The organism is Romboutsia maritimum (assembly GCF_002251085.2).
Lineage (GTDB): Bacteria > Bacillota > Clostridia > Peptostreptococcales > Peptostreptococcaceae > Romboutsia_B > Romboutsia_B maritimum.
Map to the genome: position 1 here is coordinate 57,672 of NZ_NOJZ02000004.1, position 57,671 is coordinate 115,342.

A 57,671-nucleotide genomic window follows, 5' to 3' on the forward strand; every position below is an offset into this window, starting at 1 on the left:
AAATAGATTTGATGGGACTAAATTTAAAATTTATAAGCATGATGATGATGATGATAAAAATAGTATATTAAATAATCAAATAGTAGATATACAAGCGGATAATCAGAATGATATATGGGTTGGAACACAATGTGGTCTAAGCAAGATAAATATAAAAAATAATAAAATAAAAAATTACAAAAATTTAAATTCTTGTATAAAAGATATAAAAATAACTAAATCAGGTAATGTAATAATAGGTACTGATGAAGGCATTAATATCTATGATAAAGAAAATGATATTTTCAAGCGAGTACTTGATAAAGAAAAAGACCTTGCTAGTCAGAGTATAACTTCTATAGAAGAAGATGATGAAGGGAATATATGGATAGGAACAGACAAAGGAATTGATATTGTATCTAAAAATTTCATATCGAAAAAACGTTTTCATAATAAAGAATATGGAATTGATAAGAATTCTATATCTAAAATATATTTTGATAATAAGGAAAATATATGGATAGGAACTAGGGGATATGGTTTAATTAAAATAAATACAAAAGACTATTCTTGGAAAAGACATTCTTGTGATTTAAGTAAAAAAACTTCATTGAAAAGTGATGTAATAGGTGGAATATTATTAGATGATAAGAAAAACTTATGGATATGTACAGCAAATGGTATTTCAAAATATAATTATGATACTGATGATTTTAAAACTTATAATAATACATATGAAAAAAGTAGTTTGTTAGATGATATTACACTTAGTTTAATGCAAGCATCGAGTGGTAGAATATGGGTGGGAACACATTCAGGTATTAGTGTATTTCATCCAAATAAAAATATAAAATATTATACATTTAATCCATTAGATAAAAACTCAATTAGTGATAAGTCAGTTAAATGTATTTATGAAGATGAAGATGATTTAGTATGGGTAGGAACAAGATCTAAAGGAATAGATATTATAGATAGAAAACAAGATAAAGTTTATAAATTGGATGAATATATAAAAGGCGATTTATATTCAAAACATGTTCGTGATATAGTAGGAAATAATAATAACATATATATTGCCACTAGTTTAGGACTAAATATAGTAGATAAGAAAACTAGGACTATAAAATCATATGATGAAAAAAATGAATTAATAGGTAAAAAAATAATAGATTTATTTTTAGATAGTAAGGGGTATTTATGGATTAGTACATGTAAAGGAATAAATATATTAGATACAAAAAATAATGAACTAATAGATATAAATAATTTGATAGATAGTAAATTAATAAATGATAAAGGACCATCTGTTATATACGAAGATAAAGAAGGCTGTTATTATGTAGGATATTTAAGAGGTAGTGGATTAGCAAAGATAGATATAAATAAAAAAAGTGTAAAGTTTTATAAAAATATCAAAGATGATAAATACAGTATAAGTTCTAATAATATAAGTAGCATAACAGAAGATACTAAGGGAAACATATGGGTATCAACATCTGAAGGACTAAATAAATTGGATAAGAATAGTAATAAATTTATAAGATATAAAACTAATTATACTTTAGACAAAGAACGTGTAAATTGTGTTTTACTAGATAAAAAAGATAATCCTTGGTTTAGTACAAATTATGGAATATTAAAATTAAATATAAAAAATAATGATTTAAGAAGCTTAGAAAGTACAGATAGATTTCAAATCTATGAATTTAGACCTAATATATGCTATAAAAATAATAAAGGAGAATTTTTCTTTGGAGGGGCTAGTGGTTTAACAATATTTAAACCAGAAGAAATTAATCAAGATACATATAAAACTAGTTTAGCTTTAAATGAGTTTTTAGTTAAAGGAGAAAAATATGAGTATAAAGATAATTTAAAATTAAAATTCAATCAAAATAATATAAGCATTAAGTTTTCTTTAATATCTTATGATAGTAAAAATCAAACTGTATATAAATATAAGTTAGAGAAAAATAATGAAAGCGATGATAATATTGAAGATTGGATGAGTACAAAAGAGCCACAAATTACGTTTAATAATTTAGCTCCAGGTAATTATAAACTTAGAGTAAAAGCTATTAATTATGATGGAGCAGTTAGTAAAGAAGAAAGTATTATTTTTACTATAAAACAACCTTTTTGGAAAAATAATATAGCAAAAATTATATATGTATTAATTATTTTAATTTTTATATATTTAAACAAAACAAGAACTAAGAGATTAAATAGACTTGTAGAAAACAAAACGAAAGAACTACAAGATAAGATTAAGATAAGCACACAACTATCAGATAAGATTATAAATTTAGAAAAAAATAAGAATAATTATTTTTTAAATTTGTCCCACGAATTAAGGACCCCATTAAATGTAATTAATGGAGTAAATCAACTTATCAACAATTTAAATAAAAAAGATGAAGGAATAAGCAAAGAAAAGTTAGATTACTATATAGGGGTAACAACTAAAAATTGTAAAAGGTTATTAAATTTGATAAATAATATAATTGATAGTACTAAATTTGAAAATAACAGTTATATAATCAAACTGGAAAAAAAAGACATAGTTAGTATAGTAGAAGAAGCAGCATTAGGATTGAAAGATTATGTAGAATCAAAGGGAATAGAGCTAATAATAGATACTGATATTGAGGAGAAGCTAATAGATTGTGATGAATATGAAATAGAAAGATGTATAGTGAATTTAATTGGAAATGCAAAAAAGTTCACGGACAGTGGTGGGAAAATTGAAGTGAATATAAAGGATTTAGATGATAAAGTTTTAATTAGTGTAAAAGATAGTGGAGTAGGAATTGATGAAAAACATCAAAAATGCATTTTTGATAGATTTAGCCAAGTTGAAAATAACTCACCACAAATTAAAGAAGGTAGTGGACTAGGTCTCACTATAACAAAACATATTGTGGATATGCATAAAGGTACTATAGAACTTGAAAGTAAAGTTGGGATGGGTAGTAACTTTACTATAATTTTACCTGTAAGTAGTGACAAACTATTAGTAGAAGATAAAAATATATAGAATTAAAATAAAAAAGAGGACGTATATAGATTTGTGTGAAAACAAATTTAAATATAGCCTCTTTTTAATTTTAGTTATCTTTTACGTATATTTTAGGTACATACATAGTAACCATATCTAATGAAGTTATAGAATTATAAATAATTTCACTGTGCTGCTCGATATTATTGTTAGGTAATTCTAAAGTTAATAATACCTCTGTGTAAATAAATACATCTAAAATATTAGTATCCTCTCGAAACTTTAATTTCATATTCTTGTTATGTTTAAGTAAATTTTTTAGGATGTCATAATTAATTTCCATTGTCATATCCCCCTTTAAGATGATTTTATAATACAATAAAATAAATTAATTTTCAAATCAATAAATATCTAAAGTTGTTATTTATTGATATAAGAATAAAAATGAGTTAAAATAACAATGAAGCAATCATAAATATTAGCTACTATAAGTCAGTGGAGGTAGTACTAAATGAACTTAAATGAAAAGTTGAATTTATTAAAAAAGAAACTCACAGAACTTGAAAGTGTTGCAGTTGCTTATTCAGGAGGAGTTGATAGCAATTTTTTATTAAAAGTAGCAAAAGATACTTTAAAAGACAAAGTTATTGCAGTTACTATTAATGCTATGATGCATTCAAATAAAGAAATTAGTGAATCTAAGGAATATGCAAAATTATTTAATGTAAATCAAATAGTAGTAGATATTAATGAATTTAAAATTGAAGGATTTATAAATAATGGACAAGATAGATGTTACTATTGCAAAAAAGAAGTATTTTCTATAATAAAAAAAGTAGCAAAAGATAATAACATCAAATATATTTTAGATGGAACTAATTTAAGTGATTTAGGTGACTATAGACCAGGATTAAGAGCATTAGAGGAGTTAGATATAGTTAGCCCTCTTAAAGACTGTGAATTTACTAAAGAAGATATAAGAGCATTATCTAAGGATATGGGACTTAAGACTTTTAATAAACCTGCCTTTGCATGTCTTGCAACTAGAATCCCTTATGGAACAAAAATTACTAATGATAGGCTTAGAATGATAGAAAAAAGTGAAGACTATTTAGTAGAATTAGGTTTTAATCAATTTAGAGTTAGAATACATGAAGATATAGCTAGAATTGAAGTTGAAAAAGATGAAATATATAAATTTTTTAGTAATGATATATTAGATAAGACAAATAATAAACTAAAAGAGCTTGGATTTAAATATGTGACTCTAGATATGGCAGGATATAAAATGGGTAACATGAATATAGGCATTAAAAAGTAGGAGGCATTTATGAAAAAATATACACTAGTATCACCATGTTTTTTTGGTGTAGAAAAGATGTTAGCAAGAGAAATAAAAGAATTAGGATTTGAAATAGTAAAAACAGAGGATGGAAGGGTAACATATAAAACAGATGAATATGGTATAGCAAAAGCAAATATGTGGTTAAGATGTGCAGAAAGAGTTCATCTTAAAATAGCAGAGTTTGAAGCGAAATCATTTGATGAATTATTTGAAAATACTAAAAGAATTAACTGGGCTAAGTATATTCCATATGGAGCTCAGTTTCCAATAACTAAGGCATCAACAATTAAATCTAAGTTACACAGTATACCAGATATACAATCAATAGTAAAAAAAGCTGTAGTTGAAAGTCTAAAGAAAAGTTACTTAGAAAGTGGGCTTTTAAAAGAGGATAAAGAAAAATATCCAATTTATGTTTTTATACACAAAGACAAAGTTACATTATCAATAGATACAACAGGGGATGCTCTTCATAAAAGGGGTTATAGAGAAAAAGCAAATAAAGCTCCTATAAGAGAAACTTTAGCAGCAGCAATGATGTATTTAAATCCGTGGAAGCCAGGAAGAATTTTAGTTGACCCTATGTGTGGATCAGGGACTATATTAATAGAAGCAGCAATGATGGGTATTAATATGGCTCCAGGATTAAACCGTGAGTTTATATCTGAGAAGTGGAGAACTATAGATAAAAAAATATGGTGGGACATTAGAAGAGAAGCTTTTGATAAAATAGACAATGATATAGAGTTTAAAATCTATGGATATGATATAGATGAAGAAGCAATAAACATTGCTCGTGAAAATGCAGAAATCGCAGGAGTAGATCAATACATAGAATTTAATTTAGGAAATGCAGTTGATTTCAACAGTGAAGAAGAATATGGATTTATAGTAACAAATCCACCATATGGTGAAAGATTAGAAGATGTAGATACTGTAAAAATGCTTTATAAAGAGTTAGGATATACATTTAGAAAATTAAAAAATTGGTCTTATTATTTAATTACTTCTTATGAAGATTTTGAAAAAGAATTTGGAAAAGATGCAGATAAAAGAAGAAAATTATATAATGGTATGTTAAAAACTAACTTATATCAATATATAGGATCAAGACCACCAAGAAAAAATGATTAATATTTAATAAGTTAAAATAATTTTCCTCCTAGAATAATATAAATAATATAAATAGTATTTTAGGGGGTGTAATAATTGTTAAAAATTTCGGGTAAAAACCGTAAAAAAGATATAAGAAAAAAGAATTCAAATAAGAGTAGTAAAATATCTGAAAAGAAACCTCAATATGAAGAAAAATTTAATGAAGTAATACTAAACGATTTAGTTCCAGAAGAAAAAAGAAGTGAATTTGGATTAGAAGATACCTCTTCTAAAAAAGGAAAAAGCAATAAATTAAATTTGAATTTTGGTAAGAAGAAGTCTTCTAATAAAAAAAAGGGTAAAAAAATTCAAAATAATAATCAAAACAAAGAAAATGATGAAACAGAAAAAAAATCAAGTAGTAAGAGTAATGGGAAAACAACTAAAGCAACAAAAATAAATAAAAATAAGAAATCACCTAAAAAAGAAAAAAAAGAAAAAAGTAATATAATTGAAAAAAATCCAGAAGTAATTGAAAATACAAAACACAGTAAACATATTAAAAAAGCTCATAAAAACAATGATATTATTAAAACTAAAAAGAGAGTAAAAGATTCTGATAATCAAGAAAAAGTAAAAATTAAAGAGACTAAAGAAGAAATAGAAAATACTAATAATGATATTGAAGTTAGAATAAAAGAACAAGAATATATATCATATGAAAATGGAGACTTTAGAAGTAATAAGCCACAAGATGTTGATTTTAAAGAAGAAGAGTCTAAATGTGAAGATTTGATTTGGTCAAAAGACAAGTTTCCTAAAAAGTAAAAAATATCATTTTTAGCAAAATAGTCATACTTGCAAAATAAAAAGTATAAATAAAACGTATAAATAGTGTTAAAATATAAATAAGAGCTTAGTGATAAATGCTAAGCTTTTATTTTGTATATTTATATAAAGTAGTAATAAATTCATAAAAATTTAAAAGAAAATGGTGATTTGTATGACTTATAAAGCTATATATAAAGAAATAGATGAAATTTTATTAAAAATGGACAAACCATCTGAGGGGATAAAACGTCTAATTAAAGAGGGTAAATTTGATAAACAACCTTTTGATATTATAAAAAAACTAGATAATATAGATCAAAATATAAAATATCATCCAGAAGGAAGTGTTTTAAATCATATTTTACTTGTTATAGATGAAGCTAGTAAAAATAAAGAATATTCAAGTGATAAAAGGGTATTTATGTGGGCAGCATTGCTTCATGATATTGGCAAGTTAACTACAACAAGAATTAGAAAAAATAGAATAACTTCATATAATCATGATGTAGAAGGTAAAAAAATAGCATTGGAATTTTTAAATCAATTAAGTGATGATAAAATATTTAATAAAAAAGTATCAGATCTTGTGAAATACCATATGCAACCATTATTTTTTGATAAAAATTTACCCTTTTTTGATTTGAAAAATATGCTAAAAGAAGTTGATTTTAAGGAAGTAGCAAATTTATCTTTATGTGATAGATTAGGTCGTGGAAATATGACAAAAGAAGATATCAAAAATGAAAAGGAAAGAATAGAAAGATTTGTTAGCTACTGTACAGACGTAAAATAGTAGGAGGTTTGAGATGAAGTTATTTAAGTTAATACCATTGATATTTTTATTAATGTCTACCACTACAGGGTGTAGTACAAGTACAGAGTCTCCAGAAAGATTAATAAAAAAACCAATAGTAAATGAATCTAAATTAGGGATATCAAATGCAATATCAAAATCATTAACAGTTGGATATTCATTAGTATTACCAAATAATTCAATGGAAACTGGTAAAATTAATGAAGTTGATTTAGACAACGATGATACAAATGAGATAGTAGCATTTGAAAAAAAAGAAGGTTCAACTAATAATGAAAATGAAGTTGGATTTATGGTATTGAGTAAAAACAAAGATGGAAGTTATACTGATAAAGGTAAAATATGGGAAAAAGGAGATTCTATAGAATATGCAAACTTTTATGATTTAGATTCAGATGGAAATAAAGAAATTGTTTTATTAGTAAAATCAACAGATAAGACGAATATGTATATATATAAGTTTAAAAATGGGGAAATAAATAAAGTTTATACTTTAAATCCTACATGGTTAGAGGATAAAGATGAATTATTAGATATGAAAATTAAAATTGGAAATATAGATAAAAATAAAGGTTTAGATATATTAATGTTTCATTATAATTCAAAGAATAATCAAATGTATGCAAGTCTAGCTGAATTTAAAGAAACTTTAAAAGTTATAGACCATGTTAAATTTGAGAATGTTAAAAATTTAAGTGATTTACATATAACAATTGGTAATGTAACAAAAGATATAAAGGGTGTAATACTAGATTATACTACATTAAAAGAAAGTAATAATATAACTCAAATATTATATATAGAAAATAATAAAATAAATAAGGCATTTGATGATAATGACAAAAACTTAATGAAAGCATATTATATACCAACTGAAGATATGAATAAAGATAAAATAATAGAAATACCAATATTAAATGGAAAAGCTAATGGAAGCACTTATACTTTAAAATCTGCTTCAAATGTGAGTTGGTATAAATGGAATGGCAAAATCGGAAAAGATTCAGGATTGGTATTTATAAATCAAATATATTATAATTATCAATATACTTATAAAATTTTAGTACCAAATAATTTAGTTAATAAATTATATGTAGAACAAGAATATCCGGGAGAAAATATTTTGTTCAAATTTATTTATTATGATACATTAAACTCAGAATCAAAAGAGTTATTTACAATCTGTGCTATAAATAAAAGTGCTATAGATGAAAATAAAAATATGAGTAATAAAACTGGAGTTAAGCTTAATGAAACTGAAGATTATATTTTTTCATTGTATACTAAAAATACAGAAGAATTGAAAAAATTAAATATAACAGTAGAGACATTAAAAGACTATTTTTCATTAATATATGAGTAATTATTGGGAGGATTAATATGAAAGAAAAAATATTAATATTAGAGGATGAAATAGGTATTAGAAGTTTTATTAGTATAAACTTAAAAAGAGAAGGATATGAGATAATAGAAGCAGGAACTGGAAGTGAAGCAATAGAAAAACTAACAACAGAAAAAGAGATTTCACTGGCTTTACTTGATGTAATGCTACCTGATATGAGTGGTATAGATGTATGTAAATTTATAAGGCAAAATTTTGATGAGGTTGGAGTAATAATGCTTACTGCAAAAGCACAAGAAGAAGATAAGATAGAAGGTTTTATATCAGGTGCAGATGATTATATAATTAAGCCATTTAGTATAAAAGAATTGCTAGTTAGGGTTAGTGCATTACTTAGAAGAATTAAAAAAGATGATTCTAATACAAAAAGCAATGAAATTTTATCACAACCATTCTTACTTGATATAGATAAAAGAAAGTTGTTTAAAAATAACAAGGAAATAGAACTTACTCCAACAGAGTTCTCAATAGTAAAATATTTAATGTCTAATGCACAACAATCATTAAGTAGAGATCAAATATTAGATGAAGTTTGGGGAACCAATTACTTATATGATTTTAAGATAGTAGACGTTAATATAAGAAGAATAAGAAACAAAATAGAAGATGACCCATCAAAACCAAAATATATACAAACTATTTGGGGCTATGGATATTGTTTTAGAAAGGAAGAATAGTAGTGTTACATTTTGAGGGGCTAAGAAAAAAGGTAATAAAAAATTATTTTATGATAATTATAATAACAGTAACCTTATTTGAAGGGTTATTCATGTTTTATATTCAAAATTATTATTATGATTCTGTAAAACAGATTTTAAAAGGTCATGTAAGATATACAAATAACGCTTATAAATCAATTCCAATGGAAACTAGTAGTTTTGAAAAGAAGATTAATAATATATTTGAAAAAGACAATAGTGAGAATGTTTCAATAGATATAATAGATAAGAATAAAAATATTATATTAGACCAATATGGGTTTAAAACTTATAAAAAGGCTGATTATGAAGATGTAGATAGAGCTTTAAAAGATGTTAAAAATCTAACTCCATACATTTATAAGACAAATGATACTAATGAACATGTAATGAGTGTTTCTGTTCCTCTTAAAGTAAATTCTGTTATAGAAGGTGTAGTAAGGTATACGACATCACTAGATGAAATTGATAGTACAATATTTAAAATAGGTTTAGGATTAATTTTAGCAGGAATATTTATTTTACTTATTGCTATATCTATAAGTTTGAAATTTGCAGAAACTCTTATACAACCATTAAGAGAATTAAAGCAATTTGCAAATGAATTAGCACATGGTAACTATAATATAAAACTTAAAAATACTAATATTTCAGATGATGAAATAGGAGATTTAGCACAAACTTTTGAATATATGGCATCTGAAATAGATAAAAGTGAAAAATTAAAAGAAGAGTTTATATCCTCTATATCTCATGAATTAAGAACTCCACTTACATCTATAAAGGGGTGGAGTGAAACGCTAGGATATGAAGGTATAACTAAAGATGAATTAGATTTAGGTCTTGGAATTATACAAGATGAAACTGAAAGACTTATTAAATTGGTTGAGGAATTATTAGATTTCTCGAGACTTTCATCAGATAGAATAAAACTTAAAGTAGATATAGTTAACATTGAAGGTCTAGCAAAAGGAGTAGTTAATCAATTAAGTGTAAAAGCAATTGAAAAAAATATATCATTAATAACAGAATTTAAAAACAATCAAATAGAAAATATACAAGGCGATAAAAATAGGTTAAGACAAGTTTTAATAAATTTAATACAAAATGCTATTAAATTTACAAGTGATGGCGGTTACATATTAGTGACAGTTGCTCAAGATGAGGAATTTACAACTATTAAAGTAATAGATAATGGAGAAGGTATAGAGGAGTATAATTTAGAAAAAGTTCTAGATAAATTCTTCCAAGAAGATTATAATAAAGCAGGTAGTGGTTTAGGACTAGCTATTAGTAATGAAATAGTTAAACTACACGGTGGAAAAATGACCCTTGAAAGTAAAAAGGGTGTTGGAAGTATTATAACTTTCACATTAAAAAATAAAATTATTGAATCAATTTAGGTTATGAAATAAATGTTTTTGGAAATAATATTCCTAATTAGACATTTACTTTAGAAAGAGGAAAAAATGAGAAATATAAAAATGACTGTAGAGTATGATGGATCAAGATACAAAGGATTTCAAAGATTAAAAGATAATGAAATGACAATACAAGGAAAAATAGAATCAGTTTTAAGTAAAATGGAAGAAGAAGATATCGAAATAATAGGTTCTGGTAGAACAGACATGGGAGTTCATGCTTGTGGACAAGTTGTAAACTTTAAAACAAATAGCCAATATTCTGTAGAAAAAATGCAAAAATATCTATATGAATATTTACCAGAGGATATTGTTGTCAAAAGTATAGAAGAAGTAGATGATAGATTCCATTCAAGATATAATGTAAAATCTAAAGTTTATTTATACAAAATAGATAACAATAAATTCCATAAAGTATTTTCTAGAAAATATGCAACGCATATTGAAAAGAAGCTAGACTTAAATTTAATGAAAGAAGCAAGTGAGTATTTAGTAGGAGAACATGATTTTACAAGCTTTGCATCTTCAAAATCTAAGAAAAAGTCTAATGTAAGAGAAATTAATTCTATAAGTATACAAGAAAATAATGACCTTATAGAAATATATATAGAAGGTAATGGATTTTTATACAATATGGTCAGAATAATAGTAGGAGCATTAATAGAAGTAGGTCATAAGAAAAAAACACCTCAAGATATAAAGACTATGTTAGAAGATAAAGATAGAAGTAAAGCATCAGATACAGCACAAGCAAAGGGGCTATGTCTATATAAAGTAAAATATTAAAAAATATATAATAAAAAATCATATAATTGACATAATAGAGTATATAAAATACTATATATTATAAATAAAAAAATTAAATAATAAAAATTCTATGAAAAAGAGAGTAGTCTAAATTAGATTTATAGAGAGCTAGGGATGGTGGAAGCCTAGTAAGAAAATATGGATGAAGAGAGCTTTGGAGAATGCTATTTGAAAATTATAAGTATGATAGTAGGTATATCTCGCCTTAAGAGTAAGAGTGAATAAGTTTAACTTATTAATTAGAGTGGTAACGCGGATAAAATTTCGTCTCTTGATTTTTCAAGAGGCGTTTTTTAATACAAAAATTTGCATATCACGCTAATTAAATTAAAGATAAGGTTATTAATAAGAGTGGTACCGCGGTATATTCGCCTCTTAGTATTTTTATACTATGGGGCTTTTTAAATTTAATAAATTTCAACTAAATAAGAACTCATTTAGAATCATGTGCGCAGATGATCTAAATATTAAAAGTTCGAGATTAGATTATTTACGTAAATAATATTATTTAAATTTTATACAAAAAATTAAAATAAAATTATTAGGAGGTAATAACTATGAAAGAAAAAGTTGTTTTAGCATATTCAGGAGGTTTAGATACCTCAATTATAATACCTTGGTTAAAGGAAAATTACGATATAGAAGTCATAGCAGTTTGCGGAGATGTAGGTCAGGAAGATAACATGAAAGATATTTATCAAAAGGCTTTAAATAGTGGTGCAAGTAAAGCATATGTAGATGACTTAAGTGAAGAGTTTGTTACAGAAACTATATTTAAAGCAATAAAGGCAGAGGCAAAATATGAAGGAAAATATTTACTTGGAACATCTTTAGCAAGACCAATAATAGCTAAAAAATTAGTGGATGTAGCTCATCTAGAAGGCGCAAAATATATATGCCATGGATGTACAGGAAAAGGAAATGATCAGGTTAGATTTGAAGCTTCTATAGCAGCATTAGATCCTAATATAAAAGTTATAGCACCTTGGAGAATATGGAATATTAAATCAAGAGAAGATGCTATTGAATATGCAGCTAAAAATAATATACCAGTTATAGCAACTAAAGAAAAAATATACTCAGTTGATGCAAACCTTTGGCATACATCAACTGAAGGTGGAGATATTGAGAATTTAGAAAATGAACATAAAAATGATATTTATAAAAAGTGTGTTCCTTTAGAAAATGTTTGTGATAAAGCTGAATATGTAGAAATATATTTTGAAAAGGGAGTACCTAAAAAAGTTAATAGCATAGAACTATCACCAGTTGAGTTAGTAAAAACATTAAATAATTTAGGAGCTAAGCACGGAATAGGAGTTATAGATATTGTTGAAAATAGATTAGTGGGAATGAAATCAAGAGGTATATATGAAACTCCAGGGGGTACGATACTTTATGAAGCTCATAATATATTAGAAAGTGCAACCTTAGACAAAGAAACACTTCACTTTAAACAAATAGTATCTTTTAAATATGGAGAACTTATATATAATGGATTGTGGTATAGCAAGTTAAGAGAAGCTATTGATGAATTCATAGAAACTACACAAGACAATGTAACTGGAAGTGTAAAAATTAAAATTTATAAAGGAAATTTAAAACCAGCTGGAATATTTACTGAAAATGCTCTTTATGATGAGTCAATATCATCTTTTGGAGATAGTGAACTTTATAATCATGAAGATGCACAAGGATTTATAAATTTATTTACATTACCTTTAAAAATCAAAGCTATGAAAACTATTAATGATGATATTATAAATCAAATTGCAGTAGGAGAATATGTAGAATAAAATTATAAATTTTAAACATTAAGAATCGTCTTTAAAATCTCATTTTAAAGACGATTCTCATTATTTTATGTTTGTTAAAAGATATGATTTAAATCAAATTTTTCACTTTCTAATAAGTTATTTAAGGTCATTTTTATAGTCTCTATTTCTTCAAATGCCTTGGATTTATCTTTAGTATATATACTTTTATCTAGGATATTCAAATATAAAGTAATTTCATCAAAATAAGTGTGATCTAATAATTTATACCATACCTCTTTTTCTTCATACCAATTTTTAGATAAAATTTTTAATTCTTCATTAGCACTATCCCAATCATTATCTAAAATTAAATTTCCTACTATTTCTACATTTGAAGTATAATTTTCTGTAAAATCATAGATTTTATCATTAATATAAAAACCAGATATTGTAAAACATATAGTCCAAATTAAAACATATATTAGAGATTTCAATTTTAAATCACCTCAGTTGAACTTAATTTTTCTTTTGTTGAATGAATATTTTATCATTTTCATCTAATACACATATTAATACATCTTCTACGTTATTTATATTGTTTGATTTTAGTATATCAAGTAACCAATTTTTATTTTTATATATAGACTCAAGGCTTTTTGTTATAATTCTACCATCTATTATTAAAGAAATAGGAAGGTGATAAAATTCTTTGGACGGTGTAGAATTATATGACGGATAAGGAACAATACTTAAGTTACCATCAGTTTCAAGTATGGCATATTGAATATACTTTAGGTTAAAGTAGCCTTGTATTCGTAGTTGTTCTAGAAGCTCATCTATACTTATTCTTTCTTTTTTTAATTCTTTTAAATCAATTTCTCCTTTATTTATTAAAATAGAAGGAGAACCAGATAAAAAAGTACTAAATTTTCTACTTTTAGTAGATATATAAGATATAAGTGTTTGCATAAGGACAACACCTGTTATAGCAGCGATGCCATTTATTATAGGCACATTATTATTTTCCATAGGGAATGAAGCAACTTCTGCAATTAATAAGGTTATGACCAAATCATAAATATTCATTTCTGCTATTTCGCCTTTTCCCATAATTCTAATAGAAATTAAAACAGCTATGTAAAGTATAATACTTCTTGTTAATACTACTATCATAATAATCTCCTTAAAAACATTATATTAAATTATTATTTCACATTTTATAAATATTGATGCAAGAAAACTAAATGTAATTCTTTTAAAATTTATTTAAATTTGATATAATTAGTTTTAAATGCAATTAATTATAGTAAGTATCACCAGTATGAACTTAAGATATTAAATAAAATATATAATGATTTTTAAAGAAATAACTATTAAGGAGGATTGACTATGGGGAAAAGAAAACAAGTACATGTTCCGATAGAAAAAATACAAGAACAAGATAGATTTATTGAGGCTATATCAGAAATTAACTCAAGATTTTATGCAATACATGAGTCAAAGCCTAAATACATGATACAAACTTTTGGATGTCAAATGAATGAACATGATTCTGAAATGTTATCTGCTATGTTAGAAAATATGGGGTATGAAAGATCTATGATGGCACAAGAGTGTGATTTGATAATATATAATACTTGTGCGGTTAGAGAAAATGCTGAACTTAAGGTGTATGGAAATCTTGGGCATTTAAAATTAGTTAAAAGAAAGAATCCAGATTTAAAAATAGCTGTTTGCGGATGTATGATGCAACAACCTCATGTTGTTAAAGAACTAAAATCTAAATATAGACATGTTGATTTAGTTTTTGGAACTCATAATTTATATAAATTCCCAGAATTATTAGCTAACTCAATGGATTCTAATAAAATGTTAGTTGATGTATGGGATGTAGACGGAGAAGTTATAGAAGGACTAAGAAGCAATAGAAAATTTGAACTAAAGGCATTTGTAAATATAATGTATGGATGCAATAATTTCTGTACTTATTGTATAGTACCTTATACAAGAGGTAGAGAAAGAAGTAGAACTCCAGAAGATATAATAAATGAAATAAAACAATTGGTTGAAAATGGGACTAAAGAAATCACATTATTAGGCCAAAATGTTGATTCATATGGAAAAACATTAGAAAATTCTATAACATTTGCACAACTTTTAAGAAAAGTAAATGAAATTGAAGGTATAGAGAGAATAAGATTTATGACGTCTCATCCAAAAGATATATCAGATGAAGTTATATATGCAATAAGAGATTGTGATAAAGTATGTGAATTTTTACATTTACCAGTACAATGTGGTAGTACATCTTTATTAAAAAAGATGAATAGACATTATACTAAGGATTATTACTTAGAAATAGTAGAAAAGGCAAGAAAAGAAGTTCCAGAAATAGCATTTTCAACAGATTTAATGATTGGTTTCCCAGGAGAAACGGAAGAAGATTTACTTGATACTATAGACGTAGTTGAAAAGGTAAGATACGATTCAGCATTTACATTTATATATTCAAGAAGAAAAGGAACTCCAGCAGCAGAAATGGAAGATCAAATACCAGAAAATGTAAAGCATGAAAGATTTAATACAGTTTTAGAAAAAGTAAATGAAATATGTATAGAGATAAATAGAAGTTATCAAGATAAGATAGTTGAAGTGTTAGTAGAAGGACCAAGTAAAACTGATGACAATAAGCTTACTGGAAGAACAAGACAAAATAAATTAGTAAACTTTGAAACAACAGAAGAAGATTTAGTAGGTAAATTAGTTATGGTTGAGATTACAAGTACTAGTAAATTTTCGTTAAATGGAGTTATAAAAAAATAATATATAATATATTATTAAGTTTAGGCTGAAATCTAATATGATTTCAGCCTTTAGTCATATTATAATGATAATATAAAAATTATTCTGTGATTAAGTCTAAGAAGTTTTCAAGTATCTTAGCTGTAATTCCCCAGATTACATAGTTTTCATAATTATAAAATAAAACAGGATAATTTCCTGTATCAAATTTATAATTATGATTATTAGGAATTATATCATATGGAAATTTTTCATTAGGTATAATTTTAACTATATTATTATATAATAAAGGCTTAGTTTTTATAAGATGAGTAATTGGAACTAAGAAAATATGGTCTACTTCATCTTTGTTTATATTTAAATTAGAAATATTTTTGATTTGACCAACATAAGGATGAATTATTAAATTACTAGGTGTTATTAGTAAATCTATTTCAGAAATAATTGTTATATTTTCTTCAAAAGTTCCTAGTTCTTCACAAGTTTCTCTAATAGCAGTATTATAAGGAGTTTCACAATCTTCTATTTTTCCACCAGGAAATGATATTTCATTAGGTTGATTTCTTAAATTTTTTGACCTGACCTCAAATAGTATATGATAACAGTCATCTTTTTTAATTATTGGTATTAGTACTGATGCTTTTTTCATATCTTTATGACCATTTATATAAGGTTTATAATTTTTAAATTTATTTTTAATATCGTCTATCATAATTTCCTCCTGATATTAGTTAAAATAATATATAACTATATTTATTATACACTATGATTAAAAATTTGATAGATTAGTTAAGGATAATTATAAAATAATTGTTATACTATGATAAGTGTAGTATAATCAACTTGAAAAACAAATAAATAGGGGAGCTAATTTGCTGAGAGGAGATACTTAATCTCGACCCTTTAACCTGTCTGGATAATGCCAACGTAGGGAACTAATTATAAAAGGAGTTTTATCTATATTCAGGTTTTAATAAATAAAAATGATATGGATAAGGCTCTTTTTAAATGCTTAAAATGAAGGACATTAAAATTAATGACATATAAAAAATAAGAGAGGGTGATTTAAATGGTAATAGCAGATGTGGCAGTTATGCCCTTAAGACCTTACACAGGGGAAGAAGAAATGTATAAGGTTGTTGATAAGGCAATATCTGAAATTGAGAAAAGTGGTTTAAAATATGAAATAGGAGCAATGAGTACGACAATAGAAGGTGAATTTGATGAAGTTTTTGAACTTTTAAAGAAAGTACATAAAATACCTTTTAATCTTGGCTGTGAAAGAGTTATAACGGTAGCTAGAATAGATGAAAAAGCCGGAGGAATAACTATAGATGATAAACTTAAAAACCATAGATAAAATAAAAGATAGTATATATCCTATACTAACATTTTTATTTATATTGGTTGTATGGCAAATTTGTGTTGGAGCTTATGATATACCACAATATATCTTACCAGCTCCAACAGAAATAATAGAAGTATTTATTAAAGATTATAAAAATTTATATGAACATACTCTTATAACTTTAAATGAAGCTACATTGGGATTTATTATTGCAATAATATTATCTCTTATTATAGGAATAGCAATGGATTTTATACCTATATTAAAAAAGTGTATCTATCCTATAATGGTTGTATCTCAGACAATACCAACTATTACAATAGCTCCACTTCTTGTAATATGGTTTGGTTTTGATATACTTCCTAAAATAATAATGGTGGCTTTAACATGTTTTTTTCCTATATTAATAAGCTTCGTAGATGGAATAGAAAATATAGACAAAGATTATTTGAATTTATTTAAAACTATGCATTCAAATAAACTTAATACATTTATACATCTTAAGTTTCCTATGGCAATGGATAAGTTTTTTTCAGGACTAAAAATATCAGCTACTTATGCTGTTGTAGCAGCAACTGTAGCTGAGTGGTTAGGTGGAACTAAAGGTTTAGGAGTATATATGGTAAGGTCTAAGAGTGCATATGCATTAGATAAAGTTTTTTCATCTACAATATTAGTAGTAATCTTTAGCTTAGTATTTGTTGGGATAATACAGATTATAAAAAAAATAGCTTTAAAACATAACGACTAGGAGGGTATTATGAAATTAAAAAAAATAGTATCATTAGGATTGATATCGACACTTTCTATGTTAAGTTTAGTTGGATGCAGTTCTAAAGAGCAAAAATCAGGGGATATTAATAAGAAATTAGAAAAAGTAACTATGGTTTTAGATTGGACTCCAAATACAAATCATACAGGATTATTTGTAGCACTTGAAAATGGGTATTTTAAAGATGAAGGATTGGATGTAGATATAGTACAACCACCAGAAGGTGGAGCAGCAACATTAGTAGCTACAGGAAAAGCTGATTTTGGAATAAGTTATCAAGAAGAAGTTACTTTTGCAAAAACTAGTAAAGATCCATTACCTATAAAAGCAGTAGCAACTGTTATACAACATAATACTTCAGGATTTGCATCACCTAAAGGTAAAGAGATAACATCGGCTAAAAATTTTGAAGATAAAACTTATGGAGGATGGGGTTCACCATCAGAAAATGCAATACTTGATGCTGTTATGAAAAAAGAAGGCAAGGATTTTAAAAAGTTAAAAGTAGTTGATATAGGAACTGATGATTTCTTTACAGCAACTCAAAAGAATGTTGATTTTGCATGGATATTTGAAGGTTGGGATGTAATGCAAGCAAAATTAAAAGGCGTTGATTTAAACTTTATTCCAATTAAAGATTTAGATAAGAGATTAGACTATTATACTCCACTTATAATATCTAGTGAAAAATTATTAAAAGAAAATCCAAATATTGCAAAGAAATTTTTAAAAGCTACAACAAAGGGGTACGAATATGCAATAAAAAATCCTACTGAAGCTGCTAAAATTTTAATTAAACATGCACCTGAAATTGATGAAGAATTAGCTATAAAAAGTCAAGAATATTTAGCTGATAAATATAAAGATGATGCTTCTAAATGGGGAGAAATGAAAGATATTATTTGGAATAATTATACATCATTTTTAAAAGAATATAAATTAATAAATAAGGATATGAAACCAAGTGATGCTTACACAAATGAATTCTTACCGCAATAAAGATATAAAAATAGATATAAATAATATATCTAAAAACTATGGAGAAGTTGAAGTTTTAAGAAAAATAAATTTAACTGTTTATGATGGTGAGTTTGTATCTATACTTGGACCTAGTGGATGTGGGAAAAGTACTATATTTAATTTGATATCAAATTTGACTGAATGTAGTGAAGGTAATATAAATATAAATGGGAAATTAAGCTATATGTATCAAAAAGATTTATTATTACCATATAAAACTATAATAGATAATGTTTGTTTACCTTTAACTTTGATGAGAGAGAAAAAAAATAAAGCTAGAGAAAAAGTTAAATCTTATTTTGAGGTATTTGGATTAACAGGATATGAAGATAAATATCCAAAAGAATTATCAGGAGGTATGAAGCAAAGGGCTAATTTTTTAAGGACTTTTGTAAGTTCAAATGATATAATGCTTTTAGATGAGCCATTTGGTGCACTGGATTCTATAACAAAAGCATCTATGCAAAAATGGCTTTTAGATGTAAAAAACAAAGTAAATTCAACCATATTACTTATAACTCATGACATTGATGAAGCTATAATGTTATCAGACAGGATATATGTTATATCAAAAAAACCTTCTGTAATAAAAAAAGAATTTGTTTTAGATAAGAAATATTATAGTAATGAAAAAATAGAAAATATAGCTAATTTAAAAAAGAAAATAATTGAATTATTATAAAATTAGAATTTAGTAAATATATAAGCCGTCTTAAATATCATTAATATGATTTTAAGGCGGCTTTTTAAAACTTATTATCTTAATAATAATTTTCAATTATGATATAATAAGTATTTAGAAACAAAGGAGGACAAAATATGCAAATAGATAAAAACAAACTTACTCCTATGATGAGACAATATTTTGAAGTTAAAGATAGATATCCAGATTGTATTCTATTTTTTAGACTAGGAGATTTTTATGAAATGTTTTTTGAAGATGCAATAGTAGCTTCAAAAACATTAGAAATAGCATTAACAGGAAAATCATGCGGACTTGAAGAACGAGCACCTATGTGTGGTATACCTTTTCATTCTGCAAATTCATATATATCAAAACTTGTGGAAAATGGATATAAGGTTGCAATAGGAGAACAATTAGAAGACCCTTTGGCTACAAAGGGAATAGTAAAAAGAGATGTTATAAGAGTAGTAACTCCAGGAACTGTATTAGAAGGAAGTTTACTAGAGAATAAGAAAAATAATTATTTACTATCTTTATATAAAGAAGGTGAAAATATAGGATTAACTTATGTTGATATTAGTACAGGAGAAACTAATGCAACATATTTAACCAAAGACAGGGTAGTTGAAGAAATAGCTAAAATTCATCCTACTGAAATAATATTAAATGATTTAGAATTTATAGAAGAACTTAGAAATATCGCTACTTTAGGAAATATATATATAAATGAAAGTTTTAGTGAGAGTTATTTAGATATAAATATATTAAAAGAGTACTTTACAAAAGACTATTTAGACAAACTAAAATTTGATGAAAATAATTTAATTAAAATAAGTTTATCAATACTTCTAAATTATATATATAATACTCAAAAACAAATAACTTCTAATATTAATAATGTAAATATATATAATTCAACTGAATATATGGTTCTTGATATGTTTACAAGAGTTAATTTAGAGTTAACTCAAACAATAAGAGGAAACAAAAAGAAAGGTTCACTTCTTCATGTATTAGATAAGACATCTACAGCTATGGGTGGAAGATTACTTAGAAAATATGTGGAAGAGCCTTTAGTAAATAAAGAAAAAATAGAAGAAAGACTTAATGTTATAGAAGAAATAAAAGAAGATTTTATGTTAAGAGAAGACTTAAGTGAAATATTAAAAAATGTATATGATATAGAAAGAATATGTGGAAAAATTGCATTTGAAAAAGTAACACCAAAGGAAATGATACATTTAAAAAACTCTATTGAAAAACTTCCAAATCTAGAAAAGACAATAAATTTATCTAGTGCAAGTATATTAAAAAAATATATAGAAACAATGGATAGCTTAGATGATATTTACAATTTAATAAGTGAATCTATAAAAGAAGAGCCTTCAATAACTATAAAAGATGGTAATATAATAAAATCTGATTTTAGTGATGAATTAAAAGAGCTTCGTGATATTTCTAAGAATGGAGCCTTTATGATAAAGGAAATAGAAAATCGCGAAAAAGAAAAAACTGGAGTTAAGTCTTTAAAAGTAGGATTTAATAAAGTATTTGGATACTATATAGAAATAACTAAGGCAAATTTAGTACAAGCAAAAATTGATGATGGCTATATAAGAAAGCAAACTTTAAGCAATGCAGAAAGATTTATAACAGCAGAGTTAAAAGAAATAGAAGATAAAATACTTCATGCAGAGGAAAAAATAAAAACTTTAGAATATGAGATATTTGTAACTATAAGAGAAACAATTTATAAAAATATAGATAGAATACAAAAGGTAGCAAAGATTATAGCTAATATAGATGTGTTTGTATCTCTTGCTACAGTTGCATATATGAATAATTATATAAAGCCTGTTATAAATGAAAGAAGCAAATTAGATATTAAAAATGGACGTCATCCAGTTGTTGAGAATATAGTTGGTGAAGAAAATTTTGTTCCAAATGATACTTATTTAAATAGTAATGAAAATATTATAAATATAATAACAGGACCTAATATGGCAGGGAAGTCTACTTATATGAGACAAAGTGCAATAATTGCTTTAATGGCACATATAGGTTCATTTGTGCCAGCAGAGTATGCAAATATTCCAATATTAGATAGGATTTTTACAAGAGTTGGAGCTAGTGATGATTTGTCTCAAGGGCAATCTACGTTTATGGTAGAAATGACAGAAGTATCTCATATACTTAAAAATGCCTCAGATAAAAGTTTAGTGATTTTAGATGAAATAGGGCGTGGAACGAGTACTTATGATGGAATAAGCTTAGCGTGGTCTATAGTAGAATATATTCAAAAAAATATAAAATGCAAAACTTTATTTGCTACTCATTATCATGAACTAACTGACCTTGAAAGTGAATTTAGTGAAGTTAAAAACTATTCAATTGCTGTTAAAGAAGAAGGAGATAGTATAATTTTCTTAAGAAAAATAGTACCTCAAGGAGCAGATAAAAGTTATGGTATATATGTTGCAAAACTTGCAAAACTTCCAGATGAAGTAATAAATAGGTCAAGAGAAATTTTAAAAGATTTAGAGAAAAATCATGTTTATAACAGTGTAGCTATAAATAATAATCAAGTAGAAAATATAGTTAATATAAAAGCAAAAGAAACTGATAATAAAGAGTATATTGAAAATAGAATAAGTGAATTAGAATTAGAACTTAATAAAGCTAATAAAAATAATTTCAAAAATGAATTTGAAACTTTAAAACTAGAACATGATACATTGATTAAGAGCTATAAGTCAATTAAAAAGGATTATGATAATTTAAATATAGAATACAAAAGCTTAAATGAGTCTGCACTTACTCAAATTTCTTTTGATAATATAATAGAAGATAATTTAAAACAAGAAATAATTAATTTGGATATCTTAAACATGACTCCTCTTGACGCAATGAATGCACTTTATTCTCTTCATAAAAAAGTAAAAGAGAAAATTAAGTAGGTAAAAAATGAAACCTCTTGGAGGTGTGGTATGGAAAATAAAATAAATATATTAGATGACTTAACTATAAATAAAATAGCTGCAGGAGAGGTTGTAGAAAGACCCTCTTCTGTGGTTAAAGAACTCATTGAAAATTGCATAGATGCAAAATCAAGAAAGATAATAATAGAGATTGTAGATGGTGGAAAAAAATCTATTAGAATTACAGATAATGGGATAGGAATATTTTCTAGTGAAGTAGAAAAATCTTTTTTAAGACATGCAACAAGCAAAATAAAAAAAATTGATGACTTATATGATTTATATTCTTTAGGATTTAGAGGAGAAGCTTTAGCATCAATATCATCAGTTTCTAAACTTGAAATGATTACAAAAACAAAAGAAGAACCTATTGGAACAAGGGTTATGGTAGAAGGTGGAAAAATAGTATTAAAAGAACCTGTTGGTTGTATTAATGGAACTACAATTATAATAAGAGATATATTTTATAATACTCCAGTAAGACAAAAATTTTTAAAATCAACTCATGCTGAAACAATAAATATAAGTGATTTAATAAATAAACTTGCAATAGGAAATCCAGCAGTTCAATTTAAATATATAAATAATAATAAGAATATGTTAAATACTCCAGGAGACGATAAACTTTTAAGTGTAGTAAGAAGTATATATGGAAAAGACATAACAGAAAATTTAATTGAAGTAAATTATGAGTGTAATAAATTTAGTTTATATGGATATATAGGCAATAATAATGTATATAGATCTAATAAAAACTTACAACATATTTATATTAACAATAGATTTGTAAAGAGTAAGATAATATTAGATGCTATAAATGAAAGTTATAAATCAATAATTCCTATAAATAAACATGCGGTATGTTTTTTAAATATGGATATAAAACCATCAGCAATAGATGTTAATATACATCCAACAAAATTAGAAGTTAAATTTGAAGATGAACAAGAAATATATATAGAACTTAGAGATTTTTTGAGAAGAAAGTTATTAAGTTCAAGTTTGATTGGAAAATATGAAACTTATGAAAATAAAAATACTCAACCTAAAATTATAAATATAAATAATACATTTGAAGAAAAACAAAAACCTATAGATACATTTAAATCTGTAAGTGAAATATTAAATGAACTAGATAAAAAAGAAAAAATAGATAGTAAAGATAAAAATTTATATGAAAAAAATAATAAATCAGATGAAAGTAAAGATGTAATTTTGGAATCTATGATTTGTGATGAAAGTACTCATTTTAAAGAAAATAACTTACTAAAATCTGAAAATGAAAGTTTTAAAAAAGATTTAAAATTAGAAAAAAATAAAATTTTAATTGAAGGAGAAGTTGACATAAATAAGTCCTTTAGTATTGAAGATATAGAAAAACTTGATAATGAAGAACAAATTAAAGAGAAAAACCTTCAAAAAAATTTTTTTGAAGAAGATAACTATAAAACTTCGTCTAAAAAAGTTGAAATTAATAAGTTTTCATTAAATGGATATAATGTAGTAGGCAGTGTGTTTAATACCTATATAATACTACAAAAAGAAAAATCTATGTATTTATTAGACCAACATGCAGCTCATGAAAGAGTATTATATGAGCGTTATATGGATAGATTTTATAAGCATGATATAAATATGCAAATGCTTTTAGATCCTATAGTACTAAAAGTTTCCAGTGTTGATATGTTACAAATAGAATCTAATATAGATTTATTTATTAAGTTTGGTTTTGAAATTGAATTATTTGGCAATAATCATATAATGATAAGATGTGTCCCAACTACATTTGGAATTCCTGAGTCAGAAAAATTTATTCTACAAATTATAGATAATATAGAAGATATAAAAAACAATTATGAGCTAAAAGGAGATAAATTAGCATCAATGGCATGCAGAGCTGCTATAAAAGCTAATGATAAAATATATAATATAGAAATTGATAGCCTTTTAAAACAAATAGAAGAATGTAAAAATCCTTTTACTTGTCCTCATGGGAGACCTATAATGGTAGAAATTTCAAAACGAGAAATAGAAAAAATGTTTAAAAGAATCATGTAAGCGAGGAAAATACTATGAATAAAACACCAATTATAATACTTACAGGACCAACTGCTGTTGGAAAAACAGATTTATCAATAAAATTAGCTAAGAGTTTAAATGCAGAAATAATTTCTGCTGATTCTATGCAAATATATAAGCACATGGATATAGGAAGTGCAAAAGTAACAGAAGAAGAAATGGATGGAGTAGTACATCATTTAATTAATGAAGTGACTCCAGATTATGCTTTTTCAGTTTCTGAATTTCAAACAAGAGCTAAAAAATATATAGAAGAAATAAATGAAAAAAATAAAAATGTATTAGTAACTGGAGGAACAGGACTTTACCTTAATTCTTTAATATATAATATGGACTTTGCTAAGTCAGATGCTAACGAAGAATTAAGAGAAAGTTTAAAAATAGAACTAGAACAAAATGGAATTGAATATATGCATAATAAGCTTAAAGAATTAGATAGTGAAGCAGCAAGTAGAATACACAAAAATAATACGAAGAGAGTTATAAGAGCATTAGAAGTATGCATTAGTGGCAAAAAAATGAATGATTTCTCAAATGATTTAAAATTTAATGATAACTATAATCCTATTATAATAGTTCTTAATAGAGAAAGAGAACATTTATATGAAAGAATAAATAAAAGAGTAGATATCATGATTAATAATGGATTAGTTGATGAAGTTAAAAAGCTACTTAGTATGGGATATGATAAAGAAATGATATCTATGCAGGGGATAGGATATAAAGAAATTATAAAATATTTAGATGGTGAGTATTCTTATGATGAAGCTATAGAAATAATAAAAAGAGACTCTAGAAGATATGCAAAGCGTCAAATAACTTGGTTTAAAAGATATAAAGATGCTAAGTGGTTTAATCTTGATGAATATAAAAATTTGGAAATACTTCAACAAGATATATCCACACATATTGAAAAAATGTTATAATATAATAGAGGAATATTATACAAAATATTATAAAAATACATAAATAATTTTAATTTAATGTAAAAAATTCGGGAGGGTATTAATTTAATGAAAAACTCTGTTTTAAACCTACAAGATTTATTTTTAAATAATGCAAGAAAAGAAAGAATACCTGTTACTATATACTTAATGAATGGAGTTCAAGTTAAGGGGCATGTTAAAGGATTTGATAGTTATATAATATTGTTAGAAGGGGATAATAAACAACAAAATATGATATATAAGCATGCTGTATCTACTATATTACCAAATAAATATATAAGCTTCCAAAATCAAAATCAACAAGGGAATAATAATAGATAATTAATATAGATACTTTCTATATAATATAAAAAAACCGTCTCAAAGTAATAACCTTGAGACGGTTTTTTTGTGGAATTAAAAGTTACTAATTGTTACTGATTTGTAACTTAATAAAAAAATACTTCCAAAAGTTGCAAAAATGTAATACTATATAATTATAAAAGTTACAAAATGGAAACAATATATAAATTAATATTGAAATATTATTTCAAATTACTATCTAAGGGGGAGTTTTATGATTAAGAAAATTATAACAAGTACTATAGGATTAGTCTTAGGAATTTGTGTGATAGGAATGAGTGAATCATATGCTGCTGAACAAATAGGAACTATAACAACAAGTAGCTTAAATGTGAGGTCAGGATCTTCTGTATATTATAGAGTGGTTGGAAATTTAGGGATAGGAAATAAAGTTACTATTTTAGGTTCTAACAATGGTTGGTATAAAGTTAAAGCACCAAATAATAATATTGGCTGGGCAAGTAGTAAGTATATAAAAGTGGGAGAAAGTAATAGTGTAACTAATACTACTTATGAAAATAATATAAATAAAAATTTAAAAGTAGTTGCAACTGCATACACAGGGTATGGAATTACTTCAACAGGACAAAAACCAGTTTGGGGAACTATAGCAGTTGACCCTAGAGTAATACCTTATGGAACTAAAGTTTATATTCCTTGTTTTAACCAGGTATTTATAGCAAATAATACTGGAGGAGCAATAAAAGGAAATAAAATAGATATTTATATGAATAACAATAACCAATGTAATAATTGGGGAAGAAAAACAATCGATATACAAATATTAAAATAATATTTATACAAATGGTGAATCTTTTGATATTATCATTTGATTTACATAAATACACCTTAAAATTAATTTTAAAATGCTAAATCTTATATGCAAACTTTTAAAATGAAGTATACATTAAATAATAAATAAAAACATCAACTTATAAATTTAAAATCATACACTGTTAATAAGATTAGTTAAAAAATTTAATTTATATAAAATAAAATTAAACTGACATTAAACTTTAAATTAACTATGAAAATCATTTGCTAGGCTTTCAAAATGTCATTTAAAATATTAAAAATATTAAATTTTAAAAATTAATAAGAGGTGGAGATTAATGAAAAGACATCAAAAAATGTCTACGATTTTAATTAGTATAATAATGATTATAATACTCTGCATTTCAATTTGTTACACTTTAGGAGGAAAGCCAGCAATTTTAAATAGTAATTTATTACACCGAGTATATGACAATGAAAGTAGAATTAGTAAAAATTTAAAATTAGATAAATTTAATAGTATAAAAATAGATGCAGATTTAGACTTTATTGAAATTGTTAAATCAAATGAATATAAAGTACAGTTAGATTATAGTGAAAGATATAATAATCTTACTTGTAAAGTAGAAAATGAAAAATTGATAATAAAAGAAAATGATAGAAAAAAATATAATTCTCATGTTAACTTAGGTATTAGTGAACATAAAATTAATTCTGTTACAATATGTCTTCCAGAAGATGTGTATTTAAATGATATAGTAATTTATTCTTCTAATTCAGATATAACATTTAAGGATGTTAAAAGCAAAATAATATATTTAGAATCTAATTATGGAGATATAGACTTAAACAAAGTGACATCAACAAGTTTTTATATAAATTCCAGGTATAGTAATATATATATGAAAGATATAATGTGCAAAGAATTATTTACTCAGGATGAATATGGAAGTTTAGAAATTACTAATATAAGTGCTAATAGCTTAGAGACTTTCCTTAAAAATGTAGATATTATTATTAATAATTCAAGCATAGATGAAATTTTTAAAATAAAAAATCAACATGGAAATACAGAAATTAAAAAATGTGATTTTAGAAAATTTGAATCAAACATAAAAAAGGGAAATTTAAATATAATATATAGTGATTCTAATAATTTTAAAATTGAAAACAAAGAAGGAAATATATATTTTAAATCAAATAATAAAGAAACATTTTATAATTTTTATTTATCATGTGAAGAAGGAAATATATATTTAAATGAAGAAAAAATAGGAAATAATATGTATAAAGATAATAATGCATTAACTAGTGTTAATGTATTTTGTGATAAGGGAAATATAAATATAAACTTGGATTAAATATGCATAAAATAAAAACTGTCTCAAAATATTTTGGGACAGTTTTTTACTTAGAAAAATTATTTAATTTTTTCAGGTTCACTATATTTTACACCTTTAGTGTCTACCTTTATTGATTCTATTACAATTTTCTTTTTAGGAGCATCATTAGAATCAACTTCGCAATTTTCTATTTTTCTAATAATATCCATTCCTTTTATTACTTTTCCAAAGCCAGCATAGTTTTTATCAAGGCTTGTAGCATTTTTTGTTACTATGAAAAATTGGCTACCAGCACTGTCATTTTGTTGACTTCTAGCCATTGATAAAACTCCATCTTCATGAGTTAATTCATTTTTAAAATTGTTATTTGTGAATTCTCCTTTTATATTGTATCCAGGTCCACCAGTTCCATTGCCTTCAGGGTCTCCACCTTGAATTACAAAATCTTTAACTATTCTATGGAATGTTAAATTGTTATAAAATTTGCTATTTGCTAATGATATAAAATTATTAACAGTATTTGGGGCTATGTGAGGATAAAGCTCAGCTTCAACTATACCGTAATCTTTTACAACAATAGTAGCAATAGGAAGTTGTTTGGGAGCTTCCATTATTACATCTTCAGTAGTAGTTTCTTTATTTGAGCACCCAACGAGAATAAATGTCGAAATTAAAAAAGAGATAATTAGTAAATTTTTAAAAATTTTCATATTATATATCACCTTTCTTAGGTATTTAATTTATTTATTATATCATAAAAAATATTCTTACTAAAGACAATATAAAAAACATTACTTTAACGTAAAAAATTACAATATTGTAATTGCATATAATACTTAAAAGTAATATCATTTAGTAGGAATTTAAAGAGTTTATAGGAGATAAAATATGAAAAATAAAAAAATAATGTGCATCATTGCACCATTAATAATAGGGGGCACATTCTTATTTGGACTAGATAAGAGTATTGATTATGGAATTGATAACCTCTTAAAGAAAAAAGACTTAGTTCCTATTATGAACGATTCTTTAAGCTTAGTAAAAGATAAAGGTCTAAAAATTAATGACCAATTTTTGAAAAATGGAGAGATTATGATGATTGGATCATCAGAACTTAGCCATGGATTGAAGCAACATCCGACTTATTATTTTAACAATAATAGAAGTAAAGATGGCACGTTCATAATAGGAAGAGCATATACTCAAAGCTTACAAGATTCGACTATAATAGGAAGTGTAAATCCTAATATTAAAGATAAAAAAGTAGTTTTATTAGTTTCAATGCAGTGGTTTATGGATCAAGATGGAGTTACAAAAAATCATTTTCAAACAAGATTTTCTCCAGTTCAATTCTATAGCTTTTTAGATAATCCTAAAATTTCTAAAGAAAATAAAGTTAAGTTTATTAATAGAGTAAGCGAATTATTAACTGAAGCAGGAGAATTTAAACCAGAGCTTGCATATTCAAAATTATATGAGCCGAAAACAATGTTAGCTAAGATAGAAAAAGCTTTATTAAGCCCATATTTTAAAGCAAGACAGTATTTAGTAGGTCTTAAAGATAGAGGAATACTTTTAAAGACTTTAATCAAATCACCAGACAAGAAGGGTGAAAAACCATATAAGCCTGTTGATTGGAATTATGAAATGGAAAATGCAATCAAAGATGCTAAAAAAAGAGTAGGAAACAATGAACTTAAAATAGATAGAATGTATTTTAATAAGAATTTTGGAAAAGAGTTATACAAACTTAAAGATAGAGATAAAGATGTTAACTTGATGAAGTCTAGAGAATTTGATGATTACCAACTTACTTTAGATGTATGTAAAGAATTAAATATAAAGCCTACAATAGTTATGTTACCAAGTATGGATAAGTTTTATAATTTAACAGGAATTTCAAAAGAAGAAAGACATGAATTTTATGATAAAGCTGGTTCGATGGCAAAAGATAAAGGATATAAGGTAATAGATCTTAGGGATAAAGAGACAGAAGACTACTATTTAAAAGATGTAATGCACCTTGGTACGAAGGGATGGGTAGATGTTTGTGAAAAATTATTTAAAGAATTTAATGAGTAATAAATACATATTAATTAGTTCTGTATTAACTATAGCTATAATACTTGGTATATTAATATTTATTTTTACGCCATTTAAAGAACTACCATTTATATATAATGAGTTTTAAAAAGGAGAAATTTTAGATGAAAATCATTGAAGGAATAAAGAAATATGCTAAGACAGACAGAATAGCTTTAAAATGTGATGGAGAAAATCTTTCATATAAAGATTTAGATAGATATTCAGATTCTATAGCATTATTTTTAAAGGACATATATAAAGAAGAAGATACTCCTATAGTCATATATGGAAATAAGGATAATATGATAATGGCATGTATGATAGGAGCTTTAAAATCAGGAAGAGCATATGTTCCTCTTGATATTAGCTTTCCGTTAGATAGAGTTTTTGAAGTAACTAAAGAAGTAAAACCCAAAATATTATTTAACTTTAGTGATGAAACAGATTTTGGAGACATTAAAGTAATTAATAAAAATGAACTTGAAAGTATAATAGATAAATACCCTGCAAAAGAAATACCAAATCAAAATTGGGTAAAAGAAGATGAAAATGCTTATATATTATTTACTTCAGGAAGTACAGGAAAACCAAAAGGAGTTCAAATAAGTTCTAATAATTTAGATAGCTTTGTTGATTGGATAAGTCCGTACTTAAAAATAGACGGTAGCGAAAAGGTAATAATGAATCAAGCTGCATATTCATTTGACCTTTCAGTAACAACTATATACCCAGGACTTGTTCATGGAGCTACATTATTTTCATTATCAAAGAAAACATTAGGGGATTATAAGGAATTGTTTAATCAATTTAAGGAATCTGATATGGGAATTTGGGTTTCTACACCATCATTTGCTAGTGTTTGTATAACTGAAAAAGATTTTAATAATACTATGTTAGATAAATTAGAATCTATGATTTTTATAGGAGAGGCTCTTCCGAAGAGTCTATCTAAGGAACTTATGGAGAGATTCCCAAATACAAGAGTTATAAATGGATATGGACCTACAGAAGCTACTGTTGGAGTTAGTGTTAATGACATAACAGAGGAATTTATAGATGATGAAAAAAGTCTTCCAGTAGGATATCCAATGGATAATTGTAAGATAAAAATTATAGATGAAAATGGAATAGAAGTTAAACAAGGCGACAAGGGGGAAATTATAATAGTTGGACCTTCAGTTTCTAAAGGTTATTTTAATAATAAAGAAAAAACTGATGAAGTTTTCTATTATGATGAATTAAACGGAAAAAAATGTAGAGCTTATAAAACTGGAGATATGGGCTATTTATTAGATGGAAGAATTTACTATTGCGGAAGAAAGGATTTTCAAATAAAATTAAATGGGTTTAGAATAGAGATAGAAGATATAGAAAACAACTTAAGAAAAGTTGAAAATGTGAAAAATGCAATAGTTATTCCTATTTATAAAGATGAGAAAATAGCATATTTAAGAGGTGTTGTTGAGTTAAAGATAAGTAACGGACTTAGTAATCTTAAAAATGGAACATTGATAAAAAAAGATCTGGGTAAATTTATACCTTCTTATATGATTCCTAGAAATATTAAGATTATTGATGAAATGCCAACAAACATTAATGGAAAAATAGATAGAAAGAAACTTATGGAGGAAATTTAATGACTTTTTCACAGTATGGGGATTATTTTTATCTTTATATATTATTATTAACTGTTATACCTGCAATCATACTGGGATTAACAGGTAAAAATATAAAATACTATGGGATGATAGCCACAGTATTTATGATTTTATTAATTGTAGGTACAAATGTGGAACTTAAATTTTTAATAGGGTTTATATTATTAGAAGTTGTAATAATTAAAGGATATGAATATACAAGAAAAAAAACAGATAATAAATATGTGTATAGGTTATTTTTATTAGCATCAATGTCTCCAATTATAATAAATAAACTTTCACCATATACATCATTTGGTACAATTGGTTTCATTGGAATATCATATTTGAATTTTAGAACTATACAAATGGTTATTGAAATTTATGATGGGGCTATAAAAGAAGTTAAGTTTTTAAATATGCTTTATTTTATATTATTCTTCCCAACATTAAGTTCAGGTCCAGTAGATAGATCTAGAAGATTTGAAAAAGAGTTAGAAAAGAAAATATCAAAAGAAGAATATGCAGATGAGTACTTACTACCTGGTATTAAAAAAATATTTATGGGTATCATTTATAAATTTGTCATAGCATTTGTGATTAATTTATATTTTGTATCACAAATACCACCAGAAAAAACAATTTTAAATGCGATACTTTATATGTATGCTTATAGTATGTATTTATTCTTTGATTTTGCAGGATATAGTTTATTTGCAGTGGGAACAAGTTATATATTTGGAATACAAGCTCCAGATAATTTTAATAAACCATTTATAAGTAAAGATATGAAGGAATTTTGGACTAGATGGCATATAAGTCTTTCTAGATGGTTTGGAGATTATATTTTCTCAAGATTTGTTTTATCATCTATGAGAAAGAAAAGATTTAAAAAGAGAACTACCACAGCTCATGTTGCACAAATGATTACAATGACAACTATGGGGTTTTGGCATGGATTAACATGGTATTATATAGTCTATGGTATATATCAAGGAAGTGTACTTGTTCTTACTGATATATATCAAAAAAAATCTAAGTTTTATAAAAAGCATAAGAAAGAGAAATGGTTTGGATATGTACAAATTGGAATCACATTCCATGTTGCATGTTTTGGATTATTAATATTCTCAGGATACTTTGCTTAATTGAAGGGAGATAATAAAATGCAAGAAGCTGTTATAGGAATATTTGAAGACGTATTAGGTACAGATGAAATAAGAGATGATTTAAATCTTAACTTATTTGAAGAATCACTTTTAGATTCATTAGCAATAATAGAGGTGTTACTTGAAATAGAACAAAGACTAGGAATAGCACTTCAACCAACAGATTTAGAAAGAGAAGATATGGCAACTGTAAATAATTTAGTTAAATTCTTAGAAACAAAAAAATAAGAAATGATTAAGTAGTACATCAGTTTCATTTATATAAAGGGATTATCTTGAAATATTTATTATATTTTAAGATGATCCCTTATTTAGTTAATTTTCATTCTAATTAGGTATTAAAGTTATTAATATATACTGATATTATTAAATCTTCAAATAATTGAATTTAGGAAAATAAAGTTTATCCGTATTATATATAAAGATAGTAATATTAAATTTAATAAAATGTACCTTTATTATAAATAGTTATACAAGAGGGTATTTTATATAAAAGTAATGGGGAAAAGGGATAGATAAAGGAGAAAAAACATGAATTTAAAAAATTCAAACATAAAATTTATAAAAAGAAAGTATTTAAATATTAGATATGCAAATCAGTCTAATTCTCAAAAATTAGATATATATTTGCCTAATAAAGGAAGTGGACCATTTCCAGTAATTGTTTTAATTCATGGAGGGAAATTTAGTGAGGGGGATAAACGTAATATAAATGGAAGTGTAATTTTAGAAGGAATTTTAAGGGGATATGCAGTCATTAGCATAAATTATAGATTAACTAAAGAAGATATATTTCCATCACAGATTTATGATGTGAAAGCAGCAATAAGATATATAAAGAGTAACAGTAAAAAATACTCATTAGATAAAAATAAGGTAATTGCATGGGGGAAAGGTGCAGGGGGTTATTTATGTTCGCTTTTAGCAACATCATCTAAAATAAAAGAATTAGATAATTTAAAAATGGGAAATTCTATTGAAAATTGTGATATACAGGGAGTTATTAATTGGTCAGGTTCTATGGATTTTTTAACTATGGATAGTCAATTAAAAGAAAGTAATTTACATCCTCAAATTCATAGTAATGAAAGTTCTCCTGAATCAATACTAATAGGAGAAAAAATAACAAAAGCAATGGATTTAGTAAAGATTTGTAGTCCTATAACTTATATTTCAGATAATACGCCGCCATTTTTTATACAGCATGGTAAATATGATAATAAAATTCCATATCAGCAATCTATACAGTTAAGAAATGAATTATTAAAATATAAAAAAGGAAATTCTATTTATTTTGAAATATTAGAAAATGCAACGGATGAAATAGATGATTTTGTAACAAAAGAAAATTTAAATAAAGTATTTGTTTTTCTAGATAATATATTAAAAAACAGTATTTGCCAAAATTAACCAAATGTGCTATTATGAAAATATATAACCTAACCTTAAGATGAGGATCTGAGTGGAAAGGTTTAAAAAGTAAAATCGTTCTGAAATACATGAGGGTTTTCCCGAGTGAAAAGGCGATGGAATAAGATGAAATATCTATCCCTGTGCCTTTAAAGGAACAGGGATTATTTTTTTAAAGGAGAATAAAATGAATACAAGAATTGCTTTAGTTGGGATTATAGTTGAAGATATAAATGCAACTGATAAACTTAACAAAATATTACATGAATACCAACAATATATTGTGGGCAGAATGGGAATTCCATATCATGAAAAAGGGGTATACATTATTAGTGTAGTAATTGATGCTACAAATGATGATATAAGTTCTTTATCAGGTAAATTGGGAATGATTCAGGGTATTAATGTAAAAATAAATTATTCTAAAAGTAAAAAAAAGAACGATAAAAATCAATTCAAAGAGCAGTCATAAGTCTAATCATAACCAGCTAAAAAATCTACGCTGGAAAAAATCTTATTAAATATAGAAAGAAGTGTATGAATATGTATAATGTTAATTCTAAGGTGGCAACAGAATTTATTAATGATGAAGAAATATTATCAACACTTGAGTATGCTAAAAGTAATAAAAATAACAAAGAACTAATTAATCAAATTTTAGAAAAAGCTAAGAATTGCAAAGGGTTGTCACATAAAGAAGCAGCCGTTTTACTGGAATGTGAATTAGAAGAAGAAAATGAAAAAATATATAAATTAGCTGAAAATATAAAGAAGAAGTTTTATGGAAATCGTATTGTAATGTTTGCTCCTTTATACCTTTCAAATTATTGTGTGAATGGTTGTGTATATTGCCCATATCATCATAAAAATAAACATATAGCTAGAAAACAACTTTCTCAAGAGGAGATTGTAAAAGAAGTAACAGCTCTTCAAGATATGGGGCATAAAAGACTTGCACTAGAAACAGGGGAAGATCCTGAAAATTGTCCTATAGAATATGTATTAGAAAGTATAAAAACTATATATAGTATAAAACATAAAAATGGAGCAATACGTAGAGTTAATGTGAATATAGCAGCCACAACTGTTGAAAATTATAGCAAATTAAAAGAAGCAGGAATAGGTACATATATATTATTCCAAGAAACATATCATAAAAAAGCATATGAAGAACTTCATCCAACTGGTCCTAAACACAACTATTCTTATCATACAGAAGCTATGGATAGAGCAATGGAAGGTGGAATAGATGATGTGGGTATAGGTGTGTTATTTGGATTAAATTTATATCGTTATGATTTCGTAGGATTATTAATGCATGCAGAACATTTAGAAGCTGCTTTTGGAGTAGGACCACATACTATAAGTGTTCCAAGAATTCGTCCAGCAGATGATATAAATCCAGAAGATTTTACTAATGCAGTTCCAGATGAAATATTTGAAAAAATAGTAGCTATATTACGTGTATCTGTACCTTACACAGGAATGATAGTATCTACAAGAGAATCTCAAAAAACAAGAAAAAATCTTTTACATTTAGGAGTTTCTCAGATAAGTGGAGCTTCATGTACTAGTGTTGGAGGATATGCACAAAAAGAAAAAGAAGAAGAAAATTCAGCTCAATTTGATGTAAATGATAATAGAACGTTAGATGAAGTTGTAAATTGGTTATTGGATATGAATTATATTCCAAGTTTTTGCACAGCATGTTACCGTGAAGGAAGAACTGGTGATAGATTTATGCAACTTGTAAAAGCTGGGCAAATAGCAAACTGTTGCCAACCAAATGCACTCATGACGCTAAAAGAATATTTAGAAGACTATGCATCTGATGATACAATAAACAAAGGGGAAAACTTAATAAATAAAGAAGTTGAAAAAATACCTAATGAAAAAGTTAAATCTATAGTTATAGAACATCTTAAAGACTTACATGAAGGACAACGTGATTTTAGATTTTAGATAATTAAATAAAAAAATTATAAGGGTTATCTTAAGATAAACTTTAAAATGTATATCTCATAAGTGTTTTTATTTTCATATTTAGGACTGATTGCATTTTGAAATTTTATATTTTGAGATAACTTTTTTTATTAAAAATGTAAAAGGAGTAAAAAAATGATAGAGATTAAAATTTTAGATAAACTAAAAGAGAAGTGTCCACAAGTAGCTATAGGATGCATAATAGCAGATGTAGAGGTAACTGAAGGAAGTAATAAATTATGGTCTGTTATAAATAATAAGTGTAATTATATTGAGGGAACCATAGAATCTGACCAAATAACTAAAATAGAGAATATAAAAACATCAAGAATGGCATATAAAAGTTTAGGAAAAGATCCTAGTAGATATAGATTATCGTCAGAATCACTAGTAAAAAGAATTGTAAAAGGTATGGGGTTGTATAAAGTAAATAATGTTGTTGATATAAATAATTTAGTATCATTAGAAAGTTTTTATTCTGTAGGTACATATGATTTGCAAAAAATAGATAGTACAGTATATTTTACTGTGGGAGAAGAAGGCGAAAGATATGATGGAATTGGTAGAGGATCTATAAACTTAACTAATTTGCCAGTATTTGAAGATAAAAACGGAAAATTTGGAAGTACAACATCTGATTCAAATAGAGCAATGATAACTAATGACACAAAAAAGATATTAATGAATATCATATCTTTTAATGGAACAAATAAATTAAATGATATGATGAAGTATGCTAAAGAACTAATTGTAGAACATGCAAATGGAAGAAATATAGAATGTAAAATAATATCCTAGTAGGAAATAAAATATAGTAACCTTGCATGATATTACATGATATGATAAAATTTTAATGTTAAATTAAAATAAAAGACAGGTGATAAAATGCTTAATGAAACAAAAGAGTTATTAAAAGAATATTATAATTTAGATGATGAAACATTTAATTTATCAGAAGAAGTAATAGAAGATATATCAGATAAATTCGAAGAAATAAAACAAATCAGAGAATATAATCAGTATAAAGTTTTAAAAGCTATGCAAGAAGTTCGTTTAAGTGATAATCATTTTAACTGGACAACTGGATATGGATACAACGACCTTGGACGTGAAAAAATAGAAGAAATTTATTCTAAGGTTTTTGGGTCAGAAGATGCGTTAGTTAGACCTATAATAGTTAATGGAACTCATGCTTTAACTTTATGTGTGCAAGGGCTTGTAAGACCTGGGGATGAAATATTATCAGTAACAGGAAGACCTTATGATACTTTAGAAGGTGTTATTGGAATAAGAGAACAAAAAGGTTCTTTAAAGGAATTTGGGGTTACATATGATGAAGTAGATTTCTTAGAAGATGGAAATGTTGACTTAGAAGGAATAAAGAAAAAAATAAATGAAAGAACTAAGCTTGTAATGATACAAAGATCTAAGGGGTATTCTTGGAGAAAGTCTCTTACAATAGAAGATATAAAAGAAGCTATAGAAACAGTGAAATCAGTTAATAAAGATATAATAGTTATGGTTGATAACTGTTATGGAGAATTTTTAGATACAAAAGAGCCAACGGATGTTGGAGCGGATGTAATGGCTGGTTCATTAATTAAAAATCCAGGAGGAGGACTTGCTTTAACTGGAGGATACATTGCAGGTAGGCGTGATTTAATTGAGCTTATATCATATAGATTAACTTCTCCTGGAATAGGTAAGGAATGTGGTCTTACTTTTGGGACAAGTAGAACTGTACTTCAAGGTTTCTTTATGGCACCATATGTTGTATCTCAAGCTGTAATGGGAGCAATATTCTGTGCAAGAGCATTTGAGAAGTTAGGTTATGAAGTTTTACCAAAATATGATGATGTTAGAAGTGATATAATACAAGTTGTAAGACTTAATAATGCTGATGAAGTAATAAACTTCTGTCAGGGTGTTCAAGCTGCAGCGCCAGTTGATTCTTATGTAAAACCAGAACCTTGGGCTATGCCAGGGTATGAAAGTGAAGTTATAATGGCAGCAGGTGCTTTTATACAAGGATCTTCAATAGAGTTAAGTGCAGATGCACCAATAAGACCACCATATAATGTTTATTTCCAAGGTGGACTTACTTTTGATCATTCTAAAATGGGAACACTTAAAGCAATTGAACATATGAAAAAAGGAAAAAAATAATAATAATAATATTTTAAAGAGGTTACCCTAGGTACCTCTTTATTTTTTTAAGTAGAAATGTTTAAAAATGTAAAATAAAAAAGAAAGTTAGAATAAAATATTACATAAAAAAATAAATTATATATTTAAAAATATTTGAAAATAAATATAATTAGAATACAAAAAATAGTCTAAACTTTAAAAAGATTGATAGAAAATGAATTAAAAAAATAAGGTTAAAAACAAAAAACGATTTAAAAAAATAAAATTAATTAAGAAATGAATATATAATTAAAAGTAGACTCTACATTATTTATAGTGTATATTGATATTACATAGATAAAATTATGACGATTTGAAGGGGTGTTATGTATGAAACAACAAATAAAAGCAAGAGTTAATGAATTACAAAACGATATAATAAGTTCTATACAAGAATGTATAAAGATACCTAGTGTAATATCAGATGCAACTGATAAATATCCTTTTGGAGAAAATATTGATAAAGCTTTAAGATATACTCTAGATCTATGTGAATCACTTGGGTTTAAAACAGTTTATAAAGATGGATACTATGGATACGCTGAAATAGGTGAAGGAGAAGAATTAATAGGGATACTTGGTCACCTAGATGTAGTACCTGAAGGAGAACTAGAAAATTGGCAATTTCCTCCGTATGAAGGAATTTTAGATGGCGACAAATTATGTGGTAGAGGAACGCAAGATGATAAAGGTCCTACTATAGCTAGTATATATGCAGTAAAAGCTTTAATGGATTTAGGAATTAAATTTGATAAAAGAATAAGATTTATATTCGGAACAGATGAGGAAAACCTTTGGAGATGTATAAATAAATATAAAGAGAATAATGAAGAAACTCCAAATTACGGATTTACTCCAGACTCTAAATTCCCTATAACAAATGCAGAAAAGGGTTTATTACAATCATTAATAATAGGAGATGCAAATTCAGGTATAGAATTATGTGCGGGGGATGCATTTAACTCAGTTCCTGGAAAAGCGATGTATACAGGGGAATATGTAGAAAGATTAAAAGAAGAACTTGATAAATTAAAATTTGAATATACTTGTGAAGATGAAAAAGTATTTGTTTTAGGTAAAAGTGTTCATTCAGCTGCAAGTGATAAAGGTATAAATGCTATAGCTAGATTATGTATAGCATTAAATAACATAGGTGTTAAGTCAAGTGCAGTTAAATTTATAGCAGAAGTAATAGGCGAAGATGCTAATGCTAATAATGTTGTAAAAAACTGTATGGATGAAGCTTCAGGAAAACTTACATTTAATATAGGTAAAATAGATTTAAACAAGGAAAAAGAAACTGTAAGTATAGATGTAAGAATACCAGTTACTTATAACAAAGATACACTTGTAGAAAAATTAGAAGAAATAGTAGATAAGTATAACTTAAAATATGAAGAATTTGATTACTTAGCTTCTTCATATGTACCAGCAGATAACTTCTTAATAAAAGTTTTAAAGAAAGTTTATGAAGAAGAAACAGGTTTAGATGGAACTCCTCATTCTTCTGGTGGAGCTACATATGCTAGAGCATTAGATAATTGTGTTGCATTTGGTGCAGTATTCCCAGGAAGTCCTGAAACTGAACATCAAGCTAATGAGTTTACAAGCGTTAAGGAACTTATGAAAGCAACTGAAATATATGCAATATGTATATATGAATTATTACAAGGAAAATAAAAATTGAACAATTAATATATTATAATAGGGATTATATTTCATAATCCCTATTTGTGTTATAAAATGAATAAAAAATAAAAAAGTACTTGATTATTGGAATTAGTTGATGCTTAATTAAGTTAAGGAAGTATATACATATATAATAAAATAGAAATATGCATTAACAGGGGGGATAAGATTATGTTATTTAAGAAAGAACTAGTTTTACAAATGATTAAGGATAAATTAGAAAGCTGTACATTAGTGGGCAGACCAACAGCTGAACTTCAAAATTGTTGGTTTTTAAATGAAAATAAATTGGATTTGCTCCAAAAATATGATATAGAATATGAATTATTAAATACAAATGAAAGTTCTGTAAATATATGGTTTCCTAAATCTGAAAAAGCGGGTTTATCAGAATTGTGTATAATAAGGATAATAAGACCAAATAAAGAACAAGTTCAAAAAATAATGGAAAATTTATTTATTGAAACTTTAGATATATATCAATCATCAATAAATAATAAAACTTTTTTAAAGGTTATTGGTTTGATAAATCAATGTATAAACTTAACAGATATTTTATATATGATAAATAAAACTAAAAGTCAAATAGCACAAAATATGGATATAACAGAAAAAGAATTAGATGATATTTTAAATTGTAATGAAAAATTAAATATCTATAACTTAAGCAAATTAATGAACTTATATCCTTTATTACCGTGGTCACAGTTTATAGAAGATATAAGCAGAAATTAATAAATTACATATAATAGACTGAATATTGATTTGAAATATAGAAAATACTAAAAATATTAATTAAATTAGAATAGGGGATTGGAGTAGATATAATGAAAATAGGTATATTTCTTGGAGCAGGAGCTTCTGCAGCAGAAAGTTTGCCAATTCAAAATGAATTATTTAGTAAATATTTTAAAGATATAACAAAAGAAGACTGTAAAAGTGATATGAATAGAGAATTATATAAATTTTTTAAGCAGATGTTTAATATAGATATTTTAAAAGATAATACAGATGTTGTAAATTTTCCTACTTTTGAAGAAGTTTTAGGGCTTTTAGATTTAGCTGAACAACGTAGAGAATCCTTTAAAAACTTTGGTTTAGAAACATTAAATAATAGAAGTGATAGTATAAGATATTTAAGACAATATTTAATTTTATTAATGGCTCAGGCTATAAATAATACAACTGAAAATACTAATAAGTACCATAGTTTATTAGTAAAGAATCTATTAGATGCAAATGTTTTATTAGATACTACTTTTATAAGTGCTAATTATGATATAAATATAGATAATACTATAGCATCTTTGTATAGTGAAAAAAATCATCCTATTATGTTAGATTATGGAGTTGATTTTACAAATTTTAATATTAAAAATGGATGGAAAAGGCCTAAGGATCCACTAATAAAGCTTTATAAGATTCATGGTTCTCTAAACTGGCTGTATTGTCCTATATGTAACAGTTTAAATCTTACTCCATATGAAGGTGGAGTTATGAGACTTTTAAAAAATACAGAAGAAACTAGATGTTTAGAATGCCAAGAGATAACAGTTCCAATAATAATTCCACCAACGTACTTTAAAAATATGGCAAATGTATTTTTGAGCACTGTATGGAATGAAACAGAAAAGGCGTTAAGAGAAACTGATATATTAGTTTTTTGTGGATATTCATTTCCTGAGGCGGATATACACATAAAGTATATGCTAAAAAGAATTCAAACAAGTAGAAAAAAGCCTCCTTTAAAAATAATGGTGTTTAATAATCATAGTAAAAAATATAAATCTTCTCTTAAAAAAGAAGAATTTAGATATAAAAGATTTCTTGGTGAAGATGTTATATTTACAAAAAATTCATTTCAAGATTTTGCAACAGATCCAATGAAATTTATAAACGATGTTACAAAAAAATTTGATAAGTAAAAATCCGACTAAAAATAAAATTAGTCGGATTTTTAAATTATTAAGGTGAAAATATATAAATTACACATAATAAATTAACTCGAAACAATAGTTATTTATATACAAATTATTATTATATGTAGAAAACAAATAAAGAATTAGACAAATTCCTCATTTAGAAGGATAATACATAAATAAATCAAATTAATAAAAGTATAAATAAATTTAATTTTTTATTTTGAGATTAAGATCGGGGGTATAATACTATGATTTCGTTCGATATAAATGGAGCTATCATTGAGTTTGATGAAAAGATGAATAACTACAATAATATCAGAAAATTTTTCAAGTCGTATGCTTTAGATAAATCTAGTGAATTTGAGGAAGAGAGCTTAAATAAAATTCAGACTATTAAGCAAATATCAGAAAAATGCCTTCTTTTAGGAGAAAAAATAATAGATGAAGCTATAAAAAAAGGGGTAGAGAATATAGTTAAGTATGATGTTATAACTATAGATAGTAATATATTTAAGGAAAATTATTGTGAAAAATATTTGGATTTCACTAGATTATTAAATAATTTTAGTAAAGATTGCTCAAATACTAATAAAGGTAAAAAGCATAATAATGCAAAATTTTATGATATTAAACCACATATTGAAAGATTAAGTGAATATATATATAATGATTGCTTTAACATACACTATGCAGTTGTAGATGCACTTTTAGAAAAGAAGGTAAAAAATATACAACCTTATGTAGATAATAAATCAATAAGACAAGCAGATGCATTATTTAATAATTACAAAGATGGATTTATAAGTAAGCCAGATGAATGTAGAGTTATAAAACAGATAATTACATTAAATCCATATAGAGAAGATGTATATGAATATATAATAAAAGAAGATGGAGATTTTGGTAGAGAGATAGAAAAATTAACAGAATTTTTAGGATATGATATAAGAATACATAAATCAAAATTAATGAATATATATATCAAGAAATTAATTGAAAATGATATAAATGACATAAATTCAGCAAAGGAAAAAGTTCAGAAATATGCTAAGTATATAGGATGTATTGATAGTAAAGTGTATATATCTAGAATAGATGATATTTATACTTTTGAAAAAGCTTAAGATAAAAGAAGGAAAATTAAAAAAATTGTATCTAAAAAGGATATGCCTAAAGTAATTTAAGCATATCCTTTTAAAATATAATTTAATCAATATAATATATAGTATCATCCAAAAAAAAGTCATCGGATGAATCAGACTTATTGTCTGAATTAATATCTTCATTAAAGTAACTAATATCTTCTTCTAAGATAATATAATCTGAAAAGATATTATCCTCAAAACTAAGCAAATTCGTTAGTTTATTTTCAAAATTGGATTTTTTAAACAATTTTATTTGTTTGCTCATAAAAACACCTCTTGAAAAATTTATTCATCACAAATATTATATGAAAATCATAAATTATTAGCAAGTAATAAATAAAATAAATTTATAATAAATATTTGATTGAATTTTTTGAAAATAAAAACTATTTCTAAAATTTTTTATAAAAAAAATACATTATGAAACCAATTGTATTATAATTTACTTAAATAAAAGTTAAGTTAAATCTTTTTACTATATTATATGAATGTATTATATATTTTGATTTTTTTGGGGGGTTAAAAAATGAATAGTGTAGGGTATCTAACTGAGTCAGGAAAATATTTTACAAAAGAAGAAGCTATTTTAGAAGCTAAAAGATGCCTTTTATGTAAGGATGCACCTTGTAGTGAAGGATGTCCTATAGGAAGTGATCCAAGAACTTTTATAGAACTTGTATCATTAGGCGAATTAGATAAGGCTATACAAATTTTAAGAATAAATAATCCATTAGCTGGAATATGTTCAAGAATTTGTCCTTATGAAAAATACTGTGTTGGAGGGTGTAGAAAGACGAGTTTAAAAGACCCGATAATGATACCATATATACAAAAGTTTTTAGCAGAATATGAGAAGGAAAGTAAATCTATAATAAAAAAAGAAGTTAATCTAAATGGTGAAAAAATAGGAATAATAGGTTCAGGACCATCAGGGTTATCTGCAGCAGCCTTTTTAGCACAAAAAGGATATAATGTAACAGTGTTTGAAGAAAGAGATATTGTAGGCGGATGGCTAAGTTATGGGATTCCACCACATAGGCTACCAAAGAAAGTAATAATAGAAGATGTTAAATATATAGAAAGTTTAGGAGTTAAGTTTATAACTAATTGTACAGTTGGAAAAGATGTTACTTTAGATGAACTAAGAGAAAAAGGATTTAAAGCATTTTTAGTATCTAGTGGATTAAATAAAGGAAGAAAATTAAATATAAAGGGATGTCATTATGATGGAGTTATGGATGCAGTAAGTTTTTTAGCAGAAGCAAAAAGTAAAGATGGAAATGTAACTGTAGGAAAAAGTGCAATTGTAATTGGTGGTGGAGATGTTGCAATTGATTGTGGAACAACAGCAAAATTAATAGGATATGAAAAAGTAAGAATAGTAGTTAGATGCTCCATAGAACAAATGACAGCAAGTAAAAAGGAATTAGATTATCTACATTATGTAAATGTACCTATATTTGATAGTTTTGATTCAGCTGAAATTATTGCAGATGAAAACGGAAAAGTAATAGGAATGGAGTTTATAGGTGTAGATGATGGATCTAAATTAAAGCTAGATGCGGATGTAATAATATTTGCAGTTGGTCAAAAATCAGAAGGTATAGAATCTATAGCACCTGTTGAAATAGATAATAGAGGTATGGTTATTACTAATGATTTTAAAACAAGTGTAGGAGATGTTTTTGCAACTGGAGATATAATACAAGGTGATAAAACAGCATGCTATGCAACAGCTTTAGGTAAAAAGGTGGCCATAGCTATAGATAAATATTTTGTAAACAATTAACTGAAAATTCTTAATTTTATAAAAATCATCTATTATATAAATAGATGATTTTGCTGTTTTATTTATAGTAGAAATTTTTAATAAGTTAATTTTAATTAATGAATAGATAATATTCATAATATTGCAAATGGAAATTAAGAGAAGAAGTTAAAAAAAATAAACTTTTTTTAAAAAAGTGTACATATTTTAAGAAATATGTGTTATTATAATAGAGTAGTAAAAAATAAATATCCAACAAATTGGATGAGAACTTAGGAGAAACATATGAATACTGGAATAGTAAAATGGTTTAACAACGAAAAAGGATTTGGATTTATAACTGTAGATGGAACTGGTGAAGAGATATTTGCTCACTTCTCAGCTATACAATCAGAAGGATTCAAATCATTAGAAGAAGGACAATCTGTTCAATTCGAAATAGTAGAAGGACAAAAAGGACCTCAAGCTGCTAACATAGTTAGACTATAATCGGCTTTATATAAATAAAGTGAAAAAAAGACCTGTAAAGGTCTTTTTTTTGTGTATTAAATTAATGTTATTTAATGGTTTTTATAGATTCATTTGCGAAATCAGTGTTCACTATATTTTTATAAGGAGCTTTTTTATCTAATTCTTTAGCTTCTGTCATAACATCCATTAAACGATTTAAACTTTCTTCTTTTAAAATTGGATCTTGAGCCCAAGCATCTATTGATTTATATCTATCAACAACACTTATTAAATCTTCTAAACTTATATCTTCAAAGAAAGGCTGCATAGCTTTAGCGATTTCTTCATTAGAGGCTTTTTGAACCCAAATCTGACCTTTGTATAATGCATTAGTAAATCGTTGAATTAAATCTTTATTTTCTTTCATGTATGACTTAGTAGTAGAATAAGTTGTAAAAGGAATTTCTCCTGAATCTTTACCGATAGAAGCTACTATATATCCAGTTTTCTCTTTTTCCATTGCTGTAGCGGTTGGTTCAAATGCAGTTGTAAAATCACCTTCACCGCCAGCAAATGCACCAGCCATTACTCCGAATTGTACATCTGAACGTATGTTTGTGTTACCGTTAGAAATATCTTGACCTATAGTAAGCCCTTTTTGCTTTAATACATATTCAAGTGTCATCAAAGGTACTCCACCTTTTCTTCCACCTAATACTTCTTTTCCTTTTAAGCTACTATAATCAAAATTAGGCATTTTTTCTCTTGCAACTAAGAAACTACCGTCCCTTTTAGTTAATTGAGCAAAATTAACTGCATAATCTTCATTACCTTGATTATAAACATATATAGAAGCCTCTGGTCCCATAAGACCTATATCAGCTTCTTTAGATATTAAAGCAGCCATAGTTTTATCTGCCCCTTGAGTGTTTATAAGGTCGACTTTAATACCTTCATCTTCAAAGAATCCTTTAGTTATAGCAGCATATTGAGGTGCATAAAATACTGAATGAGTAACTTCTGCTATAGTTACGTTATCAAGTTCTTGTTTATCATTAGAAGAATTATCTGTAGATGAACTACACCCTGTGAGACATGCAAGACTTAATGCCAACGTACTTGTAAGAGCAACAAGCTTTTTATACATACAAATATCCCCTTCCTAAAAGTAAGTAAAGTTAATAAAAAATTTCACATATAATATATAGTATTATTGACATAAAACATTTGTTACCATATTAATCTATTATAGAAGGTAATTTGAAATTTATATTAAATCTATTTTACAAATTAATCTAGGAATATTTCTAGTCTTTTATTATGTATAAAAAGGGATAGATTTTATTATAGTTTAACGTGTTGGTAAAATATCAAAAGTATTAAATTTAATACCTCTTAAGTATTATTTTAATACTTCCTAAGAACCAAAAATGAAGGAAAGCTATTATATATAGTAGTATTTTTACTTCAAAGGAGGTGCTGGATATGTATTATAATAAAGAAGTAAGAAATGCTATAGAAAATATGTTAGTTAAAGGTATAAATAAATCTGATATGGACGTATTGAAAAAATATCCAGAAGATACACTTAATGAAATTAAATTAGCTGATAAAAAGAATGAAGAAAAATATGAAGCAAAACAAAAGGATCAACAGAAAAAGGTATATCAACTTACAACAAATCCTGAGAGAAAAATACTTCAAAGTATAATTGATGGTATGTATGAACACATGATGAAAAATATAAACTAAGAGAATTAACAAAAGAAGAACTCTAGTATAGTAAGGGTATTATACTAAACAGAGTTCTTTTTTTATTAGAAGAATTATTAGTAGAGGGACTACACCCTGTGAGACATACAAATATCCCACTTACTAAAAGTAAGTAAAGTTAATAAAAAATTTTACATATAATATATAGTATTATTAACATAAAACATTTGTTACCATATTAATATATTATAGAAGATAATTTAAAATTTATATTAAATCTAGTTTGTAAATTAACAAATAATATATTAATTATCTTTAAAATAAAAAATTTAATTAGTAAAAGGAGATAAACATGAAAGACAGAACAGAAATAAAAAGTATGTCCAAAAGGCAGTTAAATTCAAATTGGAAATTGCCTGTTTTATTATCAGGGATAGTAACGTTAATAACTGCTTTTGTAACTAGACAAGAAATAATAAATGAATATTTTGCATTGTCATGGGTATTTAATATAATAACCGCAATAATAGGTATTTATTTAACGATGCTATATATTAATATAGCTAAAAACAAAGGTGAAGGTATCGTCACTTGGGAATGGTTAAAGGTTCCTTTTAATAAATTATTAAAGTGTATATTGTGTGCTATAGTTTTATTTTTAATAGTATTTGGAATAGGAATGCTAGGAATGTTAGCAATATTTATTTCGGGAACTTCATTAATTATATCACAAGTTATAGGAAACATTTTAATAGTAGCTCTAGTTATATTAGATATTGTTATTTCAATATATTTAAGTTTTGCCACGTATTTAATTTTAGATAAAGACTGTAAAATTATAGAATCTTTAAAACTAAGTTTTAAGTTAGTTAAAAATTCATTTTGGAAGACTGTATTGTTTGGATTAAGTTTTATATTATGGATAATACCTATAATAATTACATTAGGAGTTGCAACTATTTGGGTAATGCCTTATATAGGTATTTCTTATGCTAATTACTATTTAGAGTTGTACAATGAAAAAATAGGTAATTAAAAATTAAAAAATATAAATATAAAAAGAAGTTATCTTAAAATTTAATTTTAGGATAACTTCTTTTTATGTTTATATTATATATTAAAAAAAGTACTTGTATCTTAGGTGTACTACATATATAATACACTTAAGAAGTGTAATACTGAAATAGTACAGTGGTACGGAGGTGAATATATGAAATTTAGCCCAAACGACAAGGAACCCGTTTATATTCAGATTATAAGATATATAAAACAACAAATTGTAATAGGGGAACTTAAGCCAGGAGATGCAATTTTGTCAAGAAGAGAAATGGCTGTGAAAATTAAAGTAAATGTGAATACTGTACAAAAATCATATAAGGAGATGGAAGATATGGGAATTATAACTACGCTTAGAAATTATCAAAGTAATATAACTACTGACCAACAAATGATAAATAATATAAGGGAAGAACTTATAAATGAATCCATGGAATCTTTTATGGAAAATATGAAGGCAATAAATGTTAAAAAGGAAGAACTTATAAATTTGATAAACAATAGGTATTAGGGGGGATTTTATGATAGAAATAAAAAATGTAAGTAAAAGATATAAAAAACTTCAAGCATTAGATGATATATCTTTTACTATAGAAGAAGGAAAGATAAGCTGCATATTAGGAGTTAATGGTGTTGGAAAATCGACTATATTAAAAGCAATAGCAGGTCTTATTAAAATAGATAGTGGAGAGATACTTATAGATGGGCAAAAAATAAATCATAAAATTTATAATAAAGTTTCTTTTGTTCCAGATGTAGATAATCATTTTTCACATTTTACTATAAAAGAAAGTTTTGAATTTATGAAAGAGTTTTACAAAAATTGGAGTGACGAAAAAGCATATGAAATGTTAGAAATGTTCAATTTAAAAGATAATTTACATATATCTACTCTTTCTAAGGGGAATATAGCAAGAGTAAAAATAGTTATAGGATTTGCGCAAAATGCTAAATACACATTACTTGATGAACCATTTTCAGGGATAGATATATTTAAACGAGAAGAATTTATAGGGATAATGACTAAGTACTTAAATGAAGACCAAAGTATAATAATAACTACTCATGAAATATCAGAAATAGAGATGTTAGTAGATGATGTTGTTATTATAGATAATGGAAAAGTAATATTTAAGTTTAATGCAGAAAAAACTCGTGAAGTAGAAGGTAAGTCTATCGTTGATAAAATGAGGGAGGTGTATAGAGGTGAATAAAATAATGACATTATTTGAATTTGAATTTAAAAGGATATATAAATTATATTTAGTGTTAATAGGAGTTTTATTTGCAGGTAATTTAGGAGTAGTAGCAATAAAATTACATGAACATATTTTACATATGAATGAGGTATATAATTTGCCGATGGAGATTAGTGTACTTAAAAATCCTACAGGAATTGAAAGAATAATAGGTTGTGTAAAAGGAAATATTTATCACTTAGGTAACATAGTTTTAGGTATTTCAGTTTTAATTTGCTTATTATATGCAGGTATTATATGGTATAGAGATTATATTTTAAAAAGCAAAACAATATATACATTATTTATGCTTCCTCAAAAAAGATTTAATATATATTTAGCAAAACTATTAACTGTTGTTATGATGATATATGGGTTAATAGTATCTCAATTTTTATTTTGGTTTATAGATTTAAATATAGTTAAAATTTTTACTGGCATAAACTCTCCTGGATTTACAAATATTATAAATGATATGATTGAGGGTATAAGTTTAAATATAGTATCACCTTATATTATAGATTTTTTAATGATTGATGTAATAGGAGTTATACTTGCTGTTATTGTAATATTTACAGCAGTATTAATTGAAAGATCATATAAGAAAATAGGCATAGTTTTAGGCGGATTATACATAGTTGCATCTATATTTATATATTTTTCTTTAATATTTAAAAATGCTAATTATTCAGATAAATTATTTGTTGTTCATGTGTCATATTATATAGTTTTATTTATAACATCATTATTTATATCTAATAAGTTAATTAATGAAAAGGCATATTTATAAGGGAGGATAGGATTATGAAAAAAAGTTTACCAAGACTAATACTGTTAGCAGTATTAGCTTCTATGATATTTATATGTATATTTACCCAAATGAATATACCTAAATACAAATTAAAAGATATTACAGGGGATAAAAAAGAACTAGATGATATTGTTATATTAACTCAAGAAGAGCAAGGATTGTATAATACAAGACAAACTATATTTTCAAAAGATAATATTAAAACTAAAAGTTTTTCAAAAGAACTTCCAGTTATGGACGAATATTCTAAGTTGAAAGTGAAAAATAGGGATATATTTGAAGCTTCAGATGTTGGAAATCTTACATATAAAGATGATGAAAACATTGGCTTTATTGAATATAAATATCCTCGTTATGATGATTCAGTAAAAGAAAGCTATGCTATAAAAGTAAATAATAAAAATTTAAAGACTAATAAAAAAACTGATTTTAAAGTTCAACTTCCTAGTTCTATAAAATATGATTGGTGTGGACCTGGACCAAGTGTAGTGTATATATATAATAATGAAATTTACATGGCATACTCAGGTTCTATAAATGTTAAACATGATGAAGAAGGAAAATTTAAAGGTCTAGATAAAGGTTTTATAGAAATATATAAAGTTAATTTAGATACTCACAAAATAAGTGAAGTAAATAAAATAGATATAAATAATAGTGAAGAAAAGTTTAATATAGTTGATGATAATATAAAATTTGTAAATGAAGATAAGATGTACTTTATGGTAAATAGTATAAATAAAAATAGTCAAGATGATAAAGTTGAAAGTAATTTAATGTATTATGATGTAAAAAGTAATAAATTTGAATATATAAAAGTGCCTTTACATATTAAACAAAGCGAAAGTGATTATATGAATATAAGTTCGCCTAAGTGTAGTGTTAATGAAAATAAACTTAATATAATAGTACAAGAGGACTCTTATTATGCAAAAGATACAGATATACATTTATACAGTGTAGACTTAAAGAATGAAAAAATTATTAATGAAGATAAAGTATATTCAATAGATAAAGTAAGACATATATCAGAAGTTAATAATTTTAAAGTTATTAATAATAAATTATATGTAACAATGAATAGTCATGATAAACAAGATAGTGATAATGTAAGGCTTGATTTAGATAATAAATATAATATTTTTGTATTAGATGAAAAGACTAAGAAGTTACTTTATAACGGTGAATTATATAATGGTAAACGTATATACCAAGGTGAATATATATTAAAACAAAATGAACTATAAAAATTTAATAAAATAGTGTGAAAATTTATTTTTATTGTTATAAAATATGAATTTTGCTATACTACTAAAAAGGACTAGATTAATTCTAGTCCAGTTTGTTGTTTATAGTTATTAATTAAAATTTAATATATATAAAATTTGTAAAAGAAGGTGGATGTATGAGAATTAATAAATATATAGCTTCTTGCGGAGTAGCATCAAGACGAAAAGCAGAAGAAATTATACTTGAAGGAAGAGTTAAGGTAAATGATAAGGTTGTAGCTGAGCTATCATTTAGTATAAATGAAGATACAGATATAGTTAAAGTTGATGATAAAGAAATTAAATTAAGTGAAAATTATGTTTACGTAGTTTTAAATAAGCCTGAAGGATATATAACTACAGTTAAAGACCAGTTTGATAGACCAAGTGTTATAAATTTGTTAGATGGAATTAAAGAAAGAGTTTATCCTATTGGAAGATTAGATTATGAAACTAGTGGTCTTTTAATATTAACAAATGATGGAGATTTAACGTATAAACTAACTCATCCAAAACATGAAGTTGATAAGACTTATGTGGCGAGAGTTAAAGGAGTTCCTTCGTATGAAGAAATGAAAAATTTTAAAGAAGGTCTATTAATAGAAGATTATAAAACTGCTCCTGCTAAAATAAATATACTAGAAGAAAATACAGAAAAAAATTATTCTATATGTGAAATAAAAATACATGAAGGTAGAAATAGACAAGTAAGAAAAATGTGTAAAGCTATAAATCATCCAGTACAAAGGTTAAAGAGAGTAGCTATGGGAAAAATACGTCTTAACAATGTAAAAATAGGAGAATACAGACACTTAACTAAAGAAGAAGTAAATTATTTAAAAACTATAAAATAGGGGGCGAAGACATGACAAAAGCTAAGCATCTTACGAAGGTTACAGATATAAATAAACTATTTTTAGAACAAGCTATAAATGAAGGAGATATAGTAGTTGATGCAACTATGGGAAATGGATATGATACAAAATATTTAGCTCATTTGGTAGGAGAAAATGGATTTGTATATGCATTTGATGTACAAGAAGAAGCATTAAAATCTACCAAAAAGAAATTAGAAAAAGATGAAATTACAGATAGAGTAGAGTTAATATTAGATGGGCATGAAAATATGGACAAGTATATTGACAAAAAAGTTGCATGTGTTGTATTCAATTTGGGATATTTACCAAGGGCGCAACATATGATTATAACAAAACCGAATACAACTATAAAAGCTATAGAGCATAGCTTAAATTTATTAAAACCTCATGGTATTGTAAGTATAGCGATATATACAGGACATCCTGGAGGAGAAGAAGAAAAAAATAGCATATACGATTTTGTTGAAAATTTAGATCAAAATGAGTTCAGTGTCCTAGAATCAAAATTTGTAAATCAAATAAACAATCCTCCACAACTGATTTTAATAGAAAAAAAGATGGAATATTAAAAAGCTATCTTAATGGTAATATTTTATAAGTAATTATTTTTGTCTGAAATATAAGTTTTTTTGAAGTTTTAATTTGTTAAGCTCCTATAGCTAGCACTAACTCTTAGAACTTATATTCTCAGACTTATTTGTTATTATATAAAATTTCATATTAAGGTAGCTTTATTTATGTTAAAAATTGATTTATATGAATTGGAGGCAAAAAACTTGAAAAAAAAATTAGAAATAGATCCACTGTGGTGTAAACTATGTGGAATTTGTGTAGAGTATTGTCCAGTTAAAATTTTAACTATAAAAGATTATAAAATTATTATAGAAGATAGTTCAAAATGTACTTCATGTGGATTATGTGAATTAAGATGTCCTGATTATGCAATATATTTAAGTGAAAAAAATATATAAATCGGAGGTGTTTAGCTATTCAAAGATTAAAATTATTACAAGGAAACGAAGCTTGCGTGCAAGGTGCAATTTATGCAGGAATGAGGTTTTTTGCAGGCTATCCAATAACTCCATCAACAGAGATAGCAGAAATATCATCACTGATGTTGCCTAAGATAAGAGGTAAGTTTATTCAAATGGAAGATGAAATAGCATCTATGTCAGCGGTAGTCGGAGCATCACTTACAGGAATTAAAGCTATGACTGCAACTAGTGGTCCAGGATTTTCTCTAAAGCAAGAATGTATAGGATATGCAACTTTAGTAGAAGCACCATGTGTCATAGTAAATGTACAAAGAAGTGGACCTAGTACAGGACTTCCAACTAGCCCATCACAAGGGGATTTAATGCAAGCAAGATGGGGAACTCATGGAGATCACCCAATGATAGTATTATCTCCATCAACAGTAGAAGAAACTTTTACTTTAACAGTAAAAGCTTTTAATTTTGCAGAAAAATATCGTACTCCAGTTATACTTCTTCTAGATGAAGTAGTAGCTCACCTTAGAGAAAAAATCAGAATTCCAAAAGTCGGAGAATTAGAAGTTATAAATAGAAAAACACCAAAATGTGAAAAAAACAAATACAAAGCTTATGAATATACTGATGATTTTATACCACCAATGGCTTCAGTTGGAGAAGGATATAAGTATCATATAACAGGACTAATGCATGATGAGACAGGATTTCCAACCAATAGCACATCTCAATCAGGAAAATTATTAGATAGAATATTTAAGAAGATAGAGACTAACTTAGAAGATATATTAATTTACGATAGTTATGAAATAGAAGATGCTGAAATTTTATTAATATCTTTTGGTAGTATATCTAGATCATGCAAAGAAGCAATAGATTGTTTAAAAAGAGAAAACATAAAAGTAGGTTTATTTAGTATAAAAACTGTATGGCCATTTCCAGACGAAGTTTTGAAAAAAGTAAGTTCGAATATACAAAAAATATTTGTGGTTGAAATGAATAGAGGACAAATGATAAATGAAGTAAAGAGGGTTTTAGGAATAGGCAAGTATATAAGAGGAATTAACAAATTTAATGGAGATGTAATTACTCCGAATGAGATAATAAATGCTGTTAAGGAGGATTATTAAAATGCCTAGTGAATTAATTAAAAATAATTTTAGAGTAAATAGACTTCCTCATATATGGTGCCCAGGTTGTGGTCATGGTATATTAATGAGATCAGTTGCAGCGGCTATAGAAGAGTTAAATATAGACAAAGAAAAGGTTTGTATAGTATCTGGTATAGGGTGTTCTTCAAGAGCTTCAGGGTATTTAAATTTTAGCACGGTTCATACATTACATGGAAGGGCACTTGCTTTTGCTACAGGAATTAAACTTGCTAATCCAAGCTTACATGTTATTGTTATAAGTGGAGATGGGGATTTAACTGCAATAGGTGGAAATCATTTAATACATGCATGTAGAAGGAATATAGATATAACTACTATAGTATTTAACAATAATATATATGGAATGACAGGAGGTCAATATTCACCAACAACTCCAACTGGAGATTTTGCAACAACAGCACCTTTTGGAAATATTGATAAGCCATTTGATGTTTGTGATCTTGCTTGCGGAGCAGGAGCTACTTTTGTAGCTAGAGCTACAGCTTATCATGCTAAAAAAATGATAGATTATGTTAAAAAAGGAATAAGTCATAAAGGATTTTCATTAGTTGAAGGTATTAGTATATGCCCTACATATTATGGAAGAAAAAATAAAAAGGGTTCGCCTATAACACTGATGAATATTTTAAAAGAAAAATGTATAGATATAAACTTAAAAAATAAACTTGACAATAATCAAACAAAGGATAATATATATATAGGTGTCTTTAAAGATGTTGTTATGCCTGAATATACTGAAGAATATGATAAATTATTAAATAAAGTTCAACAATAATCTATTTATTAAGGAGATATTAAATATGAAGTTAGAACTTAGACTTAGTGGTTCTGGAGGTCAAGGTCTTATATTAGCAGGCATAATACTAGCTGAAGGAGCTATTTTATCTGATTTAAATGCAGTACAAACACAATCTTATGGACCCGAAGCTAGAGGAGGAGCTAGTAAAGCTGAGGTAATAATCAGTAATGATAGTATAAATTTTCCTAAAATAATACATCCAGATATATTGCTTGCATTAACTAAAAAATCTTATAATGAGTATTTAAAAGATGTTAAGAAAGATGGTATAATAATAGTAGATAGTTCAGTTAGTGTAGAATGTACAGAAAATTTAAAAACTTACAAGTTTCCAATAATAAATACATCAAGGGAAGTTGTAGGAAAAGAAATTGCAACTAATATGGTTGCATTGGGAATAATTAGTGAGCTATTACCTTCTGTAGATAATGAAAAAATAATGAATTCAATAAAAAGAAGAGTTCCAAAAGGTACAGAAGAATTAAACATAAAAGCTTTTCAAGGGGGTATTGAACTTTTTAAAAATAATACCCATAGTTTACACTACTAAAAGGAGATAGTTATGGACGAAACAAAAGAAATGAGAGATAGTAAGCAATTAATATCAAGTATTCAATCACAGTTTGCAAGACTGAGTAAAGGGCAAAAACTTATTGCTCAATATATTTTAAAGAACTATGATAAAGTTGCATTTATGACTGCATGCAAATTAGGGGAAACTGTAGGTGTTAGTGAATCTACTGTAGTAAGATTTGCAAATGCACTTGGATATTCCGGATATCCAAAATTGCAAGCTGCTCTTCAAGAACTTATAAAAAATAAATTAACTACTGTACAGAGAGTTGAAATGGCTCATGAGTACTCTGATGACTGTACAATACTTAATAAAGTTTTAAAAAGTGATATTGATAATATAAGATCTACATTAGAAGAAGTTAACGAAAAAGCGTTTGAAGAATCATCAAATAAATTATTAAAAGCTAGAAAAATATATATAGTTGGAATGAGAAGTTCTTTTGCGGTAGCTCAATATTTAGGTTTTTATCTAGATATAATACTTGATAATGTCCATATAATTAGGATGGATATGGGGGATGCATTCGAACAAGTAGTTAGAATAAATGAAGAGGATGTTGTTATTGCAATAAGTTTCCCTAGATATTCTAAGAAGTCTTTTGAAATAGTAAGCTATGCTAAGAGAAAAGGTGCACATATAATATCTATAACAGATAGTTTATTTGCTCCTGTTGCATCAATTTCTGATAATACTCTTTTAGTAAAGAGTAATATGGCTTCGTTTGTTGACTCTTTGGTACCAGCTTTAAGTGTTGCTAATGCACTTATAATTTCAGTTGGGATGAAAGAAAAGGAAGATATAAAAGAGTATTTTGATGACTTAGAACAAATATGGAAAGAGTATTCTGTATATGAATAAAATAACAGCTTAGTATATAAAGGTCAACTGACAATAAAATGTCAGTTGGCTTTTTTAATCAAATGATGAGAATTAAAAGATTTACGTAGATATGATGGTAATTTATATATGAATGACCTAGTAGAGGATGCTAATAAATGGGTAAACGTAATGAAAAAAGATAAAGCAGATGTTATAGTTGAAGGGCATAATCATGAACAAATAGAGCAACATGATTATAAGAATAAGTCTGGTAAAAAAGTTATAGTTACAGAGCCAGGTAATAATGGAGAATGTATTTCTAATATAAATTTCAAATTGGAAAAAGATGATAATGGATGGAATGTAGTTGATAAATCTAGCAAGATAACTCAATTTGAAAAAAGTAAAAAAGAAAGAATTCAAGGAGTTGACAACTATGGTAAATTGATGTGTGAACTTGAATTCTTGGATGATAAAACTAAAGAAATAAGTTTATGACTGTTGTTGCTAAAGAAAATGATAAATTTAAGATTGAAAAGGGTGAGAAAATTAGTGATAATGATTTAGCTCCTACTTATTTAAAACATATAGAGGAATAATGCTTATCCTGCTGAAGTTGGGTTTTTAGCTATATCATCTAAAATAAAATTATATATAAAATTTAAA

At 25.9% G+C, this 57,671-nt stretch carries 58 protein-coding genes, 1 riboswitch and 1 other annotated feature (1 of these 60 only partly in view); of the genes, 51 read left to right on the forward strand and 7 right to left on the reverse strand.

Features of this window, described 5'->3' with window-relative positions; genetic code table 11:
- Positions 1-3,019 carry the 3' portion of a ligand-binding sensor domain-containing protein gene (locus tag CHF27_RS03930; protein ID WP_095406159.1) on the forward strand. It extends 209 nt beyond the left edge of the window, so the window shows 3,019 of its 3,228 coding nt (coding positions 210-3,228); its start codon lies off the left edge, out of view; it ends in the stop codon at positions 3,017-3,019.
- A 70-nt stretch (positions 3,020-3,089) separates the two neighbouring features.
- On the opposite strand, the gene CHF27_RS03935 is transcribed toward CHF27_RS03930, so the two are convergent.
- Entirely contained in the window at positions 3,090-3,323 is a 234-nt protein-coding gene (locus CHF27_RS03935; protein WP_095406158.1) for a hypothetical protein, read from the reverse strand.
- Between the two features lie 168 nt (positions 3,324-3,491).
- Here CHF27_RS03935 and larE point away from each other — a divergent pair, with 168 nt between their 5' ends.
- The 9 genes from larE (at position 3,492) to CHF27_RS03980 (ending at position 13,189) form a co-directional block, all read left to right on the forward strand.
- Positions 3,492-4,301, forward strand: coding sequence for an ATP-dependent sacrificial sulfur transferase LarE (larE, locus tag CHF27_RS03940; RefSeq protein WP_095406157.1), 810 nt, complete (start codon positions 3,492-3,494; stop codon positions 4,299-4,301).
- 9 nt (positions 4,302-4,310) lie between these two features.
- A complete protein-coding gene (locus tag CHF27_RS03945) occupies positions 4,311-5,459 on the forward strand; it encodes a THUMP domain-containing class I SAM-dependent RNA methyltransferase (protein WP_095406156.1) in 1,149 nt (382 codons plus the stop codon).
- 75 nt (positions 5,460-5,534) lie between these two features.
- Positions 5,535-6,248, forward strand: a complete 714-nt coding sequence (locus CHF27_RS03950) for a hypothetical protein (RefSeq protein ID WP_095406155.1) — start codon at positions 5,535-5,537, stop codon at positions 6,246-6,248.
- A 175-nt stretch (positions 6,249-6,423) separates the two neighbouring features.
- The gene (locus CHF27_RS03955) at positions 6,424-7,044 is read left to right on the forward strand and encodes an HDIG domain-containing metalloprotein (protein WP_095406154.1); all 621 of its coding nucleotides are present in this window, start codon (positions 6,424-6,426) and stop codon (positions 7,042-7,044) included.
- A gap of 13 nt (positions 7,045-7,057) precedes the next feature.
- The gene (locus CHF27_RS03960; protein WP_095406153.1) at positions 7,058-8,428 is read left to right on the forward strand and encodes a polysaccharide deacetylase family protein; all 1,371 of its coding nucleotides are present in this window, start codon (positions 7,058-7,060) and stop codon (positions 8,426-8,428) included.
- Between the two features lie 17 nt (positions 8,429-8,445).
- The gene (gene walR, locus CHF27_RS03965) at positions 8,446-9,144 is read left to right on the forward strand and encodes a cell wall metabolism DNA-binding response regulator WalR (protein WP_095406152.1); all 699 of its coding nucleotides are present in this window, start codon (positions 8,446-8,448) and stop codon (positions 9,142-9,144) included.
- Positions 9,145-9,146: 2 nt separating this feature from the next.
- Positions 9,147-10,568 (forward strand): sensor histidine kinase, encoded by a 1,422-nt coding sequence (locus CHF27_RS03970; protein ID WP_095406151.1) that lies wholly within the window; start codon positions 9,147-9,149, stop codon positions 10,566-10,568.
- Between the two features lie 66 nt (positions 10,569-10,634).
- Complete coding sequence (gene truA, locus CHF27_RS03975; RefSeq protein ID WP_095406150.1) at positions 10,635-11,372, forward strand: tRNA pseudouridine(38-40) synthase TruA; 738 nt, start codon at positions 10,635-10,637, stop codon at positions 11,370-11,372.
- Between the two features lie 82 nt (positions 11,373-11,454).
- Positions 11,455-11,668: a binding site (T-box leader), on the forward strand.
- A 282-nt stretch (positions 11,669-11,950) separates the two neighbouring features.
- Positions 11,951-13,189, forward strand: coding sequence for an argininosuccinate synthase (locus CHF27_RS03980; RefSeq protein ID WP_095406149.1), 1,239 nt, complete (start codon positions 11,951-11,953; stop codon positions 13,187-13,189).
- Between the two features lie 74 nt (positions 13,190-13,263).
- Here the strand turns inward: CHF27_RS03980 and CHF27_RS03985 are convergent, their stop codons facing one another.
- Positions 13,264-13,644, reverse strand: a complete 381-nt coding sequence (locus CHF27_RS03985; RefSeq protein ID WP_095406148.1) for a DUF4363 family protein — start codon at positions 13,642-13,644, stop codon at positions 13,264-13,266.
- 22 nt (positions 13,645-13,666) lie between these two features.
- Positions 13,667-14,323, reverse strand: a complete 657-nt coding sequence (locus CHF27_RS03990) for a DUF421 domain-containing protein (RefSeq protein ID WP_095406147.1) — start codon at positions 14,321-14,323, stop codon at positions 13,667-13,669.
- Positions 14,324-14,539: 216 nt separating this feature from the next.
- On the opposite strand from CHF27_RS03990, the gene miaB reads away from it, so the two are divergent.
- Positions 14,540-15,973 (forward strand): tRNA (N6-isopentenyl adenosine(37)-C2)-methylthiotransferase MiaB, encoded by a 1,434-nt coding sequence (gene miaB, locus CHF27_RS03995; RefSeq protein ID WP_095406146.1) that lies wholly within the window; start codon positions 14,540-14,542, stop codon positions 15,971-15,973.
- A 79-nt stretch (positions 15,974-16,052) separates the two neighbouring features.
- On the opposite strand, the gene CHF27_RS04000 is transcribed toward miaB, so the two are convergent.
- Positions 16,053-16,664 carry an NUDIX hydrolase gene (locus tag CHF27_RS04000; protein ID WP_095406145.1) on the reverse strand — a complete coding sequence of 204 codons (612 nt, stop codon included), beginning with the start codon at positions 16,662-16,664 and terminating at the stop codon, positions 16,053-16,055.
- A 138-nt stretch (positions 16,665-16,802) separates the two neighbouring features.
- Positions 16,803-16,903: riboswitch (TPP riboswitch) on the forward strand.
- Between the two features lie 118 nt (positions 16,904-17,021).
- Here CHF27_RS04000 and CHF27_RS04005 point away from each other — a divergent pair.
- The 10 genes from CHF27_RS04005 (at position 17,022) to CHF27_RS04050 (ending at position 28,258) form a co-directional block, all read left to right on the forward strand.
- Positions 17,022-17,312 (forward strand): MTH1187 family thiamine-binding protein, encoded by a 291-nt coding sequence (locus CHF27_RS04005; protein ID WP_095406144.1) that lies wholly within the window; start codon positions 17,022-17,024, stop codon positions 17,310-17,312.
- A complete protein-coding gene (locus CHF27_RS04010) occupies positions 17,287-18,051 on the forward strand; it encodes an ABC transporter permease (RefSeq protein WP_095406143.1) in 765 nt (254 codons plus the stop codon). Before CHF27_RS04005 ends, CHF27_RS04010 begins: the two co-directional genes overlap by 26 nt.
- A gap of 9 nt (positions 18,052-18,060) precedes the next feature.
- On the forward strand, positions 18,061-19,071 hold the full coding sequence (locus tag CHF27_RS04015) for an ABC transporter substrate-binding protein (protein ID WP_095406142.1): 1,011 nt from the start codon (positions 18,061-18,063) through the stop codon (positions 19,069-19,071).
- A complete protein-coding gene (locus tag CHF27_RS04020) occupies positions 19,052-19,774 on the forward strand; it encodes an ABC transporter ATP-binding protein (protein WP_243444938.1) in 723 nt (240 codons plus the stop codon). The genes CHF27_RS04015 and CHF27_RS04020 overlap by 20 nt, the downstream gene beginning before the upstream one ends.
- Before the next feature lie 137 nt (positions 19,775-19,911).
- Complete coding sequence (gene mutS, locus CHF27_RS04025) at positions 19,912-22,734, forward strand: DNA mismatch repair protein MutS (RefSeq protein ID WP_095406140.1); 2,823 nt, start codon at positions 19,912-19,914, stop codon at positions 22,732-22,734.
- A gap of 30 nt (positions 22,735-22,764) precedes the next feature.
- Positions 22,765-24,813, forward strand: a complete 2,049-nt coding sequence (gene mutL, locus CHF27_RS04030; protein WP_095406139.1) for a DNA mismatch repair endonuclease MutL — start codon at positions 22,765-22,767, stop codon at positions 24,811-24,813.
- A 14-nt stretch (positions 24,814-24,827) separates the two neighbouring features.
- Positions 24,828-25,760: a tRNA (adenosine(37)-N6)-dimethylallyltransferase MiaA gene (gene miaA, locus CHF27_RS04035; protein ID WP_095406138.1), complete on the forward strand. Its 933-nt coding sequence runs from the start codon at positions 24,828-24,830 to the stop codon at positions 25,758-25,760.
- A gap of 87 nt (positions 25,761-25,847) precedes the next feature.
- A complete protein-coding gene (gene hfq, locus CHF27_RS04040) occupies positions 25,848-26,102 on the forward strand; it encodes an RNA chaperone Hfq (RefSeq protein ID WP_095406137.1) in 255 nt (84 codons plus the stop codon).
- A gap of 235 nt (positions 26,103-26,337) precedes the next feature.
- Entirely contained in the window at positions 26,338-26,916 is a 579-nt protein-coding gene (locus CHF27_RS04045; protein ID WP_095406136.1) for a 3D domain-containing protein, read from the forward strand.
- A gap of 319 nt (positions 26,917-27,235) precedes the next feature.
- Positions 27,236-28,258, forward strand: coding sequence for a DUF4097 family beta strand repeat-containing protein (locus CHF27_RS04050; protein WP_095406135.1), 1,023 nt, complete (start codon positions 27,236-27,238; stop codon positions 28,256-28,258).
- Positions 28,259-28,317: 59 nt separating this feature from the next.
- Here CHF27_RS04050 and CHF27_RS04055 read toward each other — a convergent pair whose 3' ends face one another.
- Complete coding sequence (locus CHF27_RS04055) at positions 28,318-28,851, reverse strand: peptidylprolyl isomerase (protein WP_334293871.1); 534 nt, start codon at positions 28,849-28,851, stop codon at positions 28,318-28,320.
- A 277-nt stretch (positions 28,852-29,128) separates the two neighbouring features.
- Between CHF27_RS04055 and dltD the strand changes: the two genes are divergently transcribed.
- The 14 genes from dltD to CHF27_RS04125 all read left to right on the forward strand — a co-directional run bounded on the left by dltD (position 29,129) and on the right by CHF27_RS04125 (position 43,446).
- Entirely contained in the window at positions 29,129-30,322 is a 1,194-nt protein-coding gene (gene dltD, locus CHF27_RS04060) for a D-alanyl-lipoteichoic acid biosynthesis protein DltD (RefSeq protein WP_095406133.1), read from the forward strand.
- A complete protein-coding gene (locus CHF27_RS14680; protein WP_243444943.1) occupies positions 30,315-30,431 on the forward strand; it encodes a hypothetical protein in 117 nt (38 codons plus the stop codon). Before dltD ends, CHF27_RS14680 begins: the two co-directional genes overlap by 8 nt.
- A gap of 16 nt (positions 30,432-30,447) precedes the next feature.
- On the forward strand, positions 30,448-31,962 hold the full coding sequence (locus tag CHF27_RS04070; RefSeq protein ID WP_095406132.1) for a D-alanine--poly(phosphoribitol) ligase: 1,515 nt from the start codon (positions 30,448-30,450) through the stop codon (positions 31,960-31,962).
- On the forward strand, positions 31,962-33,110 hold the full coding sequence (dltB, locus tag CHF27_RS04075) for a D-alanyl-lipoteichoic acid biosynthesis protein DltB (RefSeq protein WP_095406131.1): 1,149 nt from the start codon (positions 31,962-31,964) through the stop codon (positions 33,108-33,110). Before CHF27_RS04070 ends, dltB begins: the two co-directional genes overlap by 1 nt.
- An 18-nt stretch (positions 33,111-33,128) precedes the next feature.
- A complete protein-coding gene (gene dltC, locus CHF27_RS04080) occupies positions 33,129-33,359 on the forward strand; it encodes a D-alanine--poly(phosphoribitol) ligase subunit DltC (protein WP_095406130.1) in 231 nt (76 codons plus the stop codon).
- 303 nt (positions 33,360-33,662) lie between these two features.
- Positions 33,663-34,541 (forward strand): alpha/beta hydrolase, encoded by an 879-nt coding sequence (locus CHF27_RS04085; protein ID WP_095406129.1) that lies wholly within the window; start codon positions 33,663-33,665, stop codon positions 34,539-34,541.
- 187 nt (positions 34,542-34,728) lie between these two features.
- Positions 34,729-35,013 carry a TM1266 family iron-only hydrogenase system putative regulator gene (locus tag CHF27_RS04090; RefSeq protein WP_095406128.1) on the forward strand — a complete coding sequence of 95 codons (285 nt, stop codon included), beginning with the start codon at positions 34,729-34,731 and terminating at the stop codon, positions 35,011-35,013.
- Between the two features lie 71 nt (positions 35,014-35,084).
- The gene (hydG, locus tag CHF27_RS04095; protein WP_095406127.1) at positions 35,085-36,503 is read left to right on the forward strand and encodes a [FeFe] hydrogenase H-cluster radical SAM maturase HydG; all 1,419 of its coding nucleotides are present in this window, start codon (positions 35,085-35,087) and stop codon (positions 36,501-36,503) included.
- A 156-nt stretch (positions 36,504-36,659) separates the two neighbouring features.
- Positions 36,660-37,322, forward strand: a complete 663-nt coding sequence (locus CHF27_RS04100; protein WP_095406126.1) for a B3/B4 domain-containing protein — start codon at positions 36,660-36,662, stop codon at positions 37,320-37,322.
- Between the two features lie 87 nt (positions 37,323-37,409).
- Positions 37,410-38,690, forward strand: a complete 1,281-nt coding sequence (locus CHF27_RS04105; protein ID WP_095406125.1) for a methionine gamma-lyase family protein — start codon at positions 37,410-37,412, stop codon at positions 38,688-38,690.
- A gap of 351 nt (positions 38,691-39,041) precedes the next feature.
- Entirely contained in the window at positions 39,042-40,391 is a 1,350-nt protein-coding gene (locus tag CHF27_RS04110) for a M20 family metallopeptidase (RefSeq protein ID WP_095406124.1), read from the forward strand.
- A gap of 180 nt (positions 40,392-40,571) precedes the next feature.
- Positions 40,572-41,135, forward strand: coding sequence for a hypothetical protein (locus CHF27_RS04115; protein WP_095406123.1), 564 nt, complete (start codon positions 40,572-40,574; stop codon positions 41,133-41,135).
- Between the two features lie 92 nt (positions 41,136-41,227).
- On the forward strand, positions 41,228-42,325 hold the full coding sequence (locus CHF27_RS04120) for an SIR2 family protein (RefSeq protein WP_095406122.1): 1,098 nt from the start codon (positions 41,228-41,230) through the stop codon (positions 42,323-42,325).
- A 245-nt stretch (positions 42,326-42,570) separates the two neighbouring features.
- Positions 42,571-43,446: a kinase gene (locus CHF27_RS04125; RefSeq protein ID WP_095406121.1), complete on the forward strand. Its 876-nt coding sequence runs from the start codon at positions 42,571-42,573 to the stop codon at positions 43,444-43,446.
- Between the two features lie 82 nt (positions 43,447-43,528).
- Here the strand turns inward: CHF27_RS04125 and CHF27_RS04130 are convergent, their stop codons facing one another.
- The gene (locus CHF27_RS04130) at positions 43,529-43,732 is read right to left on the reverse strand and encodes a hypothetical protein (RefSeq protein ID WP_095406120.1); all 204 of its coding nucleotides are present in this window, start codon (positions 43,730-43,732) and stop codon (positions 43,529-43,531) included.
- Positions 43,733-43,993: 261 nt separating this feature from the next.
- Here CHF27_RS04130 and CHF27_RS04135 point away from each other — a divergent pair, with 261 nt between their 5' ends.
- Together CHF27_RS04135 and CHF27_RS04140 are read left to right on the forward strand one after the other, a co-directional pair.
- Complete coding sequence (locus tag CHF27_RS04135; protein WP_095406119.1) at positions 43,994-45,256, forward strand: FAD-dependent oxidoreductase; 1,263 nt, start codon at positions 43,994-43,996, stop codon at positions 45,254-45,256.
- Between the two features lie 264 nt (positions 45,257-45,520).
- The gene (locus tag CHF27_RS04140) at positions 45,521-45,724 is read left to right on the forward strand and encodes a cold-shock protein (RefSeq protein WP_095406118.1); all 204 of its coding nucleotides are present in this window, start codon (positions 45,521-45,523) and stop codon (positions 45,722-45,724) included.
- A gap of 67 nt (positions 45,725-45,791) precedes the next feature.
- On the opposite strand, the gene CHF27_RS04145 is transcribed toward CHF27_RS04140, so the two are convergent.
- Complete coding sequence (locus CHF27_RS04145; protein ID WP_095406117.1) at positions 45,792-46,832, reverse strand: ABC transporter substrate-binding protein; 1,041 nt, start codon at positions 46,830-46,832, stop codon at positions 45,792-45,794.
- A gap of 338 nt (positions 46,833-47,170) precedes the next feature.
- Here CHF27_RS04145 and CHF27_RS04150 point away from each other — a divergent pair, with 338 nt between their 5' ends.
- The 14 genes from CHF27_RS04150 to CHF27_RS04215 all read left to right on the forward strand — a co-directional run bounded on the left by CHF27_RS04150 (position 47,171) and on the right by CHF27_RS04215 (position 57,503).
- Entirely contained in the window at positions 47,171-47,437 is a 267-nt protein-coding gene (locus tag CHF27_RS04150) for a hypothetical protein (protein WP_095406116.1), read from the forward strand.
- A 313-nt stretch (positions 47,438-47,750) separates the two neighbouring features.
- A complete protein-coding gene (locus tag CHF27_RS04155) occupies positions 47,751-48,434 on the forward strand; it encodes a DUF975 family protein (RefSeq protein ID WP_095406115.1) in 684 nt (227 codons plus the stop codon).
- 174 nt (positions 48,435-48,608) lie between these two features.
- A complete protein-coding gene (locus CHF27_RS04160; RefSeq protein WP_095406114.1) occupies positions 48,609-48,965 on the forward strand; it encodes a GntR family transcriptional regulator in 357 nt (118 codons plus the stop codon).
- 10 nt (positions 48,966-48,975) lie between these two features.
- Positions 48,976-49,668, forward strand: a complete 693-nt coding sequence (locus tag CHF27_RS04165; protein WP_095406113.1) for an ABC transporter ATP-binding protein — start codon at positions 48,976-48,978, stop codon at positions 49,666-49,668.
- A complete protein-coding gene (locus CHF27_RS04170) occupies positions 49,661-50,482 on the forward strand; it encodes a hypothetical protein (RefSeq protein WP_095406112.1) in 822 nt (273 codons plus the stop codon). The genes CHF27_RS04165 and CHF27_RS04170 overlap by 8 nt, the downstream gene beginning before the upstream one ends.
- Positions 50,483-50,496: 14 nt before the next feature.
- Entirely contained in the window at positions 50,497-51,750 is a 1,254-nt protein-coding gene (locus CHF27_RS04175; protein ID WP_095406111.1) for a hypothetical protein, read from the forward strand.
- Between the two features lie 158 nt (positions 51,751-51,908).
- Positions 51,909-52,625, forward strand: coding sequence for a pseudouridine synthase (locus tag CHF27_RS04180; RefSeq protein WP_095406110.1), 717 nt, complete (start codon positions 51,909-51,911; stop codon positions 52,623-52,625).
- 11 nt (positions 52,626-52,636) lie between these two features.
- Entirely contained in the window at positions 52,637-53,218 is a 582-nt protein-coding gene (locus CHF27_RS04185; RefSeq protein ID WP_095406109.1) for a class I SAM-dependent methyltransferase, read from the forward strand.
- A gap of 207 nt (positions 53,219-53,425) precedes the next feature.
- The gene (locus CHF27_RS04190) at positions 53,426-53,620 is read left to right on the forward strand and encodes an ATP-binding protein (RefSeq protein WP_243444939.1); all 195 of its coding nucleotides are present in this window, start codon (positions 53,426-53,428) and stop codon (positions 53,618-53,620) included.
- A gap of 17 nt (positions 53,621-53,637) precedes the next feature.
- Complete coding sequence (locus CHF27_RS04195) at positions 53,638-54,768, forward strand: 2-oxoacid:acceptor oxidoreductase subunit alpha (protein WP_095406107.1); 1,131 nt, start codon at positions 53,638-53,640, stop codon at positions 54,766-54,768.
- A gap of 1 nt (position 54,769) precedes the next feature.
- On the forward strand, positions 54,770-55,585 hold the full coding sequence (locus tag CHF27_RS04200) for a 2-oxoacid:ferredoxin oxidoreductase subunit beta (protein WP_095406106.1): 816 nt from the start codon (positions 54,770-54,772) through the stop codon (positions 55,583-55,585).
- Between the two features lie 25 nt (positions 55,586-55,610).
- Entirely contained in the window at positions 55,611-56,159 is a 549-nt protein-coding gene (locus CHF27_RS04205) for a 2-oxoacid:acceptor oxidoreductase family protein (protein ID WP_095406105.1), read from the forward strand.
- 12 nt (positions 56,160-56,171) lie between these two features.
- The gene (locus tag CHF27_RS04210) at positions 56,172-57,044 is read left to right on the forward strand and encodes a MurR/RpiR family transcriptional regulator (protein WP_095406104.1); all 873 of its coding nucleotides are present in this window, start codon (positions 56,172-56,174) and stop codon (positions 57,042-57,044) included.
- A gap of 108 nt (positions 57,045-57,152) precedes the next feature.
- On the forward strand, positions 57,153-57,503 hold the full coding sequence (locus CHF27_RS04215) for a metallophosphoesterase family protein (protein ID WP_243444940.1): 351 nt from the start codon (positions 57,153-57,155) through the stop codon (positions 57,501-57,503).
- The last annotated feature ends 168 nt before the right edge of the window (positions 57,504-57,671 follow it).

Excerpts from the sequence above, each read along its gene's own strand:
- CHF27_RS04200 (WP_095406106.1), top strand. The coding sequence starts at position 54,770 with ATGCCTAGTGAATTAATTAAAAATAATTTTAGAGTAAATAGACTTCCT.
- CHF27_RS04145 (WP_095406117.1), bottom strand. The coding sequence starts at position 46,832 with ATGTATAAAAAGCTTGTTGCTCTTACAAGTACGTTGGCATTAAGTCTT.
- CHF27_RS04210 (WP_095406104.1), top strand. The coding sequence starts at position 56,172 with ATGGACGAAACAAAAGAAATGAGAGATAGTAAGCAATTAATATCAAGT.
- CHF27_RS04185 (WP_095406109.1), top strand. The coding sequence starts at position 52,637 with ATGACAAAAGCTAAGCATCTTACGAAGGTTACAGATATAAATAAACTA.
- CHF27_RS04070 (WP_095406132.1), top strand. The coding sequence starts at position 30,448 with ATGAAAATCATTGAAGGAATAAAGAAATATGCTAAGACAGACAGAATA.
- CHF27_RS04160 (WP_095406114.1), top strand. The coding sequence starts at position 48,609 with ATGAAATTTAGCCCAAACGACAAGGAACCCGTTTATATTCAGATTATA.
- CHF27_RS04120 (WP_095406122.1), top strand. The coding sequence starts at position 41,228 with ATGAAAATAGGTATATTTCTTGGAGCAGGAGCTTCTGCAGCAGAAAGT.
- miaB (WP_095406146.1), top strand. The coding sequence starts at position 14,540 with ATGGGGAAAAGAAAACAAGTACATGTTCCGATAGAAAAAATACAAGAA.
- CHF27_RS04105 (WP_095406125.1), top strand. The coding sequence starts at position 37,410 with ATGCTTAATGAAACAAAAGAGTTATTAAAAGAATATTATAATTTAGAT.
- CHF27_RS04110 (WP_095406124.1), top strand. The coding sequence starts at position 39,042 with ATGAAACAACAAATAAAAGCAAGAGTTAATGAATTACAAAACGATATA.
- CHF27_RS04140 (WP_095406118.1), top strand. The coding sequence starts at position 45,521 with ATGAATACTGGAATAGTAAAATGGTTTAACAACGAAAAAGGATTTGGA.
- CHF27_RS04100 (WP_095406126.1), top strand. The coding sequence starts at position 36,660 with ATGATAGAGATTAAAATTTTAGATAAACTAAAAGAGAAGTGTCCACAA.
- CHF27_RS04155 (WP_095406115.1), top strand. The coding sequence starts at position 47,751 with ATGAAAGACAGAACAGAAATAAAAAGTATGTCCAAAAGGCAGTTAAAT.
- CHF27_RS04205 (WP_095406105.1), top strand. The coding sequence starts at position 55,611 with ATGAAGTTAGAACTTAGACTTAGTGGTTCTGGAGGTCAAGGTCTTATA.
- CHF27_RS04005 (WP_095406144.1), top strand. The coding sequence starts at position 17,022 with ATGGTAATAGCAGATGTGGCAGTTATGCCCTTAAGACCTTACACAGGG.
- walR (WP_095406152.1), top strand. The coding sequence starts at position 8,446 with ATGAAAGAAAAAATATTAATATTAGAGGATGAAATAGGTATTAGAAGT.
- hydG (WP_095406127.1), top strand. The coding sequence starts at position 35,085 with ATGTATAATGTTAATTCTAAGGTGGCAACAGAATTTATTAATGATGAA.
- CHF27_RS04085 (WP_095406129.1), top strand. The coding sequence starts at position 33,663 with ATGAATTTAAAAAATTCAAACATAAAATTTATAAAAAGAAAGTATTTA.
- CHF27_RS04125 (WP_095406121.1), top strand. The coding sequence starts at position 42,571 with ATGATTTCGTTCGATATAAATGGAGCTATCATTGAGTTTGATGAAAAG.
- CHF27_RS03990 (WP_095406147.1), bottom strand. The coding sequence starts at position 14,323 with ATGATAGTAGTATTAACAAGAAGTATTATACTTTACATAGCTGTTTTA.
- CHF27_RS04055 (WP_334293871.1), bottom strand. The coding sequence starts at position 28,851 with ATGGAAGCTCCCAAACAACTTCCTATTGCTACTATTGTTGTAAAAGAT.
- truA (WP_095406150.1), top strand. The coding sequence starts at position 10,635 with ATGAGAAATATAAAAATGACTGTAGAGTATGATGGATCAAGATACAAA.
- CHF27_RS04090 (WP_095406128.1), top strand. The coding sequence starts at position 34,729 with ATGAATACAAGAATTGCTTTAGTTGGGATTATAGTTGAAGATATAAAT.
- CHF27_RS04135 (WP_095406119.1), top strand. The coding sequence starts at position 43,994 with ATGAATAGTGTAGGGTATCTAACTGAGTCAGGAAAATATTTTACAAAA.
- dltC (WP_095406130.1), top strand. The coding sequence starts at position 33,129 with ATGCAAGAAGCTGTTATAGGAATATTTGAAGACGTATTAGGTACAGAT.
- CHF27_RS04115 (WP_095406123.1), top strand. The coding sequence starts at position 40,572 with ATGTTATTTAAGAAAGAACTAGTTTTACAAATGATTAAGGATAAATTA.
- CHF27_RS04015 (WP_095406142.1), top strand. The coding sequence starts at position 18,061 with ATGAAATTAAAAAAAATAGTATCATTAGGATTGATATCGACACTTTCT.
- mutL (WP_095406139.1), top strand. The coding sequence starts at position 22,765 with ATGGAAAATAAAATAAATATATTAGATGACTTAACTATAAATAAAATA.
- CHF27_RS03960 (WP_095406153.1), top strand. The coding sequence starts at position 7,058 with ATGAAGTTATTTAAGTTAATACCATTGATATTTTTATTAATGTCTACC.
- CHF27_RS04180 (WP_095406110.1), top strand. The coding sequence starts at position 51,909 with ATGAGAATTAATAAATATATAGCTTCTTGCGGAGTAGCATCAAGACGA.
- miaA (WP_095406138.1), top strand. The coding sequence starts at position 24,828 with ATGAATAAAACACCAATTATAATACTTACAGGACCAACTGCTGTTGGA.
- CHF27_RS04215 (WP_243444940.1), top strand. The coding sequence starts at position 57,153 with ATGAATGACCTAGTAGAGGATGCTAATAAATGGGTAAACGTAATGAAA.
- hfq (WP_095406137.1), top strand. The coding sequence starts at position 25,848 with ATGAAAAACTCTGTTTTAAACCTACAAGATTTATTTTTAAATAATGCA.
- CHF27_RS04010 (WP_095406143.1), top strand. The coding sequence starts at position 17,287 with ATGATAAACTTAAAAACCATAGATAAAATAAAAGATAGTATATATCCT.
- CHF27_RS04050 (WP_095406135.1), top strand. The coding sequence starts at position 27,236 with ATGAAAAGACATCAAAAAATGTCTACGATTTTAATTAGTATAATAATG.
- CHF27_RS04175 (WP_095406111.1), top strand. The coding sequence starts at position 50,497 with ATGAAAAAAAGTTTACCAAGACTAATACTGTTAGCAGTATTAGCTTCT.
- dltD (WP_095406133.1), top strand. The coding sequence starts at position 29,129 with ATGAAAAATAAAAAAATAATGTGCATCATTGCACCATTAATAATAGGG.
- CHF27_RS14680 (WP_243444943.1), top strand. The coding sequence starts at position 30,315 with ATGAGTAATAAATACATATTAATTAGTTCTGTATTAACTATAGCTATA.
- CHF27_RS03935 (WP_095406158.1), bottom strand. The coding sequence starts at position 3,323 with ATGGAAATTAATTATGACATCCTAAAAAATTTACTTAAACATAACAAG.
- larE (WP_095406157.1), top strand. The coding sequence starts at position 3,492 with ATGAACTTAAATGAAAAGTTGAATTTATTAAAAAAGAAACTCACAGAA.
- CHF27_RS03980 (WP_095406149.1), top strand. The coding sequence starts at position 11,951 with ATGAAAGAAAAAGTTGTTTTAGCATATTCAGGAGGTTTAGATACCTCA.
- CHF27_RS04165 (WP_095406113.1), top strand. The coding sequence starts at position 48,976 with ATGATAGAAATAAAAAATGTAAGTAAAAGATATAAAAAACTTCAAGCA.
- CHF27_RS04045 (WP_095406136.1), top strand. The coding sequence starts at position 26,338 with ATGATTAAGAAAATTATAACAAGTACTATAGGATTAGTCTTAGGAATT.
- CHF27_RS04130 (WP_095406120.1), bottom strand. The coding sequence starts at position 43,732 with ATGAGCAAACAAATAAAATTGTTTAAAAAATCCAATTTTGAAAATAAA.
- dltB (WP_095406131.1), top strand. The coding sequence starts at position 31,962 with ATGACTTTTTCACAGTATGGGGATTATTTTTATCTTTATATATTATTA.
- CHF27_RS04020 (WP_243444938.1), top strand. The coding sequence starts at position 19,052 with ATGAATTCTTACCGCAATAAAGATATAAAAATAGATATAAATAATATA.
- CHF27_RS04000 (WP_095406145.1), bottom strand. The coding sequence starts at position 16,664 with ATGATAGACGATATTAAAAATAAATTTAAAAATTATAAACCTTATATA.
- CHF27_RS03955 (WP_095406154.1), top strand. The coding sequence starts at position 6,424 with ATGACTTATAAAGCTATATATAAAGAAATAGATGAAATTTTATTAAAA.
- mutS (WP_095406140.1), top strand. The coding sequence starts at position 19,912 with ATGCAAATAGATAAAAACAAACTTACTCCTATGATGAGACAATATTTT.
- CHF27_RS04150 (WP_095406116.1), top strand. The coding sequence starts at position 47,171 with ATGTATTATAATAAAGAAGTAAGAAATGCTATAGAAAATATGTTAGTT.
- CHF27_RS03945 (WP_095406156.1), top strand. The coding sequence starts at position 4,311 with ATGAAAAAATATACACTAGTATCACCATGTTTTTTTGGTGTAGAAAAG.